We start from the raw sequence: 57,671 nt of genomic DNA on the forward strand, positions 1-57,671 counted from the left end.
ATTCGGCTATTCGGGAGCCAGTCGCGATTGACTGCTTCGCCGAACAGACCGGATCAGCTTGCTGATTTCCGGCTCCCAGTCCGATAAATGGACCGGGAGCCGGAAACGTGCGCTGCGCAGCGAGCGCTGCGCTCTAGCTTTCGAACGTGTAGTTGGAGAGCGGCATGCTGCGGATCCGCTTGCCGGTCAGCGTCGAAACCGCATTGGCGACCGCCGGAGGAATGGCGGGAAGACCCGGCTCGCCGATGCCGCCCATCTCGGCCCCGCTTTCGATGATGCGAACATGCACGCGGGCCATGCGATCGGGCGGCAGGATCGGATAGAGATCATAGTTGCGCGCCACGGGCTCGCCGTTCTTGTAAACGGCTTCCTCCATCAGCACCTGCGATAATCCGAGAGCGGTTGCCGAGTTGATCTGTGCTTCGATGATTGCCGGATTGACGATGCTGCCGGGGTCGATTGCCTCCCAGACGTCGTGAACGACGACCTGCCCGTTGCGGATGGAGACTTCAGCTATCGCCGCCGTATGGCTGCCGAAGGGAGACGCCATTGCAACGCCCCGCGCGCGGCGCGAGCCATCTTCCGCGGTGAACGGCCCTCGTTTCCAGCCGCCGGAGAGATCGCCGACGGCCTTCAGCAGGTTACTCAGCCGCTCATTCTTCTGCAACAGCTTGGTGCGCAGCTCGTAGGGGTCCTGCCCGCCCTTGTCGGCCAGTTCGTCTAGGAATGTCTCATAGAAGAAGTCATTCATGGAATTGCCGACCGAACGCCAATAGGCGAGCATCGTCGGATTTTTCACGTAGATCTGGGCGATGCGGTAGTTGGGAATGGCATAGGACTTGCCGGTCAGGCCCTCCAGGGCGGTTGGATCCAGCGAGTCCTCCTTATGGCCGAAAACGCCTTCCGTCGGCCCTTCGCAAGCGCTGATGGCTTCGAGCGCGACGGGCATGCCGCTGGCGTCGAGCGCGCCCCGGAAACGCACCGCGGCCATCGGGCGCAGCGGATCGCGCAGAAATTCCTCCTCGCGGCTCCAGATGAGCTTGACCGGGCGCCCGACCGCCTTGGCAAGTTGGATGGCCTGGGGATAGGGGTTGGCGGATGGATAGAGAAAATGGCGCCCGAAGAAGCCGCCGAGAAGCGGGCTATGGACCGTGATTTTCGATGCGTCGAGCCCGGTCAGCTTGGCAATGTCGGCCTGGAATTGCTCCGGCGCCTGGTTGGGCATCCAGACTTCCAGAGTACCGTCCGGGTTGAAGCGTGCCAAGGTCGAGGGCGGCTCCAGTTGTGCGTGATGCACATACTGGCTCTTGTAGGTGGCCGAAACGACGGTCTTAGCGCTCGACAGAGTCCCGGCGGTATCGCCGACATTCTCCGCGTCCTTGCCGGTGCCCGGCTCGTTTGCCAGCCGATCGCTGAAGGCTGCGGTAGAGAAATCCGCCGGCATCTGGCGAAACGCGGGATCGGCATCCGGGCCGGGCTCTTTCCAATCGACCTGAGCCGCTTCGGCGGCGCGCTTGGCATTCCACCACCGCTCGGCAACGACGCCAACAGCGCCTTGCAGGTTATGAACGGAGTGGACGCCCGGCATCGCGCGAAGCTGGTCTTCGTTGCGGATACGGCCGACGATCAGGCCTAGGCGCGGGGCGTGCTGGACGGCGGCATGCAGCATGCCGTCGACCTTGCAGTCCATCGCGTAGACCGCCTTGCCCGTCGATTTGTCATAGACATCGAGACGCTCGACCGGCTTGCCGATCCAGCGGAACTGGCTCGGGTCCCTGAGCGCCACGCTCGCAGGGTCCGGCACGGGAAGATCCAATGCCTCCGTCGCGACCTCGCCATAGGCAAGCGAGCGTCCGGACGCGGCATGGATCACCCGGCCCGGCTCTGTCGTCAGTTCGCCGATCGGCGCATCCAGGCGCTTGGCGGCGGCCTGCAGGATCATGTTGCGTGCGAGCGCACCGAGCTTGCGCATGGTCTCATAGCTCGTGCGCACCGACATGCTGCCGCCGGTGATGCGCATCTTGCCGTGCACCACCAGATAATCGTTACCCGTCGGTGCGTTCTCGACCACGAACATTTTCGGATCGACATCGAGCTCTTCGCCGACGATCTGGGCCATCGCCGTGAAGACGCCCTGGCCGCCTTCGGCGAATGGGCTCATGAAGCGGACCGTGTTGTCGGGGCGGATTTCCAGAAACGCGGGGACGCGCGTGCCCGGAGGCATGGGGCCGGCGGCCTGCTGCGCTCGTGCGGTGCTGATCGGAACGCCGAAGCCGAGGACAAATGCGCCCGTTGCAGCCCCGGCGGAGGCAAGGAGAAAGCGCCGCCGCGAGATGTTGACCGGAGATCCGGTCGGGAATTCATCTTCGGGAACAAGATTGCGGTTGGACTCGGTCATAGCGTTTCTCCTTCTTTCGAGGAGAGGTCTTTGACGGCCGCCTTGATCGCGTTGTAGGTCCCGCATCGACAGAGATTGATCATCGCCGCGGCGATCTCTTCGTCGGAAGGATTGGGTGTCTCCTTGAGGAGTGCCGTTGCGGCGACGACCTGACCCGATTGACAGTAACCGCATTGCGGAACCTGGTGCTTGACCCAGGCGGTGACCACCCGTTTGCCGACGGGATCGTTCTCGATGGCCTCGATCGTGGTGATCTGGCGACCAACGACGCTGTCCAGTGGCGTCACGCATGAGCGCACCACTTCTCCATCCACCAGGACGGAACAGGCACCGCATTGCGCCAGCCCGCAGCCGTATTTCGTGCCTGTCAGGCCAAGTTCATCGCGGATGATCCAAAGGAGCGGCGTGTCGCCGTCCGAGGTGACTTGGTACGACTGACTATTGATCTGAAGATTCATGAAATGCCTCCTGCGGCTTTCGATTGCGAACCTTCAACGCCGTGCGTCGTTTGATGATCTGAATGCTCAACAACCGGATGACGCATAGCTCAGGCTCACAACCCCAGACTACAATATTTAAGCTGTCTCATCAAAAAGATTAGTATGTGAATCGCGATAGAAGTTAGAAGCCAGATTCATAAATCATTGGCTGAGCAACACGACGATAGCGGCTTCGCATCATATATCGCCGAAGGCCGCCAGGATGCGCACCCAGGATCGGATCCCCTTGTGAAAGCTCGAGAGATCGTATTTCTCGTTCGGGCTGTGGACGCGGTTGTCGAAGCGGGCAAAGCCGACCAATAGCGCATCGCAGCCAAGCCGCCGCTTGAATTCGCCGATGATCGGGATCGATCCGCCAGTTCCCGCCAGCGCTGCCTCGCGCTGCCATTCCGTAGTCAAAGCTTCCAGTGTCTTGCGTAGAAACGGGCTGTCGAGCGGCATCGTCGTTGCGGGTGCCAAGCCATGGTCCTTGAAGCTGACCGAGCAATCGGCCGGAATACGAGCACGCACATGCGCCTGGAATGCGTCACGGATGGCGATCGGATCCTGGCCCTCGACCAGGCGAAAGGAGATCTTGGCGCTCGCCTTTGCCGGGATGACCGTTTTGAAACCAGCGCTTGTATAACCTCCACTCATGCCGTTGATCTCGCAGCTCGGACGCGCCCAGATCTGCTCAAGGATCGAGCGGTTCTTCTCGCCTGCGGGGATGCTGAGGCCGATATCGCGAAGGAAGCCTTCTTCATCGAAGGGTAGCGCCTGCCACTGCTTGCGAACCGCATCCGGCAATTCCCGCGTGCCGTCATAAAAGCCGGCGATGGCCACGCCGCCATCCGGCGTGCGCAGACTGGAAACGACATCCGCAAGGATTTGCAATGCATTGCGCGCGGCATTGCCGAACATGCCGGAATGCAGATCGCGATCGGCGCAGGTCACCTCGACTTCCTGGCCGACCAGGCCGCGCAGCATAGTTGTGACGGCCGGCGTGTCATGGTCCCACATGTCGGTATCGCAGACGAGAACCGTATCCGCGGCAAGCTCGGCTGCCGTCTTGTCGAGAAATGGAGCCAGGCTCGGGCTGCCTGCCTCTTCCTCGCCCTCGAACAGCATGCTGACCTGGATGGGCAGGGCGCCTGTCACGGCTTTCCAGGCGCGACAGGCTTCCACGAAGGTCAGCAGCTGTCCCTTGTCATCCGATGCGCCGCGCGCGACGATGGCGGTGTCGCCGTTTTCGAGCGGCTGCAATACCGGTTCGAAGGGATCGGTGTTCCAGAGCGCCAGGGGATCGACGGGCTGCACATCGTAGTGGCCGTAAAAGAGCACATGCGCCCCGGATGCCGCCTTGTCGTGAGCGACCACCATGGGGTGGCCGGTGGTATGCCGGACGGACGCATCGAAGCCCATGGCCGTCAGATCTGCGGAAAGCCATTCCGCGGCCCGGCGGCAATGATCGCCATAGGCAGGATCGGTGGAGATGCTGGGAATGCGGATAAGGTCGAAGAGCCGACCCAGGCTTTGATCGATGGTGCGGTCGACATGGGCAAGAACGGCATCGATCTGATCGGCGGTAGGCTTCGGCATGGGCTCGTTTCCAGGCTGTGGGTTTCGCATCCTGCCACCGGCAGGCAGCGGATCATGCAAGGAAACGGCCCATGTTTCAAATCTTTAGCGTTGCCGCGCAGAGGTCATCCGCTATCGTCATCAATGCTCGATGGCGCAGCTGTGATCCTGCACATCCTCGCCGCCCATGCCGGGTTTAGCGACGTCAGTCAGAACGATGAAGCCGGGGCCCTCGGCGAAGTTGGCGCCGACAACGACGAGATTGTGACCGCCCATGTCCTTTGCCGGGTCCTTCAGGGTCTTGGCAAGCGCCAGGAATGGATTGAAGTCGCCCAGTGTTTCGCCCTTGACGCGGATCGCGGTGAACTGATGACCGGCAATAGCATCCGGCAGCGGCGCCCAGTCGGTCCCGACGCGATCGGCATCGGCCTTCAGGACAGCGCGGGCATCCGTGCTGAGGCAGTCGATGTGGATGTGAAGCTGGTTCTGCGTGCGGGCCTGCTGCGCGTTGACGGCGAGGCTCAGACCGTCGCGAGGGATCGCATGCGGCAATCTGGAATCGACATCACCCTGCTCGGCCCAGGCGTCGGCAAAGAAGTTGTGCGTTGCCGGAGTGAGGAGATCGGGGCTTTCGATGCCGGTGATCTTGTCGGTGGGGATCAGAAGAAACTGCGCGATACCATTCAGGTCCTTCAGCATCGCATAGTGTTCGGCGGTGTTTACCGAGAGGCACGGAGCGGTTTGCACCGCGCATCTGTCATGAACGATCTTCCACAGCACATCCGAGTCGGCAAGGGCCGGAGCGAAAAGAAGGGGAAGGAATGAGGCGGCAAGAGCCGTGACGCGGCGAGGAGGTGTCATGGCAGGAAATTCCCTTGTTCAAACGGTGGGGCATTCTTCGAAATTGTGCGGGCTTAACATGGACCTGTGAGAGCGTTGTGACGTACATAATTGCCGCACCGCTCCTCACGATCGCTCCATCTTGGCCGCTACGCAATGTTTTATGTCCTGATGTCGTCACGACGACATCAGATCGTCGGGCTATGTTTCTCTCGACAACAACCCGCCATGGGCGGGGCAGAGGTGAGTGATGGAGCATGTCCAATTTCCGTGTCCTCGCAGGCGGCTTGCCGGAGGAAACGCACGAGGGCCTCAAGAGCAGGGGGATTGGGCTGAAGCGCAACAACGCTCTGCTGGCACTGGGCTGCAGAGCTGTGATCGGAATCGCTTTCGATACGCGGCTTCTGACCGGCGTCGGCGTCCTCGCGGCGGTTACCGAAGCGGGAAACTTTGCGCGCGCCGCCGATATCCTCGGCCTGACGCCATCGGGCGTGAGCCGGGCGGTAGCGCGTCTGGAGGCGAGGGTCGGCGTGCGCCTCTTCGATCGCAATCCCCGCGAGGTCAGCCTTACCGAAGAGGGACGACGCTTTCACGAACGGGTCATGCCGCTCCTGACGGGGCTGGACGAGGCCGCCGCGGAGGCGGCAGGCGCGGCTGCGGTCGTAGGCGGCCGGTTACGCGTTTCGGTGGATCCATGGTTTGCGCGCATGGCGCTTGCCTCCGAGCTGCATCGGTTCCTGAGCCGCTATCCCCTGCTGTCGGTGGATTTCTCGACCAGCAACTACCGCGAGGAGATGATGGCGAGTGTCGATGTGGCGGTGCGCTTCGGGCCGCCGGACGCATCGTCTCTGATCGTGCGCAAGCTGCTGGAAACCCGCGTCGTGACGGTTGCTTCGCCGGCCTATCTTGAAAGGCAGGGCGAACCGCGCTCGCCGCACGATCTTGCCCATCACGAGGCGCTTCTCTTTCGCGATCCGCAAACCGGCCTTCCCTTCCCTTCCCTTGGGAATTCCAGCGAGGAGACGAGTTGGTTGAGATCAGGCTGCGCAGTCGCCTGGTGTTGGACGACCCTTCGGTTGCCATTTCCGCATGCCTGGCGGGCAACGGCATTTTTCAAAGTCTCGCGATTGGCCTGGCGCCCTTCCTGTCACGGGGCGAACTCGTGCCGATCCTGTCTGAATGGTCGGAAGAGCTCTTTCCGCTCTATGCCTATCACCCCTCCCGCCATCTTCCGCCGGCGAAGGTCAGGGCTTTTCTGGATTTCGTCCAGGAAGTGGCTGCCGGATTGTAATCCTTTCCAGCATGCGAGGGCGTCGTTCGCAGACTCGCTTCATACCGCAATTGAACCGGCGAGGAAGGCCCGACTTGGGGTGGAGGTCGGGCCTTCTTTTATTGCTCTCCGTGCCGCTACTTGATGGCGTTGAGATCGACGCCCTTGCTTTCGCGGATGAAGATAACGCCGATGACCAAGGTCATCGCGGCGATCGCGATCGGATACCACAGCCCATAGTAGATATCGCCCTTGGCCGCGCTCATCGCAAAGACCGTTGCCGGAAGCAGGCCGCCGAACCAGCCGTTGCCTATATGATAGGGCAAGGACATGCCGGTATAGCGGATGCGGGTCGGGAACATCTCCACCAGGATTGCGGCGATCGGGCCGTAGACCATGGTCACGTAGATGACGAGAACGGTCAGAATGGCGATGGTCAGAGGCCAGTTGATTGCCGAGGGATCGGCGACCATCTTGAAGGCACCGCCATTGGGTACGGTGTAGACCGGCATCTCGGTTGCGCCGGCGGCCTGGTCCGCTGTTAGAAGCTTCGCCTTGACGAGATCGGCAACGGGCGTGACGGTCTTGTCGCCAGCCCGAACCGTTGCCGCATTGAGCCCGAGTTCGGGGTTTGCGGCAATGAAGCCATCGAGCTTGGCATCCGGCACCTTGGCGGGATCGCGTGCCAGCGGGAAACCGGCCTTCTGCAAGGCAAGGTTCATATCGTGTGCGAATGAGGCGCTCTTGGCCGTCGCACCGGTCCCGGCTGCGGTGGCATCATAAGATGTCACGGTCGCGTCACCGATCTTGATGGTTGCGGGTTGCCCGGCCGGCCCATCGGCAACCGTGTAGGGAACCGATGATTTCGACAGGAAAGACGTGGCGATATCGCACGAATTGTTGAATTTGGCAGTGCCGACCGGATTGAACTGGAAGGTGCAATCGCCGGGGGCGGCCGTCACGACGGCGCGGATGGTTTGTTCAGCCTGGGCGAGCGCCGGGTTTGCCGCGTGGGTCAATGCCTTGAACAGCGGGAAATAGGTGAGGATTGCCAGGGCAAGACCTGCCATGATGATCGGCTTGCGGCCGATCTTGTCGGACAGCCAGCCAAAGAACACGAAGAAGCCGCTGCCGATCAGAAGCGCTATGGCGATCATGATGTTGACCGACTGACCGTCGACCTTCAGCACGTTCTGCAGGAAGAACAGCGAATAGAACTGGCCCGCATACCATACGACAGCCTGACCGGCGGTGAGGCCGAACAGGGCAAGCAAGGCAATCCGGGCGTTCTTCCATTGTCCGAAGGCTTCCGACAGCGGCGCCTTGGAGCCCTTGCCCTCTTCTTTCATCTTCTTGAAGGCTGGCGATTCACTGAGGGATAGCCGGATCCAGACCGAAATACCGAGAAGGATAAAGGACAGGATGAAGGGAATGCGCCAGCCCCAGGCAGCAAACGCATCCTTGCCGAGCCAATTCTGCACCACCAGGATCACGATGAGCGACAGGAAGAGCCCGAGCGTTGCCGTGGTCTGGATCCATGATGTGTAAAAGCCGCGCCGGTCATTGGGTGCATGTTCGGCGACATAGGTCGCCGCACCACCATATTCGCCGCCGAGCGCCAGGCCCTGCAGCATGCGCAGCGCAATCAGAATGACCGGGGCGGCGACACCCCAGCTGGCCGAGCCCGGCAGGATACCGACCAGGAAGGTCGAGAGGCCCATGATGAGGATGGTGACCAGGAAGGTGTATTTGCGGCCGACGAGATCGCCGATCCGCCCGAAGACCAAGGCACCGAACGGCCTGACGAGGAACCCTGCGGCGAAAGCGAGCAAGGCAAAGATGTTGCGGGTTGCCTCCGGATAGTCACTGAAGAAGGCGGCGCCGATGAAGGCGGCCAAGGATCCATAGAGATAGAAGTCGTACCATTCAAACACTGTGCCGAGCGAAGAGGCAAAGATGACCTTCTTCTCTTCCCTGGTCATGCCTCCTCGACCAGTCGTCTCAGCCACGGATGTGGTTGCCATTACTCAATCCTCCCAATTGCACCAGGGACACAGTCAAAAGACCCGTCTCATGTCCCCCACGATGACATTCCGCAGGACCTTCCAGCCGGCTCGCGGCGGAAAGTCGCGCCAGTGGGTGCTCTCCGGATTTCCTCCCCCAGGAGAGCACGCACCTGATGCATTTGCGAGTGTTGGCTAAAAATTGAAAATTGCAATGCCTGCAACCGCAGTCGCTTATGGAAAACTGTGCGTAAGGCATCAGGAAACGCGCGGAATTGTGTAGCAAATGCCGTCAACCCGCCCAGAGACTATGAGATTGCCGGGATCGCGCCTGGAGCGGTCATCTGCAGGTTTTACGCATACGCCCCATTATGGGACCAGGTCGGCGGCTTTGTGTTCTTCCCGCGCCGCTTCCCAGACTTCACGGGCGGCATCAGCGTTCATGATTGCAATGCCGATCCCGACAACGACGTCAGGCCACACCGACAATGTATAGGCTGTGACAAGGCCTGTAAGGATGATTGCGACATTGGCGAAAGCGTCATTGCGGGCGGATAGAAAAGCTGCTCGCGTGAGGCTTCCACTATGGCTGCGAAATCGTGCCAGCATGAAGGCGCATGACAGATTGACGAGCAGCGCCCCGCCGCCTGTCATCGACAAGGCGAACGGCTCAGGCGGCACCGGCGTATTGAACTTGCTCCACAGCGCCCACACCATCGCGAGGGCTGGAATAAGAAGGATACCGGCAAGCGCCATGCCGACCTTAGCCCGAGCTTTGAGGGACCAGCCCATTGCAAGAACAATCAGCAGATTGACCGAAGCGTCTTCGAGAAAATCGACGCTATCAGCAAACAACGAAACCGACCCAATTTTGAGTGCGACGGCGAACTCTACCCCGAAATATCCGAGGTTAAGAAGAGCAACGATAAGGACGGTGCGTCGGAGTCCGGCGTCAAAGGTTTCGGTCATAGGGCTCCCTGCCAACCAGATCGTTCTTTATGGCGATTTGCTGTCGGACATACGAGGCCGAATTTGGAGAAGCTAACCCAAGTGCATCACGCCGCCGTTTAGGGTAGGGGGTCAAAGCTCCTCTTGCAACTTTGCCATGAATACTTCAGCTGTGCTTTTATACCCGAGGCATTTTCCCGGCTGATCGTTGAGATGGCGGGCAAGGTGTAGCAGGGTCGGGATAGCATCGAACGGCAACATTCGCTCAAATCGCAAAATGGCGGGCTTTCGGCGAGCCCCGATTTTGGGCTTATTCAACAATATCCGCCAATAGCGGATCGTTTCAGCATGGCGAACCAAAAGGAGTCAGCTGCAATGAGGCGCCTGCGCATCTATGCTACCCCGGATGGCGAGTCGCATTTCGACGAAGTCGAATTGCCGACGACGAGGTCGGCGCACCCCGTTGCCGTGCCGTTCGAGGTTTCGGCCAGTCGTCAGGCGTCCCGTGTCCGCCTCACCCGCATCCCAGCGGGCATGGGCGAGGTTGCTTGGCATACGGCTCCAGATCCGGTGCTTACAGTCAGGCCGGATGGTTCGGTTGAATACGAGACGAGCGACGGAGAGGTGCGGCTCGGCGGCTACCTCGAACGGCCTCCACCGGCGACCATCAGGAATTTCGGTTTGGAGGGATAGGTGATGGCTGAAGAAGCAGCGTTGAATTTCGCAGATTTCTATGATGCCGAGCTTGCTCGCCACAACGCGCATTTTCGGGTCGCCGCCGCGGTTGGGCGGTCTGATAGTGTGCTCGATATCGGTTGCGGCGCCGGACAAACCACACGTGACGCCGCCCGCGCTGCTGAGACAGGACGAGCACACGGAATCGACCTGTCCGTCACGATGCTGGAGATTGCCCGCCGGCGCAGCGCCGAGGAGGGGTTACCCAATGCTACGTTCGAAGTGGCGGATGCACAGAACCATTTCTTCGCAGAAGGGGAATTCGACCTTTGCATCAGTCGATTTGGCGTCATGTTCTTCGCCGATCCGGCGGCGGCTTTCGCCAACATCGCCAACGCCGTAAGACCGGGCGGGCGTTTCGTCTTCATGGTCTGGCAGGGCGGAGACCGCAATGAGTGGGCCACGGCTATACATGAGGCGCTTAACCCGAATTCAACTCGTCCGGTTGCGGCCAGCAAAGCCTTTTCGCTGAGCGAACCCTCCGTGACGTCGGGGCTGCTCGAAACGGCCGGGTTCACCGCCATCGAGTTTCGTGAAATCAACGAGCCTGTGTTCTACGGTCCGAATCCTGAGACCGCATTGGCGACTGTTCAGACATTTGAAAATGTCGAGAAGGCTCTCAATCCTCCCGTCGAGACGGCCGAAATACGGGCGCGGCTGCTCGATATGCTCGAGGCGCACCGGACGCCCCACGGAATTCAGTTCGATTCGCGCGCATGGCTGATCACCGGTTGCCGGAACGGCGGCAGGTAATGGGCATCAAAAACTATTTGATTGAAGGCGTTTCCGGCACCGGCAAAACCACGGTGGCTGAAGAACTGCAACGGCGCGGCTACCACGTCATCCACGGTGACCGGGAGTTATCCTATCTAGGCGATCCCGAGACTGGTGAACCCCTGGATGGGCTTGTCCACGAGACCGTGACGGACAGTGCCAGATGGGGGCACGAGCACCATATTTGGGATGTAGGCAAGGTCGAATCCATGATCGCTGATCAACGCAACGCGATCTCCTTCTTCTGCGGCGGCTCTAGAAATTTCACCCGCTTTATCGATTTGTTTGATGGGGTCTTCGTCCTCGATGTCGATCTCGACACCTTGAACCGGCGGCTTGTCCAAAGACCAGAAGACGAGTTTGGCGGAAAGCCGGGCGAACGGGAGCTGATTGCGCGATTGCATGTAACGAAAGAGGATATTCCGGCGTGCGGTGTCATAATCGACGCCACAGCGCCGCTCGACGTCGTTGTCGACGAGATTCTCTCGAAATGCGGAGAGGCGGACCAAGGGGCCTGCTAGGCTCGGCGGCGCGCCGTTCCCGCGTGCATTATGGTGATTTCCGCACAGCGTGAATGTCGGCCTATATCATGCGGTTTGCATCCGCAGGCGTTGCATGGGCGGGAAGGCAAGGGCAATGGCCGCCGCGCCCAGTCCCACCATGGACGAGCCGATGAAGAGCCAGGAATAGTTGGCGAACGTATCGAATATCCAGCCGCCGATCAGCGGCCCGGCGGCCATGCCGATGCTCGATAACATCGAGGCGGCGCCGAAGACCGTTCCAATGACACGCTGCCCGAAATATTCCCGCGCCAGCACCGCATAAAGCGGCATGACGCCGCCATAAGCGCTTCCGAAGATCACCGCCAGCGCATAGAACTGGCCGAGTTCGCTGACCAGAAGGTAGGTGGCGAGTGCTGCCGCCTGCACCAGAAGGCCGGCGACCAGAACCGGCTTGACGCCCAGCCGGTCGGCGAGCGTGCCGTAAAGGAGGCGGCCACCGAGACCCGCCAGCCCTTCGACGCTGTAGATGCTGACGGCGGCCATCGGCGTCACGCCGCAGATCGTCGCATAGCTGACCATGTGGAAGATCGGGCCGGAATGAGCCGCGCAACAGGCAAAGAAGGTTGCCCCAAGGACGATGAACTGCGGCGAGCGGAAGATCCGGCCGAGCGGCAGGCTTTTTTCCTCCGTCGGTCCTCCCTCGGAGCCGGCGCCGGCGTCTGCAGGCACAGGTGCGCTTTGCACCAGCAGCGCGGCCGGTATCAGCAGCGCCCATGCCATGATGCCGATCACCATCATGGCAAAGCGCCAGTCATAGGCCGAAATGAGATAGCGGGCGAAGGGCGATACGGTCATCGGCGCGACGCCCATGCCGGCAGACACCAGCGATACGGCGAGGCCTCTGCCCTCCTCGAACCACGCGGTCGTTGCTGCCATCATGGGGGCGAAAAAGGCGCTGGCGGCAAGACCGACCAGAATGCCGTAGGTCAGCTGGAACTGAAGAAGCGAGCCGGCTCTGCTTGCCAATACGAGCGCAAGCCCGAGCAGCAGCGCCCCGACGAGGACGACGATCCGCACCCCGAAGCGATCGCTTGCGGCACCCCAGGCAAAGGCACCCAACCCCATGACAAGGAAGTTCAGCGTCATCGCAGCGGCGATACCGGCATGCGACCAGCCTGTGTCGGCGGCGATCGGCACCTGAAAGATCGCCAAGGAAAACATCGCGCCGAGTGCGACGCAGCTCATCAGTGCACCGGCGCCGACGATCACCCAACGATAGGAGGAATTCATCTCTCGCAACTCCTTCAGCTCGACCCGCGACGTCAAGGATCTCACATTTATCCCTCGCGTCACCTTTGGAATAAAGACGGTCGAGCCTTGGCGATTTCGACATTGCCGTACTGGAATTCTTTCAATTGGCGAGCGGAGTGGGATTTGGAGGGTTCAGGCGAGGAGCGCGCAGTGACGAAATCCCTTAAAATATGCCGATCCTCGGACCAATGGCAGCCAAAAAACGTGGCCCGTCGCCGTTGGCATGTCGCCGAGAAATTAATCCTGAGCTCATATAGGACTGCTAATACTACCGTCTTAATGCCGAAAGAACCTGCTTTCCACGCCCAAGGCAACCGAAGGCAGCTGCGAATGACATACGGCCCTAGTGCATACCGAACCGGATCTTCAAAATCGTGGAGCGGACCATTCAATGGCTCATATCGTCATCATCAATCCGCGTTTCGAAACCTCTTATTGGGGCATGGAACACGCTCTGCCGCTGTTTGATGTGAAGGCCAACCTTCCGGTGGCCTGCCTGCCTCTCTTGGCAGCACTGACGCCTGCGGAGCATACCATCACCTTGGTGGACGAGAATATCGAACCGATCGACTACGGCCTGTGCGAGAGGGCTGATATCGTCGCGCTGACGGGGATGATCGTCCAGCGTTTCCGCATGACGGAGATCCTGACCGAGCTTAAACGACGCAATTGCTTCACCGTCGTCGGCGGGCCTTGGGTTACGGTCAAGGAGGACTATTTCGGCAATCTCGTCGATGTCTCCTTCATCGGCGAGGCCGAGGAGACCTGGCCGAGGTTCCTGCTCGAATGGCAGCAAGGCTCTCATGCGCGACGCTACGAACAGACCGACAAGACGGATATGAGCACGGTGCCGGTGCCGCGCTTCGATTTGCTGAAAATGGATGAGTATGCCGTCGGCAGCATCCAGTTCTCGCGCGGCTGTCCCTTTACCTGCGATTTCTGCGACATCATCGTCGTTTTCGGGCGCAAGCCGCGCATCAAGACCAGCGCCCAGGTCATCGCCGAAATGGAGGCTTTGCTGGCGTCCGGCATGGATACGGCCTTTATCGTCGACGACAATCTGATCGGCAACAAGAAGGCGATCAAGGAGGTCTTGCGTGATGTCGTCGCCTGGCAGGAGCGACATCACTATCCGATGACGTTTCTGACCGAAGCGTCGATCGATCTGGCCGATGACGCGGAGCTGATGCAGCTGATGGTCGACGCCAATATCCGGGTGGTCTTCATCGGCGTCGAGACGCCGAACGAGGAGGCATTGCGCGAAACCAAGAAGCTGCAGAACCTGCGCAAGGGCGGAACGATGCTGGACAAGATCCACGCCGTTCAGCAGACAGGCATGGAAGTCTGGTGCGGCATGATCCTCGGCTTCGACAGTGACGATGCAACGATTTTCGATGCGCAGCGCGTCTTCATCAAAGATGCGCGCATCGTCAACGCCATGATCGGCATGCTCGCCGCTATTCCGAAGACGCCGCTCTACGCGCGCCTTGCCAAGGAGGGGCGGCTCGATCACGACGATCCGCCTGCCTTCGGCACGAATGTCATTCCCCTCAATCTCTCCCGCGAAACGCTGCGGGATGGATATCTGTCCGTCTTGAGCGACCTGCATGAGCCGGGCGCCTATTTCGACCGCCTGGATGCGCTCTACATCGATGCCCGCATCGAGCCGGAAAGTACCCGCTTACGTCATCTGCGTCGTCATCCGCTGCGCCTGCTTGCTCTCAACGCAACATGGGCGCTGGAGGCAATCGGCATCTTCATCAGATTGATGCGGCGGGTGAAGGAGGCGGACCTGCGCGCCACTTACCGGCGGCGGCTTCTCAAGCTGCTGTGGCATCGCCGCTCTCCGGTGATCCTGCAGATCTATGCGATCAAGTGCGCGATGCATTACCATGCTCATATCATGGTTCAGCAGATGCGCACCGGCGGCGGTATCGTCAATTCGTTCTAGCGGAACCTGGAGATCAAAGATTCCCGATCTGAAGACTGCCATCGCTTCATGATCTCCAGTTACATTAATTAGCCGACTAAATAATTAATGTTCTATCTGTTGCATCGATGCAACAGATAGAGCCGGATGCCTGCAATTCGAAATTGTGGGGTTGCCGATTTGAACATCTTGCGTATGATACACTTATCCGCAAATCAAACAGAGGAGGCGTCAAATGCATCATATGCGAATGTTTACTTACGTCTCTGGCGGATTGATCTCGATGGCCTCGGTGTGTGCAGCACCAATGGCACGACGATCACTTATTTAAAGCCGTAAAAAGCTTTATCTGCCGCCCCTTAGGCGTTTTCCCATTAAACCGATGTGACTTGCTGACGGAATGATTCGGCGCGTTTTCCGCGCGCCTGCTCCTCAAGCTGGTCGAGCTTCAAGAGGACCTGGCCGTACGATCACGCCAGGAAAAGACAATGACGCAATCACAATTATTAGTTGCCGATAACTTAACGGCGACGGTCAACGAACTGTATCAGAAATTCGGCGCATGGAGAACCGCGCGTGCCTTGTTGCTTGTCGCCTGGAGGCAGAGGCAAACACGCATGCAGGTTGCCGAGCTTTCGAATTCCCAGCTTCGCGACATAGGCCTTCCCGAGCGAGAGGATAGTCTGGGCCATCCCAATTTCCTGCCGCTGCATCTGCGCCGCTTCGGTTAGACCTGAACCGCAGGCGAGGCTATGCCGAGAAGGTCATTGAACGAGACCGTGCATCGCGGCTTACCGAGAACCATGCGGGGGAGAGCTATCTGCACTTCCCCGCATGGACCAGCTTTGCATCGCACCCGTTTGTGTCCGCCAAGTACCGGTCGCAATGTTCCTGCAATGCGCCTATGCAATTGCATTGATTTCTGCGCAGGGGTGGAGCATTGCGGATTCTGTTGCTTGAGGACGAGCCTGAAATGGCGTCGGCGCTGTGTGCTGCTTTGGGAGCCCGCGATGCCGTTGTCGATCATATGTCGACGCTGGGCGATGCGGAGGAGGCAGCAAGAAACATTCTTTACGATGTCGTCCTGCTCGACCGTCAGCTCCCGGATGGAGACGGCCTTTCGCTCATTCCCAAACTTCGTGCGAGCGGTATCAGTGCACCCGTGATCGTACTGACGGCACGCGGCCAACTCGACGACCGCATCGACGGCCTCGATATTGGCGCTGACGATTATCTCGTCAAGCCTTTCGCGATTGAAGAACTCCTGGCACGCTTGCGTGCGATTATGCGCCGACCCGGTGACATCCGGGCCGACGTGGTGAGCCTCGGCCGGATGTCCTACGATTTCGGATGCCATGAAGCGCAGGTCGATGGCCGCCGGCTCGAACTGCCGCGCCGGGAACTGCTTGTGTTCGAGGCGCTGGCACGCCGCATCGGTCGCACGGTTCCGCGGCATATGCTCGAAGAGGCCGTTTATGGTTTCATCGATGATATCCAGTCCAACACGCTCGATGCGCATATTTCCCGTCTGCGTCGAAAGCTCGCCGCCGTTGGCGCAGGCCTTGAGATCCATCCCGTTCGAGGCATCGGCTATCTCATGAAGCAGACGTCATGAGCCTCCGTCAGCCTTCATTGCGATGGCAGCTGGTTTGGCGCCTTTCCTCGCTTCAGGCGGTCTTTTTGACCGTGCTTGCGATCCTCATCGTTGCCGCGCTCTGGGTGACTGGAAGCTTTGTCTCGCTCCAGCCGGAAGACGAGACAATCGACGCAATCGCACAGTCCATTGTACGAGGAGAGAACGGCGCTTTAACGCTCAGCCAGACATCGGCGCTGGCCGCGCGGCGCGCCGAACTGCCGGGTCTCTGGTTCGTCGTAAGGGATCGCAGCGGTGCGACGATCGCCGCCGGTGTCGTACCGCAGGCCTATGCGAGCATCGGCGGTGCGCTTGATGGCATCGGCCAGGCGCGCTTCGGCAGCAATCTTGGAGGAAACCTCGTGCCCGCCGCCCGGCTCCAATGGGTGCACTCTCCGGTCGGCGAGGTGCAAATCCTGACAGGCGTCGATGGCAGCGTGTCGACGTCCCGCGTTATTGCATCGGCCAGCATCGTGTTTTTCAGCGCTCTCCTGCCGCTGCTCGTCGTCACCGCGATCGCCACTCTCGTCGCGGCGCCGCTCGTGGTTCGTCGGGCATTCTCCTCGCTCGACAGTGCCGTGGCACGTGCGGAGGAAATCGATATCAATCGTCAGGGGACGCGCCTGCCGGACGAAGACGTTCCAAGAGAGATTTTACCGCTCGTCGGCGCCGTCAACGATGCGCTTGCCCGGCTGGACGAAGGCTATGAACGGCAGAAGCGCCTCTTTGCCCATCTTGCCCATGAGTGGCGCACTCCCCTTGCAATCCTGCAGGCGCGGTTGGACGGTCTGCCGCCAAGCCCGCTGAAGGAACGCCTCTTCGAGGATACGGTCCGGCTTGCGACGCTTGCCGAACAGTTTCTCGATCTGCAGCGTCTCAATTATCGGTTCGAGCCGACTTTGATCAACCTCGTGGATGTCGCGCGGCACGTCGTCTCCGAATTGGCGCCGCTTGCCATTGCCGCCAATTACGAACCTTGCTTCCAGGCAGACGAAGATGCGGTCGAAATATTCGGCGATCGCGTGGCGCTCGAACGCGCCGTCACTAACCTTGTGCAGAATGCGATCCACCACGGGGGCCGGCGCGGCGGCATAACGGTGCATGTCGGCCGCGCGACCGGCATCACCGTGACTGACGAAGGCCGGGGTGTTCCGGCGGATGAACGGTGCCGCATCTTCGAGCCGTTTCATCGCCTGGAGAGTCGCGGCAAGGGGTTTGGCCTCGGTCTCAATCTCGTTCAGGAAATCGCCCTGCTACACGGGGGAGAGGTCTACGTCATGGAAGGTCCCAGAGGCGGCGCAGTCTTCAGGCTGAGTTTCCCCTTGGCCGAATAGGGCGGGGTGCCAGGTTCTCGGTGCAATGTTCTTGCAATTGGATGCGCCTAGACGGTGTTCGGAAAGGCCGAATCTCTCGGTCACGCAGGCGGAATCTCATGTCCAATACATCGCTGTTCCTACGAACGCTGTTATCCAACCCGCGGATGGTCGGTGCCATGCTACCGTCAGGCGCGATGCTGGCTGATCTCATCACGAATGAGGTGGATCCTTCCGATGGCCCCGTTCTCGAACTCGGACCCGGGACCGGCGTCTTTACGGAGGCCCTGCTCGCTCGCGGCGTACATCAGAAGGACCTGACGCTGGTGGAGTTCGCCTCCGACTTTGCCGGCATGCTTCGAGTGCGGTTCCCTGAAGCTCACGTTCTCTGCGCGAATGCGGCAAGGCTCGGCGCGCACAACTTGCCCGAGGACGTGTTGTTCGGATGCGCAATCAGCGGACTGCCGCTCTTGAACATGTCGCCAAAAGCGGTCGTCGCAATTCTGACTGGCGTCTTGTCCCGACTACGCGAAGGCGGCGCTCTGTATCAGTTTACCTACGGGGTTCGCTGTCCTGTTTCGTACCGGTTGCTCGACCGGTTCGGTTTCAAGGCAACGCTGCATGGCCAGGTCTTGCGCAACTTTCCGCCCGCTAGGGTCTATAAAATCATCAGGCGCAGGCCGCCAAGACTATCGGTGGCTCCAAGATGAACGACCCATCCCAACTCTCCAATTTCATGCCCGCTCTGGCCGGGTGGGGGCTGCTTGGTCTCGCGCTATGTTCAACGATGGAAAAGCTCGTGCCTATCATACCGTCCGGCGGCATGTTCATCATGCTCGGAATATACGGTGTGCCTGCCTTGCCCATTTTGCCGTGGGCAATCGCCATCACCGCAGCCGGATCAACCGCGGGTTCACTGTTCTGGTACGGGCTGGGACGATGGTTCGGGCCCGATCGCGGCGACGCTCTTGCTCTGCGCGCGGGGAGCCTTCTACGCGTCCGGAGCGAACGATACTGGCAGCTTAAGGATCGGTATCGTCGTCACCGATTCTGGCTGACCCTTGCCAGTCAGACTCTCCCCGCTGTCAGGGTCTATGCGGCATTTCCCGCCGGGGTTCTCGCCATGCCATCAACCGGCTTCATCATCGCGACCTTTATGGGCGCCGCTTTTTGGAATGGGCCGTTCTTGCTGTCGGGTTACCTGCTGCGCGAATACGGGTTCGATCGGGAAACAGCGATACTTGCGACACCAGCCGCAATTTTCCTGGCCCATCCCCTGCTATTCCTGGCATCTCGCCTGTGTCGACTAATCCACAAAGCGGCCTAGCCCACACATTGACCGAATGACTTGGAACCTTCGGCGCGCAAGCCTGGGGTTGTCATTCAAAGAATCGGGCGTTCTACACGGTCAGGACCGCGTAGATGACGCCGCCGTTTTCGCCGCGCGTGACGGAACTATCGGCAAGCGGGTGCTTGAGCTTGTCGATGATCGCCAAGATGTCTCTTTCGGTTCGCCATATAAGCGGCCAGTTCATGAAGGTTTCCATATAACCTTCAACGCCGATGTCTTTTGCGAAGTTCGCGAGAAGAAACTTGCCGCCGGGTTTCAGCATCTGCAAGCAGCGTTCCGTCAGCTTCACGGCAACGTTTTCCGCCAGATAGTCGTAGAGCCCGGCCGCGTAGATGAAGTCGAATGTTCCGAGCTTCTGCGCCCGGCCGAGGATCGTGCGAACGGAGCCGTTGATCGCCTCGACACGGCTTCCGTGGTAGTTCGAGCTGACGGTCCCGACGCTGATGGGATCCTGATCGAGCGCGACCCAGCGCTTGAGCCTCTCGCTCCGCAGGGCATGGGAAAGCTCTGCCTCGCGAAGGTGCCCGGCGGCGATTGCCAGAACTTCCGCATCGCTGTTTGCGGCAGCCAGCTCATCGACATGAGCCGCAAGAATGTCACGTCTCTCGCGCACGGCCACCGCGGATGCCGCTCTTCGGGTGAAATCGTAAACTTCGGCGCCGAGCGCCGATGCTTCCTTCACCTGTGGGGCAACGGTCGGGTGCTCGTAGATGAAATCCAGCAGATAGGCGTCGCCGCTGTAACCTCGCGGCTTCTCGAATGACCATCGCGTCAGGGGATCCTGAAGCAAAAATGACGTGACGGGGTGTGTTTGTGCAAGGGATGCAAGGCGTTCCCAGACTACAGGCGTCGACTTGTTCCTCAGTGCCTGCAGCCGCTCCGTCAAGGTTTTCATGATGCCTTGAACGGGAGAATTGGCCTCGAATGCCTGCTGTGTCAGGGACAGAATAAGGGCGAGTTCGGCTTCGCCCTCTTTGAGTTGTTCGGTTGTAAGATTGTTAACCGATGATCTCGTGTGTTCCGAGATGGACTGCGTGGTAACAAGGCTATAGCCGTCGAGAGCAGTTTGAAATTGTTTCAATTTTAAATGATTCCGTGAAGACTATGCAAACCATATCGCACATAAAATTTGAGCGCTATGGTTTTGTTAATTTCGCTGGGTCAACGCTGTCGCTACCAAACGGACTAGATTGGCTGCCAGTCGTGGCGGCCGATTCGTTCCGTCGCGAGACGCAAAGGTCAAGCGGTAGACATGAGGTCTTGGCTAACTCGGGTGATGATGAGCATGCGTCGATTGTGGGGAGGAGGCGATTTTGAGCAGGGAGACGCCCGCCGGTCGAGTCCCCCCACCGGACTTCGCGCGCTCTACAAGGATTACAGCAACGAGGCGCGTCGCGCATTGGCGCGCAGCGGCCTGTGGCTTGCCGTGCCCGTTTATCTTCTTTTCGTGGTCACGGATCTGATCTTTATTCCCGACGTCTCGCACGTGACCATTCCGGCCCGATTCTTCATCGGCGGCGTCTCGCTCCTGGTTCTGGAAATCCAGTTTTCGCTTCAACGTCGCGCGGGAGAGCTGGAGGCGACCTGTGCCGCCGCCGTGGTTTTCGGCTGCATCGTGTGGCTCGTGCCTGCGCTAGGCACCTTCCACGCCGAAGCGTTCTCCTATTATGCCGCGTATGGCGCGATTTTCATGATGGGCGTCAATCTGTTCTTCAGTCTCGAATTCGGCCTTGCGATAGCGTCGTCGGGTCTGATCTTTGTCAGCTTTCTGTTGTCGCTGATCGTCTTTCACTACAGCCCCGCTTACTGCCTGGCTTTCACCACCTTTTACCTTTGCTGCTTCGTTTTCACATCCTATGTGAATTGGAAGTTGAACAAGGAGCGCTTCAACGTCTTCCTCAATGCGAGGGAGGCCGAATTGCAGCAGCGCCAGGCCACCGAGCGCGGTGAAGCCCTTCTGCGCCTGTCCATTACCGATTCCCTCACCGGCATGGAAAACCGAAGGGCCGCCGATATCCGGCTGAAGCAATTTTGGGACCGCTGGCGCGAGGAGAGGGCTGGATTTGCCGTTCTGCTCGTCGACGTCGATTTCTTCAAGAAGTACAACGACTATTATGGTCACCAGGAGGGCGATCATTGCCTCGTCACCGTTGCCAATGCATTGGCGGACATTGTTGCCCCCTTGGGCGCGACCGTCGGGCGATATGGGGGTGAAGAATTTATCGTTATCCTCGATGTGGAGCACGGTGCTGATGCATTGGGCTTGGCGGAAGCCATTTGTCGGGGGATCGAAGCCCTCGACATAGTCCATGCCCAGCGGCTCGACGGTTTTCCGCATGTAACGGTGAGCGTGGGGGCGACTGTCACGAGAGAAATCGCCAGCGCAAAGCTTGAAAACGTCATCAACGAAGCCGATCGGGCACTTTACTCTGCAAAGGCAAGCGGGCGGAACTGTGCCCGGCTGTTTGATCCGAACGAGCTTCCGGGTGGCGATGCCAGCGAAAATATCGCGGCCATACTGAAGATCGCCCTTCCGCAAAACCTCGTCTCCCTCGTCTATCAACCCATCCAGTATCTTGAGACCGGCGAGATAGGCGCTTACGAGGCCTTGATGCGCATGCAATTGCTCGATGGCTCGAGCTCTCCGCCCAGCGTCTTCATTCCCATAGCAGAGCGCACGGGAGCCATCATCGATTTGGGATATTGGGCGATCAGGACGGCATGCCGGGAGTTGCTGTCGCGTGATGTCGTCGAGACCGTGAGCATCAATGTTTCTCCGATCCAGCTGAGGGCCCCAACCTTTGCGGCGCAGGTTGCCGCCATTCTTGCCGAGACGGGCGTTTCGGGACACAGGGTTGCGTTCGAGATTACCGAAGGCGTCGATTTGGAGATACGTCCCGACGTTCTCAGCGGCATTCACGATCTCAAGAAGCTCGGCATCAAATTCTGGCTGGACGATTTCGGGACGGGATTTGCCGGTCTATCCTGGCTTCGCCTGATGGAATTCGAAACCGTCAAGATCGACAAATCGTTCCTCCACGATGCCGTAAACAGCACCGGCGCCAGGGTTCTTCTTGAGGATATCGTCGACTTGGTGCGAAATCGCGGACATAAGATCCTTATCGAAGGTGTCGAGGACGATGAACAGCTCGACCTCGTCAAATCCTTTGGTATCGATGCCGTTCAGGGATACCATATCGGGCGGCCGGCACCGCTGCTGAAGCATTCGATGGCCATGATCGCAGGCCGTCGTCGTCGGCAGCTATCCGCGTAAGTATCGATGCCGCGCCGCAGGGCCAGCGGAGGCAAGGATCATGACGAGCGCAGACCTATCTGACATTTACCGAGGCTATATTGATTGCCTGAACGAACAGGATTGGTCGAATTTGGGTCACTTCGTCCATGAGGACGTTGACTACAACGGCAGCCGCATCGGGTTGTCAGGTTATCGCGAGATGCTCAAGCGAGATTTTCGCGCCATTCCCGATCTTCATTTCGACATTCGCCTGCTGATTTGTGAACCGCCCCGGGTCGCCAGCCGTCTGCATTTCGATTGCACGCCGACAGACATGCTGTTTGGCCTGCCGGTGAACGGAAGGAAAGTGCAGTTTAGCGAAAACGTCTTCTACGAGTTCCTGGACGGACGGATCCGTCAGGTCTGGTCGATCATAGACAAGGCTGCCATCGCCGCCCAGCTATAGGGCAATTGCGCTCTTGCGTTCAAGGCGAAGGGCTATGAAGCCCGCGATGAAGGCGGCAACGCCGCTTGCGACGACAGGGCCGAAGTAACTGCCGGTGCGATCGAAAATGAAGCCCGCGGCAGTGGGGCCGATCAAGGCTGCTATGCCCACTGCCGTATAGAGATATCCGAGGACCGCGCCGATACGACGCGTGCCGAACAGATCGGCTGCGACGGCCGGATACAGGCCGACGCAGCCGCCATAGCTCATGCCGAACGTTAATGCGAACAATGCCAGCTGGATCATGCCCGTTGCCGATGCCCATAGGGCAAACGACCCGGCGACTGCAAATGTCAGCGATGCCAGCAACCGTCGGCGACCGAGGCGATCCCCGAGGCCGGCCAGAAAAAAGCGTCCGATGACATTGCCGACGCCGATAAGGCCGACAAGGGCGGTTCCGTCCTGAATCGAAAGACCCATGTCCTGGGCGGCCGCGACGATATGGACGTAAGGGATGAAGGTGCAGAAGGAGGACAGAATAAGCACGATGTAGAAAAGACAAAATCTGCTGTCGCGCCATAGTGTGAGGGCATCTGCATGGCCGTCACGGACCGAGGGCCGGCTCGTATTGTCACGCCTTTTGCGGATAAGCATTGCAGCCGGCAGGCCGAGACCGGCAAAGACACATGCGAGCGCGACGAAACATCCCCGCCAGCCGATCGATGGAAGGGCCTGGCCGACGGCAAAGGGCAGGATCAGCGTACCAAGCCCCAGACCGGCCGTGGCGATACCAGACGCCTGACTTCGTTTGCGGATAAACCAGGACTGCACAACCCCGAGGGCCGGAACATAGGACAGGCCAATCCCAAACCCGACGCCAAAGCCATACCAGATGTAAAGCGACAGAAGGGAGCCAGCGCGACTGGCCCCGATATAGCCGAGGATCATCGCCGCCAACCCCAGCACAACCAGGCTACGCGGTGACCGTCTGTCGGCAAGCGGCCCGGCAATCGCGCCCAGCGAATAGAACAGGAAAGCGGATATGGAAAAGACCAAGGCAATCTCGCCGCGGGACGCGCTGAATTCGGCAGCAAGCCCTGGGAAGGTAGTGGAGAAGGAATAGGCCGCTCCGAAGGTCACAGCCGTCAGCACATGGGTGGCGGCGACCACCTTCCATCCCTCCCGCGTATCGGCCTCTTCATATTCACGCAAGACGGCAAGTTCGGACATCATCGATCTCGATAGAATTGGGCTGTCACCCAATATGGCTTACGGCACCGCGCGGGAGAAATGAATAGCATTGATGCTCTTCATTGATTCCCTTGATCTATCCCCGCACTCTGCGCACTTGCCTATTCACGGATTGCCTGCGAGGGGGCCACGTCGGTTTCGATGAAGATGCATGACCGGTCCGCCGTTTGCAGCAGCGTATCGGCAACGCTTCCGTAGGAAAGGCTGCCGCTTGCCCGTTTGCTCACCCCGAGCACGATCAAGTTATATTGTCCGCTGCGGGCGTGGCGCAGGATCGACAGCTCCGGCGACGGTCCCTCCTGGACGACCTTCTCGACTTTGACGCCATAGTGGTCCGCAATAGAGCCGACCTTCTTCAAGATATCCCAATGGTCGTCGGGATGATCACTGATGCGCGGGATGGCTCGGGCTTGCCTTGGTTCCACGATCAGTAGCAGCGCGCAATGAGCATTCGCCGCCTTCGCGATCGCGAGCCCGAATTCGGCCGCCCTGACGGAGCGTTCCGTGCCGCTGACCGGGAGCAGGATTCGCAGATCCTGAGGTCGTTCCGAAAGCAAGCCGCGCGCCGTCACGATGGCGGAGGTTCCCGCGAACGCCGATGTCATGACCTGCAGGGAAGCGCTAAATCGGCCATCCTCCCCCATGGACGGCTCGATGCCGGTGAATAGGAGATCATGGCCTGTGCTTGAGATATCGCCAAGCACTGTGTCGAGTTCGCCATCCTTCTCTCGAACCGTGACATGGATATCGCTTTCGGACGCCGTGTCCTTGTCCGTCGGTGCCGTCGAAATGAGATCGGTTGCGCATTTCCGCAGATCATCGGCAGAGGACTTGGCCTGCGAGGTTTTCGATACGGCGGCCCTCGCATCCCTTTCGCTCCTGTCGCCGTCTGCTTCCCGCACGTCGAGAACGGTGACCGGCATCTTGCGCGTCACCGCGAAGAAGGCGGCGAGCCACGTCGCCAGACGGCTGCTTTGCGAACCGTCGATCGTGAGAAGAATGCGTTCGAAATTAGCCAGGAAACTTTCGCTCTCGAACTGCTCTCGCTGCAATCGGTCGCGCTCTTCCTCGCGCAACGGCAGGCGTTTAAGCGCCCAGCGCAGCGTCGGCGGCATGGCCATGGTGGTGATGACGGCCATGGCGACGATGACGGAGAAGAGCTTTTCGTCGAGAACGCCTACGGATAGGCCTATGGTCGCGACGATCACTTCCGTCGACCCCCGCGCATTCATGCCGCAACCGAGTGCCAGGGCTTCCGCCGCCGAATAGCCTCCGATTTTCGCGGCGGCAAAAGCGCCTCCGAATTTGCCGATACTGGCGATGACAACGACGGCGGCCGTCAGCAGCAGGATAGAGGGATCGGCGAGCACGGTCAGATCGGTCTGCAAGCCCGTCAGCCCGAAGAAGACCGGCATGAAGAGCGCCGTCGTCAGCGCGCGCAGCTGAACATCGATCTGGCGCGTGAGGATCGGCGATTCGCCGATCAGAATGCCGGCGACAAAGGCGCCGAGGACCGTGTGAACGCCGATGAGGTTGGTGATGATCGCCATCGCGCCCATGATCGCGATGATGGCGCTGAGCACCGGCAGGTCGCTGCGAAAATGGTCGTTGGTCCAGCGGATGATCTCGAATACGACCCGCCTGCCGACCGTGAAGCTGACGGCCATGAAAGCCAGCGTGCCGATGACGCTGGTTGCGAGCGTCGCGAGATCGACGGTTCCCTTCACTGCCAGACCGAACGTCACCGCGATAATGACCCAGCCCACGGTATCGTCGATGATGGCGGAGGCGACGATGAGCTGGCCGACATTGCGACGCATGAAGCCCATCTCGCGAACGACCGTGGCGACGATCTTGACGGAGGAGATCGAAAGTGCCGTTCCGAGGAACAGGGATGTCACGAGCCTTTTCTGGGGATCGGGAAGCAAGGCGTCCGGAATGAGCTCGCCCAGCGCAAAGCCCGCCGCAAAGGGGATCACGATCCCCGTCAAGGAGACACCGGCTGCGGATTTGCGCAGGCGCCTGGCCAGACTTAGGTCGGTCTCCATGCCCGCAAGCAGCAGGAGAAAGAGGATGCCGAGCTGGCCGATTGCATCCGTCATGCTCTTCTGCGCGCCGTCCGAAGGAAAAAGGCTCGCCTGCAGATGCGGGAACGCCAGACCGAATAAGGAGGGACCCAGGATGATGCCCGCGATGATCTGACCCATGATCGACGGCTGGCCGATCCGAACCATCAATTCGCCGAGCAGGCGGCCTGAAACCACCAGGACGATGATCTGAACCAGAAACAGCCCTTCGGAAGGATGGGCCGCCTTCTGGCCCTCGGCTGCGAACGCGACCTGCGCAGTCGATAGCGACAGGATGGCGGTGGTGAGAATGACGAAGGCGATCGAGAGGGGTAGCTTTGGAAATTTCTGGCGTGACTGCATGGATTGATCCCGCTGAGCAGCAGGAAAAACGCGCCAGAGTGCTTGCCGTTCCCGGCAAGGTTGATAATCGCCGCGTGCCACGAAGCAATCGACGCACGCAACCGTGGGCATAAGCTTTGATCCGCCGACCGTGGGGCGGCGGACCTTGGACAACGGGAAAATCAGACGCGTTCGAGCGCGATCGCAATCCCCTGGCCGACGCCGATGCACATGGTCGACAGCGAATAGCGGCCGCCGGTTTCCTTCAGTTCGAGGGCGGCGGTGCCGGTGATGCGGGCGCCCGACATGCCGAGCGGGTGGCCGAGCGCTATGGCGCCGCCGTTGCGATTGACGCGGGCGTCGTCATCGGCGACGCCGAGTTCGCGCAGGACAGCAAGCCCTTGCGAGGCGAAGGCCTCGTTGAGCTCGATGACGTCGAACTGCTCCTGGCGCATGCCGAGGCGCGCCATCAGCTTGCGGGAGGCAGGAATTGGGCCGATGCCCATGATGCGCGGGGGGACGCCGGCGGCGGCTCCGCCGAGAATACGGGCGATCGGTGTCAGACCGTATTTCTTCACGGCTGCTTCCGAAGCGATGATGAGGGCGGCGGCGCCATCATTGACGCCGGAGGCATTGCCGGCCGTCACGGTGCCGCCTTCCTTCTTGAAGGGCGTCCCAAGCTTGGCAAGCGCCTCGATCGTCGTGGCGCGCGGATGCTCATCCTTGCCGACGACGATCGCATCGCCCTTGCGCTGCGGGATCGTTACCGGCGTGATCTCCTTGGCAAGCCGGCCGTTTTCCTGGGCTGCTGCAGCTTTTGCCTGCGAGCGAACGGCAAAAGCGTCCTGATCCTCGCGGCTGACCTTGTAGTCCTCGGCGACGTTCTCGCCGGTTTCCGGCATGGAATCGACGCCGTATTGCTTCTTCATCAGCGGATTGATGAAGCGCCAGCCGATCGTGGTGTCATAGATCTCGGCATTGCGCGAAAAGGCGCTTTCGGCCTTGGGGATGACGAAGGGCGCGCGCGACATGCTCTCGACACCGCCGGCGATCATCAGATCGGCCTCGCCGGAGCGGATGGCGCGGGCTGCTGCGATGACGGCGTCCATGCCGGAGCCGCAAAGGCGGTTGATCGTCGTGCCGGAAACAGAAATGGGAAGGCCTGCAAGCAGAAGCGACATGCGGGCAACGTTGCGATTGTCTTCGCCGGCCTGGTTGGCGCAGCCAAAGATCACGTCGTCGACGGCTTCCCAATCGATCGAGCCATTGCGCTCGATCAACGCCTTCAGCGGCACGGCGCCGAGATCGTCGGCGCGGACGGAGGAAAGCGATCCGCCGAAGCGGCCGATCGGCGTGCGGATATAGTCACAGATAAAGGCTTCGGTCATCAGGCTGCCTCATGGGCTTTCTTGGTGCGGGCGTTGATGTCGCGCAGGACGGAAAGTTCGGTGTCGGTCGGTGGCGGCGTCTCGATCACCTCATCGGCAAACTTGATCGCCCAGCCGCAATTCTCAATGATCTGCTCGCGGGCAACGCCCTTGTGGATCGACACGACAGTCAACTCCTTGGTCACCGGATCAGGCTCGAGAATGCAGAGATCGGTAATAACCCGAGTCGGGCCTTTCGTCTTCATGCCCAAGCGTTCGCGGTGATTGCCACCTTCGCCATGGCCCATCGAGGTGATGAAGGGCAGCTTTTCGACGAAGCCGCGCTTGGAGAGCGCCATGGTGATGAAGATCTGGCCGCAATTGCTGGCTATTTCCGGTGCGCCGCCTCCGCCCGGAAGACGGACTTTGGGGTGGTCATAAGGGCCGACGACGGTGGTGTTCAGATTGGCGAATTTATCGATCTGCGCGCCGCCGAGGAAGCCTGTCGTGATGTGCCCGCCCTGCAGCCAGTAGCGGAACATCTCCGGCACCGCGACGGTGAAGAGTGCGGTGTCGCAGAGCTCGCCATCGCCGATCGACAAGGGCAGCACATCCGGCTTGGTGCCGACGGTGCCGCTCTCATAGATGAGCGTGATATCAGGCGCATGCGTCAGCCGCGCGACGTTGCAGGCAGCCGATGGCGCGCCGATGCCGACGAAGCAGACATCGTCGTTGGTCAGTGCGCGGGCGGCGGCAATGGTCATCATTTCGGTTGGCGTAAAATCGCTCATCTTGACCTCCTCACGCCGACTTGACCGGCTTCTTGCCGACATATTTGGCGAAATCCTCCGGACCGGCCTTCATCACATGCTCGTCGATCCAGGCCAGGAAGCTGTCGCGATCGCGGGCGATTTCGTCCCAGGCGATGTAGAAGGCGTTGGAACGGGCATAATAGCCCTGCGCATAGGAGGGGAATGCCCCACCGGGCACGAGAGCGACCGCGGTCAACGCCCATGTCGGCAGCACGACCGAGTTCGGCGACGGCGGGTTCAGCTCATCGACGATTTCCTCGACTGTCACGATGGAGCGCTTGGCGGCAAGCACCGCCTCTTTCTGCACGCCGACGATCCCTTCGAGCAGCACGTTGCCCTTACGGTCAGCACGCAGCGCGTGGATGATGGCGACATCCGGCCGGATAGCCGGGACGGCAGCCAGCACTTCGCCGGTGAAGGGACAGGTCACGTTTCTGATGTTCGGATTGACCTTCGGCAGGTCGGCGCCGATATAGCCGCGCAGCATCGCAAAGGGCAGGTTTGCCGCGCCCGCCTCATAAGCGTTGGCCATGGCGGCATGCGAATGCTCCTCGATCTCAAGCGGTCGCGGCCACTGGTTCTCGACGGCATCGCGGAAACGGTGCAGCGAGCCGACGCCGGGATTGCCGCCCCATGAAAATTTCATGCCGCGCGCCGCGCCGACGCCGATCAGCTGATCATAGAGAATATCCGGCGTCATGCGGACCAGATAGAGGTCTTTCTTGCCCTGTCGGATGACTTCGTGGCCGGCGGCATAGGGAATGAGATGGGTGAACCCCTCCATGGCGACCGTATCGCCATCGTGCACATTCTCTGCCACCGCCTGCGAAAGCGATAGGATTTTCGCCATAGGGCCTCCTCAACAAATGCTGTCCTGTGGGCGTCAATAAGCGCCTTTGGCCTGACATCGTCAATAAATTTGTGCGTTATTTGACATTTGTTCATATATCGCACAAAATGGTCGAAAATTTGGAGTGGATGATGCGAGAGACGGATTTCGTCAGCGGCTTTGCCAAGGGCTTGAAAGTCATCGAAGCCTTCGGGGAGACGCGGCAGCGTCTGACGATCGCCGAAGCATCGAAACTGACCGGGCTCGACCGCGCCACCGTGCGCCGCTCGCTGCTGACGCTCTCCGAGCTCGGTTATGCCGTTTACGACGGAAAATTCTTCACCCTGACGCCGAAGGTCCTGCGGCTCGGTCACGCCTATCTGGCGGCGACGCCCCTGCCGATCATTATCCAGCCTCATCTCGATCAGCTCTCCGAGCGGGCAAGCCAGAATGCCTCGGCCTCGGTGCTCGACGGCACCGAAGTCGTTTATATCGCACGCGCCTCACAGCGCCGGGTGATGTCCATCAACCTGACGCCCGGCAGCCGCCTTCCGGCCTTCTGTGCCTCGATGGGCCGCGTCCTGCTCGCCGCCCTGCCGGAAAGCGAAGCGCGCTCCGTCCTCGCGAGGACCGATCTCAGGGCGAACACGCCGAACACCAAGACCGATCCGGAAGACTTGATGGCCGAGTTTCGCCGGGTGAGGGCGCAGGGCTATGCCGTCATCGACCAGGAGCTGGAAATAGGCCTTTGCTCCATCGCCGTCCCGGTCGAAAACGATCGGGGCCAGACCGTGGCGGCCATCAATATCGGCGCCCCGGCCGCCTATGTCGCCGCCGCCGACATGGTGGAGCGCTTTCTGCCATTGCTGAAAGAAACGCAGAAGGCGTTGAGGCTGGTGCTTCCGTAACCTTCACGCTCCTCCGGGCCATCCTCGTCCTTCGAGGGTGGATGGCTGGCCATTATTTTCCGCCCATCGGCATAGGCGATTATCTTGCTCACATCCCAAGCTTTGCCCGCTCGGCAATGCGCCAGGCGCGCGGTGTCTCGCCGGTCTGTTTTACGAAGAATCTCGAGAAATAAGCGGGGTCGGCGAAGCCCAGGCGATAGCTGATTTCCTGGACGGTCGCGAAGGTGAAGACCAGCTCGCGCTTGGCTTCGTCCAGCAGCTTGCGCGTGATCAGCTCGTGGGCGCCATGGCCGGTCTTGCTGCGCACGATGCGGCTGAGATGGGCTGGCGAGATGCCGAGGCTTTCGGCATAGAAGGCGGCCGGCTTGTGCGAGCGGAAATGGCGCTGGATAAGGCCCTGCAGCATTTCCGTCCGCCGCTCGCTCTCGTCGCCGAGACTGGACCCCTCATCCGTCTTTTGGGCGATGCGCGCCGTCAGCAGGACTGCCGAGGTGAGATAGGCTTCGAGCAGATCGTTGCGGCCGTTGCGATGGCTGGCAAACTCCTCGCCGAGCCGCCGCAAGGTGCGCGCAACATAGGCGGCATCCTCATCGTTGGTATCGAGCAAGGTCAGATGCGGGTCGGCGAGCCACGACCCCAGCCGGCTGCGGTCGCCGGGGGCGGCTTTCAGGTGCGAGATCAGCACGGTGATGACGAAGCCGTCTATGTCTTTGGAGAACCGGAAGCCGTGATTGAGGCGTGGCGGCACGGTGATGATGGCGGGCGGCGTGATGGGATGGGCAATTCCATCGAAGATCGCGTCGCCCGAGCCGGCGTCTATGTACAAGATCTGAAAGAAGCTCTCGTGCCGATGTGGGCGAATCTCCCAGTGATGGAGGCTGCTGCGCGAGGGAATCGTCTCACAATGCAGCCAGAAATCCGGCTTTTGACCGGTATTTTCGCCGTAGAGCTCATAGGTCGGCACGGCCCTCGTCATGGTTCTTCTCCTCCACCATGTTCGGTTTGTGCAATTTCTTGACCGAAATGTCCATTGCGAGCCTGCCGCCAGCCGGACAGACTTAGGCAAAAGACCGTGCATGGGAGGAAACGATGCGCACCCAAGTCGCCATTATCGGGTCAGGGCCGTCCGGTCTGCTGCTCGGCCAGCTGCTGACGGAAGCCGGGATCGACAATGTCATTCTCGACCGCGTCGGCAAGGACTATATCCTCGGCCGCGTCCGCGCCGGCGTGCTGGAGGAAGGCACCGTTTCGCTGATGGACAAGGCGAAATCCAGCGCGCGCCTGCATGCAGAGGGCCTGCCGCATGACGGCTTCTCGCTCGCCTTCAACGGTCGCGATCATCGCATCGACCTTCATGGGCTCACAGGCGGCAGGCGCGTTCTCATCTACGGCCAGACGGAGATGACCCGAGATCTGATGGCCCATCGCGAGCAAAGCGGCGCTCAGACCATCTATAATGCGGCCAATGTTCAGCCACACGGTTTTGATGGCGATACGCCTTATCTGACTTATGACAAGGACGGCATTTCCCATCGCATCGATTGCGATTTCATTGCTGGCTGCGACGGCTTTCACGGTGTCAGCCGCAAGTCCGTTCCGGAAAAATCGATCCGCAGTTTCGAGAAGGTCTATCCCTTCGGCTGGCTCGGCGTGCTGGCGGAAGTGGCACCGGTCAATCACGAATTGATCTATGCCAATCATCCGCGCGGCTTTGCCCTATGCTCGATGCGTTCCGTGACGCGCAGCCGCTATTACATCCAGTGTCCACTCGACGAGAAGGTCGAGGACTGGAGCGACGATCGCTTCTGGGACGAATTGCGCCGCCGTTTGCCGGCTCATCATGCCGAAGCCCTAGTCACGGCGGCGTCCTTCGAGAAATCGATCGCGCCTCTGCGTTCCTTCGTGGCCGAACCGATGCGCTTCGGCCGGCTCTTCCTCGTCGGCGATGCCGCCCATATCGTTCCGCCGACCGGTGCCAAAGGGCTCAATCTGGCGGCGAGTGACGTGCATTATCTGTTCTCGGGACTTGCCGAGCATTATCAGGTTCACTCGGACGCCGGACTGGAGGCCTATTCCGCTCGCGCGCTTGCCCGGGTCTGGAAAGCCGTGCGCTTTTCCTGGTGGATGACGACGATGCTGCATCGTTTTCCCGATACCAGCGACTTCGATCAGAAGATCCAGGAGGCCGAACTCGATTATCTCACCCATTCCCGCGCTGCTTCGACCGCGCTTGCGGAGAATTATGTCGGTCTTCCGTTCTGAGCCGATTCTAGAGCTTCTTGGCGACCTCGTTCGCCGCCTCGCGGATCGTCTGCATTAGGATAGACAGTGGCAGGGTGGGGACGGCGTCGGTACGCACAGTCAATCCGACCGGCCCTTTCGTCTCGCTGGTATCGATCGGCAGCAGCGCCAGCAGACCGTCATCGACATCACCCGCGACGACGCCGGCCGAAATGATCCAGATGGCGTCGCTGGCCCGAACGAAGGCGCGGCCGAAGGAGTCGGACACGGTCTCGATCTGGTTGGGCAGGCGGCCGGCGCCATTGGCGATGAGGAAGCTCTCGACGAAGGGGCGGATGATCGAGCCTCGCGTGGGCATCAGGATCGTATAGCGGCTGAGATCGGAAAACACCGATTGCTTTGCCGAAAGCAGCGGGTGACCGGCCCTGACGGCAAAGACCACTTGCTCGGAGTAGAGATGCTCGAAGGAGAAACCGGCCATATTGTCCGGGCTTGCCAGCCGACCGACCACGAGGTCGAGATCGCCGATGCGCAACTGCTCCAGCAATACGGCGTTCTCGCCGGTGACGATCTTGATGCGGCTCCAGGTCTCCTCGCGGAGAAACAATTCCATCGCCCTTGGCATGATCCGCGTCGACACCGTCGGCAGCGCGCCGATGCGGATCGGCGGCGCCTCGCCGGAGCGCTCCTGCGATACGGAATCCAGCCCCTGTCTTAGGGCCGAGAGTGCTGCGCCGGCGTGGCGGAGAAACACTTCGCCGTAGCGGGTGATGCGAATGCCGCGCCCGTCGCGCTCGAAGACGGAGACGCCAAGCGCCTCCTCCAGCTCGCGGATCGTTTTTGTCACCGCCGGTTGGCTTATATGGAGCAGTCCCGCCGCCTTGATCACGCTTTTCTGGCGCGCAACCTCGACAAAGGTCTGCAGATGGCGGAATTTGATGCGGGCGTCGAGCATGCTCATTCATAACTTGGGAGTTATCGTAGAGCAAAGAAATATCATTTTACCTAACCGGATTATAGTTCCAATCTCGCGCTCGAGGAGATTTTCCAGTGCAGTTTGCCCGCATCAATGACGTCACGATCCACTATCAGATCATCGGCGGATCGCCCGACAAGCCGGTTCTTGTCTTTGCCAATTCGCTTGGCACCGACTTCCGGATCTGGCGCGACGTGATCGTGCGCCTGGCCGGCGATTTCGCCATCGTACTCTACGACAAGCGCGGCCACGGCCTGTCCGATCTCGGCCAGATGCCCTATTCGATCGAGGATCATGCCACCGATCTTGCCGGCCTGCTCGATTTCCTCTCGGTCAAGGATGCCGTCATTTGCGGTCTTTCCGTCGGCGGGCTGATCGCCCAGTCGCTCTATCAGCGGCGGCCGGATCTCGTGCGGGCCTTGATCCTGTGCGACACGGCCCCCAAGATCGGTACGGCCGACAGCTGGAACGCCCGCATCGCGCAGGTCGAGGCCGCGGGCATCGAATCGATCGTCGATGCGATCATGGAGCGCTGGTTCACGCCGGCTTTCCGCCGCCCGGAAAACACTGCCTTCGGCGGCTATTGCAACATGCTGATCCGTCAGCCGGTGGCGGGCTACACCGCAACATGCGCCGCCCTTCGCGACGCCGATCTGACCGAGGCGGCAAAAAGGATAGCGGTTCCGACCATCTGCATCGTCGGCGATCAGGATGGTTCCACGCCGCCCGAGCTGGTACTTTCGACGGCCAAGCTCATTCCAAATGCGCGCTATGAAGTCATCAAGGACGCCGGCCATATCCCCTGCGTCGAACAACCCGAGGCGTTGACCGAAGTCATTCGTGCCTTCATCGATGTCGTTTTGCGTGGAGAACAAGCCCCATGAATGACCCCACCACGCCATCCGAGCGCTATGTGCAGGGCATGGCGACGAGACGAGCGGTGCTCGGCGACGGCCATGTCGATCGTGCCCAGCAGGGAGTGACGGAGTTCGACCGGCCTTTTCAGGAGTTGATCACCGAAGCGGCCTGGGGCCACGTTTGGTCGCGCCCGACGCTCAGCCGGCGCGAACGCTCCATCGTGACAATCGCCCTGCTGGCGGCGCTCGGCCAGGACGAAGAGGTCGCGATGCATGTGCGCGCCACCAGCAATACCGGCGCGACGCGCGACGATATCCGCGAGGCGCTTTTGCATGTGGCAATCTATGCCGGCGTGCCGGCGGCCAACCATGCGATCAAGATCGCCAAGCAGGTTTTTGAACAGATGGACGCCGAAAGGGCGGCTTGAAGCGAGGCAGACATGTCCGACAGAACCAACAGCAAGCCCGAAACGGGCGCCTTCTTTGCCAGGGATCGCGCCTGGCATCCGCCGGCCTTTGCGCCCGGCTATAAGACTTCCGTGTTGCGTTCGCCGCAGCGGGCATTGCTTTCGCTCGACGGCACGATCTCTGAAATCACCGGACCGGTCTTCGGCCACTCCATTATAGGCGAGCTGGACAATGACCTGATCCATAATTTTGCCAAGCACGGCGAAAGCGCGATCGGCGAGCGCGTCATCGTCCATGGCCGCGTGCTCGACGAGCGTGGCCGGCCGGTGCCGGGCGTGCTGCTCGAATTCTGGCAGGCCAATGCCGGCGGGCGCTATCGCCACAAGAAGGAAACCTATCTCGCCGCCATCGATCCGAACTTCGGCGGCTGCGGCCGCGCGATCACCGATGACGAAGGCCACTATGCCTTCCGCACGGTCCGGCCAGGCGCCTATCCCTGGCCGAACGGCGTCAACGACTGGCGCCCGGCTCATATTCATTTCTCCGTCTTCGGCCATGGCTTTGCCCAGCGACTGATCACGCAGATGTATTTCGAGGGCGATCCGATGATCTGGAAATGTCCGATCGTCGGCACGATCCCTGACAAGCAAGCCATCGAGCAGCTGATCGCACCGCTCGACTGGGGCAATACGATCCCGATGGATGCGCGCGCCTACAAGTTCGATATCGTGTTGCGCGGTCGTCGCTCGACCCTGTTCGAAAACCGGCTGGAGGGCAACTGATGGTACAAGAACTCGGCTATCTGAAGGAAACACCTTCGCAGACGGCAGGTCCTTACGTTCATATCGGCCTCACGCCGAATTACAGCGAAATCGGCGGCGTCTATGACGCGGATCTCGGTGCCTCCATGGTCAATGACAAGACGCATGGCGAGCGCATCACGGTGACGGGCCGCATCCTCGATGGCGCCGGCGGGCTGGTCAGGGATGCGGTCATCGAGATCTGGCAGGCCGACAGCGCCGGACTTTACAATAGTCCTTCGGAACTGCGCGGCACGGCCGATCCGAATTTCACCGGCTGGGGTCGTTGTCCGACGAGTTCGGACGATGGGATTTTTCGCTTCGAAACGATCAAGCCCGGCCGCGTTCCCTTCAAGGACGGACGCAAGATGGCGCCGCACATCACATTCTGGATCGTAGCGCGCGGCATCAATATCGGCCTGCATACGCGCATGTATTTTCCTGAAGAGACGAGCGCCAACGCCGAGGATCCCTTGCTTGCCCGCATCGAACACAAGGATCGCCTGGCGACGCTCGTCGCCACCAAGGAGGGTTCGGTCTATACCTTCGATGTGCATTTGCAGGGAGACAGGGAAACGGTTTTCCTCGATATATAGGCTATGAGCATTTCTCCCTTCGATCACCCTTTTCTGTCCGGCCTCCTCGGTGACGCGGAGATTTCGGATTATTTTTCGGCCACGGCCGACATCCGCGCCATGCTTGACTTCGAAGCGGCGCTTGCCAGGGTGGAGGCGCAGCATGGGTTGATCCCGCAGGCATCCGCGCGGCGTATCGAGGAGATCTGCGCCAGTTTCGAGCCCGATCTCTCGAGCCTGAAGGCTGCAACGGCAACGGACGGGGTTGTCGTGCCTGATCTCGTCAAGCAGCTGCGCAAAGCCGTCGGCGAGGATGCCGGCAGCCATGCCCATTTCGGCGCCACCAGCCAGGACGTCATCGATACCAGCCTGATGATGCGCCTGAAGGCGGTGGCCTTCCTCTTGAGCGGCCGCCTTTTTGCCGTCTCTGCAGGACTTCAAAAGCTTGACAAGCAGTTCGGTTCGAACAGGCTCATGGGCCGTACTCGCATGCAGGCCGCAATCCCGATTACCGTATCCGACCGGCTGCGTGCCTGGCGCCATCCGCTCGATCAATATCGGGACCGGTTGACGCAGGAGAGCTTTGCCCTGCAATTCGGCGGTGCGGCCGGCACGCTGGAAAAGTTCGGGCCGAGGGCGGAAGACATCCGTGCCTCGCTGGCGCAGGCGCTCGGTCTGACGGATGAGCCGCAATGGCAGAGCCAGCGCGGGCGCATCGCCGAACTGGCCGGGCTGCTGTCGATGATCTCGGGCAGTCTCGGCAAGATCGGTCAGGACGTCGCGCTTCTGGCACAGGCCGGCGATGAGATCGAGCTTGCCGGCGGCGGCGGCTCCTCCGCCATGCCGCACAAGCAGAATCCGGTTGCGGCGGAGATGCTGGTGACGCTCGCTCGCTTCAACGCCGTCCAACTCTCCGGTATCCATCAGTCGCTTGTTCACGAACAGGAGCGTTCCGGGGCCGCCTGGACGTTGGAATGGCTCCTGTTGCCCCAAATGGCGGTGGCGACGGCTGCGTCGCTGCGCCACACGCTGGAGCTGATCGGTATGATCAAGCGGTTGGGGACGGCAGCATGAGCGAGGTATTCGCCTTCAATCATAACCCATGAATTATGGGTTATGATATTTATTTCATTTTACATCACTATTTCCTATGAGAAATTGGCGATGATCGAGATTTGAAGATCAGGTGCGGCTCGGAATCCGCGCCGCCGGGAGGAGAAAGAATGAAACGGTTTGTCTTGGCCGCCATCGCGGCCGTTGCCCTTGGCGGCGCTGCCTATGCCGATACCATCAAGGTCGGGGTCATCGGACCCTTTTCGGGGCCGTTTGCGCTGCAGGGAAAGAATTTCAAGGCCGGCATCGATGCCTATATGGCTGTGAATGGCAAGAAGGTCGGCAATGACGAGGTGGAGGTGATCTACCGCGACGTGCCGCAGGCCGATCCCGCGCAATCGAAGGCGCTGGCCCAGGAACTGGTCGTCAAGGAGCATGTGCAGTACCTTGCCGGTTTCTATTTTACGCCGGATGCCATGGCGGTGACGCCGATCCTCAAGCAGGCCAATGTGCCGATGGTGATCTTCAACGCCGCGACATCGGCGATTGTCACCAAGAGCCCGCTTGTCGTTCGTACCTCTTTCACAACCTGGCAGACATCGACCCCGATCGCCAAGGTTGCCTATGACGCCGGCGTCAAGAAGGTCATCTCGGTCGTCAGCGATTACGGCCCCGGCGTCGATGCCGAAAATGCCTTCAAGGCCGGTTTCGAGAAGCAGGGTGGCGAAGTGGTGCAGGCCATACGCATGCCGCTGTCGACGAATGATTTCAGCCCGATCATGCAGCGCATCAAGGATTCCGGCGCGCAGGGCGTCTTCGCCTTCCTGCCCTCCGGCCCGACGACGCTCGGCTTCGTCAAGGCCTATAATGAAAACGGCCTGAAGACGGCCGGCATCAAGCTGTTCGCCCCAGGTGACCTGACGCAGGAATCCGACCTGCCGGCGCTTGGCGATGCGGCCCTCGGCATGCAGACGACGTTCCATTATGCGATTTCGCACGATTCCCCTGAAAACAAGGCTTTCGTCGCGGCTGGCGACAAGGCGATCGGCAATCCAGCCGAATTGACCTTCCCGGCCGTCGGCGCCTTTGACGGCATGCATGTCATCTACAAGATGATCGAGGCGACCGGCGGCAAGCAGGATGCGCAGAAGGCTGTCGATGCCGTGAAGGGTCTTTCCTGGGTCAGCCCCCGCGGTCCGGTCACCATCGATCCCGAAAGCCGTCACATCACGCAGAACATCTATCTGCGCGAGGTCACCAAGGGCGATGACGGCAAGTACTACAACAAGGAGATTCAGACCTTCGAAAAGCAGGGCGATCCCGGCCTCGCGGCAGTGAAGTAGGACGCTCTCACCGATAGCTTCTATCTGAGCGGAATTGGTTTCCGCTCAGATAGAGACCCAAAGGTCGGCGCCGCAATAACCGGACCAGTGATTTCGATGCAAACCGTGCTCAGCATAGCAGTCGATGCCCTCGCTTACGGCATGGTGCTGTTCGTGATCTCCATCGGCCTCTCCGTCACCATGGGGTTGATGCGCGTCGTCAATCTGGCCCATGGCGCCTTCGCCATGATCGGCGGCTATATCGCCTCCTATGCGGCGCACGATCTGGGATTGGGCTATGCCGCTGCCGTATTGCTGGCCGTAATCGGCACGGTGATTATTTCCATCCCGATCGAGCGACTGCTTTACCGGCGTATCTACGGTGCGCCGGAACTGACACAGGTGTTGATGACGATCGGCATCACCTTCTGCATCATCGGCATCGCCAATTATGTCTTCGGCCCGACCTTGAAGACCATACCGTTGCCCGGCAGCCTGCAAGGCTCTGTCGACCTCGGTTTCCGCACCATCGGCACGCATCGTATCTTTGCGATCGTCTGCGGCCTCATCGTCGCTCTGGCGCTCTGGTACACGATCGAGAAGACGTCTTTCGGCGTCAAGCTGCGCGCCTCGGTCGACAATGCCTCGATGGCGGCGGCTCTCGGGGTGAGGACCGAGATCGTCTATGCGGTCAGTTTCGCCATAGCCGTCGGGCTTGCCGCCTTTGGCGGTGTGGTGGGCGCCGAATTGCTGCCCGTCGAGCCCTATTATGCCCTGCGTTACATGGTGACTTTCCTTGTCGTCGTCTCGGTCGGCGGTGCTGGCTCCATCTCCGGCGCGTTGCTTGCCTGTCTCGTCCTCGGCTGCATTGATACGACCGGCCGCTACCTTATGCCCGAGTATGGCGACTTCTTTTTCTATCTGGCCGTCATTGCTATCGTCTGCGTCTTCCCGCGCGGCTTTGCCGGGAGGATGAAGTAAGATGGCGCTGACACTGGAAAAAGAGGCCACCCCCGCCGTGACCAGACATCGTACTGTTGGACAGGATATGATTGCGGTCGCTGTTATCGTAGTGCTGGCCGCCGTCGGCTACATCCTGTTTCCGGACAATCTCGCGCTTCTGACGCGCCTGATCGCCATTGGGCTTCTGGTTCTGTCGCTCGATCTGGTCACCGGCTATTGCGGTGTGGCGACGCTCGGTCACGCGGCCCTCTTCGGCGCCGGCGCCTATGCCGCCGGCATCGCGTCTGCGCATTACGGCATCAACGATCCCCTGCTGATGACGCTTGCCGGCATCCTGGGCGGCGCGGTCGCTGGCCTGGTCTGTTCCATCGTCATTCTGCGAGCCCATGGCCTGCCGCAGCTCGTGCTGTCGATCGCGCTGATCTACCTCTTCCATGAATTCGCCAACAAGGCCTCGAGCTGGACCGGCGGCAGCGACGGCCTGTCAGGCATTTCTCCGGACCCGCTGTTCGGCAGTTTCGAATTCGATCTCTATGGGCATACGGCCTACATCTATGGCGTCGCATTGCTGCTGATCGTGCTCGTGCTGCTGCGCTTTCTCGTGCGCTCACCGTTCGGCATGCTCTGTCGCGGCATCCGGCAGGATCCCTTGCGTATTCGCGCCATGGGCGCCTCGCCGAAGGCGGCATTGATCAAGATGTATGTGATTTCCGGCGCCGTTGCCGGCGTCGGCGGCGCATTGAACGCGATTTCGACGCAGGTGGTTGGTCTCGACAGCCTGTCCTTCACGCAGTCGGCCGAGGCGCTCGTCATGCTCGTGCTCGGCGGCACCGGATCGCTGTTCGGCGCGCTTGTCGGGACGCTGATCTTCATGCTCTTCGAAGACTATGTCTCGGCAGCAAATCCCTTCCATTGGCTGACGATCGTCGGCGCACTGCTGATCCTCGTCGTTCTCTTCGCGCCGAAGGGCATTTACGGCACGGCCGCCGCCTATGTCGCTCGCCGTAGGGAGGCGCGGTCGTGAGCGCGATTTTCGAGGTCAAAAATCTGAGGAAGGCTTTCGGCGGCTTGACTGTCACCAATGACGTCAGCCTGTCCATGGCGCCGGGGGATCGCGTCGCGCTGATCGGTCCGAATGGCGCCGGCAAGACCAGCTTCGTCAATCTCGTCACCGGCAATCTGCGGCCGGATGCCGGTGAGATCCATATCGCCGGTCACAACGTCAACCGGATCGACGCCATCGGCAGAGTCCGGCGCGGATTGGTGCGTTCGTTCCAGGTGACGCGGCTGTTTCAGGATATGACCCCGGCCGAACATATCGGCATGGCGGTCCTGCAGCGGACGGGTCGCTCCGGCCGCATGTTCGGCAACTTCCTTGCCATGCGCGACGTCATGGCCGAGACGGAAGAACTGCTCGGCACGCTCGGTCTTGCCGGCCTGGCGCATCGCAAGGTCAGCGAGATTGCCTATGGCCAGCAGCGGCTCCTTGAGATCGCTGTCGCCATGGCCCTGAAGCCTAAGGTGTTGCTGCTCGACGAGCCTGCCGCCGGCGTGCCGCAAAGCGATACCGGCCGCATCGAGCAGGCGCTTGCCGATTTGCCGCCCGATCTCGCCGTGCTGATGATCGAGCATGACATGGATCTGGTTTTCCGGTTCGCCAAGCGCGTGGTGGTACTCGCCGCCGGCACCATCATCTTCGACGGTTCGCCGAAAGACGTGACGCAGGATGCGCGTGTGCGCGAAGCCTATCTCGGGAGCTATGCCCATGCCGGCCACGCCGCTTGAAGTGGAAAATCTGTCGGCCGGCTATGGACCGACACGGGTGCTTGAAGGTGTTTCCTTTTCCGTGCCGGCCGGCGGCAGGCTTGCCGTGCTCGGCCGCAACGGCATGGGCAAGAGCACGCTGCTGGCAACGCTTGCCGGCCAGACGCGCCGTTACGATGGCCACATCCGACTGGGTTCGGCCGAGATTGCCGGGCTGCCGAGCGCCAAACGAGCCCATCAGGGTCTTGGCTACGTGCCGCAGACGCGCGATGTCTTCCCGACGCTGACAGTGGAGGAAAACCTCTCCGTCGGGCTGAAAGAACGGCCGAAAAGCGCGATACAGGAAGCCTACGACATGTTTCCGCGCCTGAAGGAGCGGCGCAAGAACCTCGGTGGTCAGCTGTCCGGCGGCGAGCAGCAGATGCTGTCGACTGCCCGCACGATCCTCGGCCGCCCCTCCGTCCTGCTTCTGGACGAGCCGCTGGAAGGGCTTGCGCCCGTCATCTGCGAGGAACTGATGACGGCGTTCGCCGAGCTCGCCAAAACAGGCGACATGACCATTCTTCTGGTGGAGCAGCGCATTCAAAGCGCGCTCGATTTCGCGAGCGACGTCATCATTCTGGAGCGCGGCCGCCTTGCCTGGAAGGGGACGCCCGAGGCCCTTGCTCAGGATCACCAAGCCGTCGAGCGCTTCCTCGGCGTCGGCGGATTGCACTAGCGCATCCGCTTTTAGGACATGCGTCAACGGTGGCGCGGCTTTACAATGCAATTGAACGACCTCTTGCGTGTCAGTTGACACGCTGGACATGGCCGTGTCCGAGCAGGCGTAGCTTCTTGCCGCAGATTATCAGCGATTACCACATCGCACGGTGTTGAAGCCGAGCGTGGCTTGATCAATTCATGTTGACGACAAAACGTTGATAATTTAACGATATATTGTTATCGTTATAGGCGTCGTTCTGCTGGAGGCGGATTTGTCGGAGAACATTTCGGGTCGTTGGGATTTCTGGATCGATCGCGGCGGCACCTTTACCGACGTCGTCGGGCGCGACCCATCTGGTGTTCTCCATGCCCGCAAGGTTCTGTCGGAAAATCCCGATGCTTATCGCGACGCCGCCGTTCACGGCATTCGCCTGCATCTCGGTCTTGGAAAGGGCGATCCGATCCCCGCCGATACGATCGGCGAAGTGCGCATGGGCACCACGGTTGCCACCAACGCGCTTCTCGAACGCAAGGGCGAGCGCCTGGCTCTCGTGACGACGAAGGGTTTTCGTGACGCGCTGCGCATCGGCTATCAGGAGCGCAAGAAGATTTTCGCGACCGAGATCGTCAAGCCGGAAGCGCTTTACGAAGAGGTCGTCGAGATCGAGGAGCGTGTGCTGGCCGACGGCACGGTCGAACTGGTTCTTGATGAGAAGGCGGCGGAAGCGGCGTTGCGTGAGCTTCTTGCTAGGGGTTACCGCTCGCTCGCGATCGTCTTCATGCATGCCTACAAATTTCCCGCGCATGAGGCGGCGGTTGCTCGGATCGCTCGGTCTATCGGCTTCGACCAGGTTTCCGTCAGCCACGAAGTGTCGCCGCTGATCAAGCTTGTCGGCCGGGGTGACACAGCCGTTATCGATGCCTATCTGTCGCCGGTGCTCGGACGCTATATCGGCCAGGTCTGCGACGAGCTCGATATCGCGCGCACCGGCGCGCGCGTCATGTTCATGATGTCATCCGGCGGTTTGACGGCAGCCGATATGTTCCAGGGCAAGGACGCTATTCTGTCCGGCCCGGCCGGCGGTGTCGTCGGCCTTGCGAAAACCGGCGAGCAGGCCGGATTTACCAACGTCATCGGCTTCGACATGGGTGGCACCTCGACGGATGTCGCCCATTTCGACGGCGAATATGAACGCGCCTTCGAAACGGAAGTGGCCGGCGTGCGCGTGCGTGCGCCGATGATGCTGATCCATACGGTGGCCGCCGGCGGCGGTTCGATCCTGCATTTCGATGGCGACCGCTTCCGCGTCGGTCCGGATTCGGCAGGCGCCTTTCCGGGGCCTGCCTGCTATCGCAACGGCGGGCCGCTGGCGGTGACCGACGCCAATGTCATGGCTGGCAAGCTGTTGCCGGAGTTCTTCCCGTCGATCTTCGGCCCCAATCAGGATCAGCCGCTCGATGTCGATACGGTGCGCGGCAAGTTCGCCGAGCTTGCCGCCCGGATCGGCGATGGCCGCAGCCCGCAAGATGTCGCCGACGGCTTTATTCGCATCGCCGTTGCCAACATGGTCGAAGCGATCAAGAAGATCTCAGTGCAGCGCGGTTATGATGTGACGCGTTATGCCCTCAACTGCTTTGGTGGCGCCGGCGGACAGCATGCCTGCCTGGTTGCCGATGCGCTCGGCATGAAGAGCATTCTCCTGCATCCGATGTCCGGCCTTCTGTCCGCCTATGGCATGGGGCTTGCCGACATCCGGGCAACGCGCCAGAAGGCGCTCGGCGTTCCCCTTGATGAGGCAGCACCCGCAGCCATCGCCGCACTTGGTAGCGAACTGCGTGGGGAATGCGTGCCCGAGCTCGAAGCGCAGGGTGTCCCCGCAAACGAAATCAAGACGGTCCAGCGCGCCCATATCCGTTACGCCGGTACCGACACCATACTGGCTGTCGAAACGACATTTCCCGAAATCGATGATCCCGCGCGCCTGCGCCGCGAGTTCGAGACACTGCACAAGCGCCGCTTCGGCTTCGTTGCCGAGGGCAAGCCGTTGGTCGTCGAGGCAGTGGAGATCGAGACCATCGGCGGTGCTGCCGCCGATATCGCGGTCCAGCGCAACGAGACTGGCACAGGTGAAGCAGAAGCGGCAAGGCGCGCGATCTTCTATTCCGGCAGCGCAAGCCATGATGCCGCAGTCGTGCTGCGCCAGGCGATCGTGCCCGGCCAGACTGTCACCGGCCCGGCCATCATCATCGAGCCGAACCAGACGATCGTTATCGAGGATGGCTGGCAGGCGCAGCTGACTGCCAAAGATCATATCGTCCTCAAGCGCATCAAGGCCCTGCCGGAGCGCAGCGCCATCGGCACCAAGGCCGATCCGGTGATGCTGGAGATCTTCAACAATCTTTTCATGTCGATCGCCGAGCAGATGGGCATGACGCTGCAGAACACCGCCTATTCCGTCAATATCAAGGAACGGCTGGATTTCTCCTGTGCCGTCTTCGACGCCGAAGGCAATCTCGTCGCCAATGCGCCGCATATGCCCGTGCATCTGGGCTCCATGGATGCGTCGGTCGCAACCGCGATCCGTGAAAACCCCGTTATCCATCCGGGCGACGTCTTCCTGATCAATGCGCCCTATAATGGCGGCACGCATCTGCCTGATCTCACCGTCTGCACGCCCGTCTTCGACGATGCCGGCAAGCGGATCCGCTTCTGGGTCGCCAGCCGCGGCCATCACGCCGATATCGGCGGTATTTCGCCGGGTTCGATGTCGCCGCTCGCGACCCATATCGAGGAAGAGGGCGTCTACATCGACAATTTCAAACTGCTCGATCGGGGGCGGTTCTGCGAGGAGGAGCTGGCGAAGCTTCTCACGGGCGCGCGCTATCCTGTGCGCACGCTCGCCCAGAACGTCAACGATCTGAAGGCCCAGGTTGCCGCCAACGAGAAGGGCGTCGCCGAGCTCAAGAAGATGATCGTCCACTTCGGCGAAGAGGTTGTCGATGCCTATATGGGGCATGTCCAGGACAACGCCGCCGAAAGCGTGCGACGCGTTCTCGACCGCCTTCCGGATGGTGAATTCAGCTATGAGATGGATCAGGGCTGCAAGATCGTCGTCAAGATCTCGATCGACAAGGACAAGCGCGAGGCGACGGTGGATTTCACCGGCACGTCTGCGCAGCGCGCCGATAATTTCAACGCCCCGCAGCCGGTGACGCGGGCTGCCGTGCTCTATGTCTTCCGCGTTCTGGTCGAAGCCGATATCCCGATGAATGCCGGTTGCCTCAGGCCGATCCGGATCGTCATTCCCGAAGGCACGATGCTGACGCCGAAATATCCGGCTGCCGTCGTCGCCGGCAATGTCGAGGTGAGCCAGGCCGTCACCAACTGCCTGTTCGGCGCCGTCGAGGCGCTTGCGGCCGCTCAGGGCACCATGAACAACCTCACCTTTGGCAACGATGCCTATCAGTATTACGAGACGATCTGCTCCGGCGCGCCGGCCGGCCCCGGCTTCAATGGTGCCGACGCGGTGCACACGCATATGACCAATTCGCGTCTTACCGATCCCGAGATTCTCGAGACGCGCTTTCCGGTGGTGCTCGAGGACTTTCACATCCGCCCCAACTCGGGTGGGCGAGGCAAGTGGAATTCCGGCAACGGCACGCAGCGCACCATCCGCACCCGCGAAAAGCTGGAATTCGCCGTGCTCTCAGGCCATCGCCGCGTAGCGCCCTTCGGCATAAAGGGGGGCGAGCCGGGCCAGACCGGGCGCAACTATGTCAGGCGCAATAACGGTACGGTCGAGGAACTGATCGGCTCGGCCCATACGGTGCTCGAGGCCGGCGAAGCGTTCACCGTCGTTACTCCCACGGGCGGCGGCTATGGAAAGCGGGACGAATAGACGCGTTGCCAAGTCTGTAGTGCCTTGATCCGGATCGGAAGGAGTTTTCTGGTGACGTCTGAGGAAAAGAGTAGACCGCGTGAACTAATCGTATCATCGGCGCATCTTGCAGACGGCAGTTCGCCTGCCTTGTCCGAGCTCGAATACGGATCGATCCTGTTTTCCCATGCGTTCAATCGGTGGCTGGTGCGTTGCATGGCGGCCGCCGGCATCCCTGGCCTTTCGCCGGTCGAGATCCTGATCATTCATTCCGTGCGGCACCGTGACAGGCCGAAGACGCTCGCTGATCTGTGTCTTGTGCTCGATATCGAAGACACCCATGTCGCCAACTACGCCATCAAGAAGCTGGAGGCGGCCGGTCTCGTCAAGAGCGGCAAGGTCGGCAAGGAAAAGACCATCCGGGTAACCGATAAGGGCCTGGACGCCTTGGCGCGTTACACCGAAATCCGCGAGCGTCTGTTGGTGGAGGCCACCAAGGTCTCCGGCCTGTCGCAGGATGGCCTTTCCGATATCGCCTCGCATCTCAGGGCGCTGTCTGGCTACTATGAGCAGGCGGCACGGTCGGCTGCCACGCTGTAAGGATGGCAAGGAGGACGAAAGTCCCTTGCGAGCTCTCGCGCTCCATCGCGAACCGATACCTGCCAGGACGCCGCACCGATATGCAAGTAACGGGTCTTATCTATTTTGTCATGACATACCTATATTAGGTCTGTGCGATCCGTTGGCGAATATTCGCCAGATGATCTGCATCGACCGAACGATGGGATCCAGTTTTTTACCAGCGCACGACTTTTGGAAATTGCTGGCTTCGCACGATAGCAAAAGTGTGCTTTTTTTGACGGAAAGGGGAATGGTGTAAAAACTTCCATGAACAACGATAGTTTCGAGCTGAAATTCTGGGGCGTGCGGGGGAGTATACCCGTATCTGGACCGGAATTTGAGCGTTACGGCGGGAATACATCCTGCATCGAGTTGCGGCATGACGGCAGGCATATCCTATTCGACGCCGGCACCGGGTTACGCGAAGCGGCGGTGTCGCTTGCAAAAGAAGGGGTCCGCAACATCGATCTCTTTTTCACCCATTCGCATTACGACCACATTATCGGCCTGCCCTTCTTCAATGCGATCTATGATCCGAGGGTGAGCGTCGATCTTTGGTCGGGCCATCTGGCCGGCAAGACGACGACGCGGCAACTGATCGGCCAGTTCATGCGGCCGCCCTGGTTCCCGGTCGAACCCGACATCTGTCGCGCCGCGATGAATTTTCGCGATTTCGCCGCTGGCGATACGCTGAAGCCTCATCCGGGCATCGTCATCCATACGGTCCGGCTGAACCATCCCGGCGGTTGCATCGGTTACCGCATCGAATGGTCCGGTCGCGTCATCGCCATGGTCTACGATACCGAGCACCATAACGGGTATCTCGACGAGGCCGCGCTATCCCTGATGGCCGATGCCGATCTCGCGATCTATGACACGACCTATACGGAAGCGGAGATGCCGAAGCATCTAGGCTTCGGGCACTCTACCTGGCAGGAAGGCGTCAAGCTCGCCAAGAAGGCCGGTGTCAAACGACTGGCCCTGTTTCATCATGCACCGGCGCGCGCGGATCGCGAGCTGGACGAGATGCAGCGCGACGCGCAGAAGAGCTTTCCAGGCGCCTTCGCCGCTTTCGACGGACAATCGCTGCAGCTCTAAGGCGCCGTTGCAGCGGCTTCGTTCGGGGCGGAGCCGCTAACTTAAGAAATTGCCGACCGGCCGCCACTCGATGGCGGCGTGGCCGGCCGTTTCCTCGAACAGCGCCTCGACGAACCCCCAGGCGACGTTGTCATGCACCAGATGGTGCGTCATCACGCCAATCGGCTCGTCATTGCCGTCGAAGCGGTTCTTCAGTTCTTCTACCAGGCGTCCGATCAATCCGGCATGCGGGAGGCCGCCGCGCACGCCGTGCCAATTCATGATGTCGATATGGGTGTTGACCAGGGTGATCGGCGCCTGCTTTGCCAATCCGAAGACAGACACCGCGCGATAGCCGAAGGGGCCAAGCTCCGGCAGCAGCGCGTCGTCGATACGGTTCCACGGCGGCACCAGCATGGGGAGAAACTGCGAGGGATAGAGCGCCTTCAGCTTGTCGAAGCCGCGATGCAGTTCGTCGAGCACGATCGCCTGCGGGCGATGCAGGCCGAGCTCCTGTTTCTTGGTTTCATCCGGCGCATAGTTCTGGTGCGTCCAGCCGTGCACGGTGACGGTGACACGGCCCTGGCTCGCCAGGCGTTCCGCCAGCGGCTCTCCGGTCGGCCCCGGGATGACGGCCAATGCCATCGGCACGTCGAAACGATCCGAAAGCGACAGCAGCCGGTCAAGTGCGGGGGTCGGTTCGATGGCGTCGTCGTCGCGGAACCAGAGTCTCGCCTTTCGCCCGGCAGCGGTCCAACGCCGCAACTCGTCGCGCAAGGGCTGCCAATCGGCTCTATCGCTCATAATAGGTATCTCCCAGATGCTTTCGAAGAATGATTTCAAGCCGCTTTGCCGCTGCGCTCAAAGAGCGTTCCCTGTGAACGAATCCATGCGCTGCCTCTGCCATGATCCGCCGGTGCTCCTCGTCGTTCAGAAGCTGTGCGATGGCATCGGCATAGGCCTTCAGGTCGCCCGCCGGTGTCAGCAGCCCGGTAATGCCGTCCATCACCACTTCCGGCACGCCCGCCGTTGCCTGCGCGATCACGGGCAGCCCGGCCGCCTGCGCTTCGAGATAAGCCAGGCCATAGGCTTCGTTGCAGCCGGGCCAGACGTAGATCCCGGCAGTCGCAAGCTCCGCCGCGATCTCCGGTGTCGAGCGCTCTCCGAGCCACGTTATGCGGTCTCCGTCGAAGGCGGAAAACAGTGCCCGTACTTCCGCACGCATCGGCCCGTCGCCGATGACGGTCAGTGTCCAGTCATGATCGCGGATCAGTTTGAGCGCCTCGGCCAGCATGACGTAGCTGTCGAATTTGTCGCCGCGCCGCAGCATTGCAACGGTGATCAGCCTGTTGGAGGCAGAGGCGCCCGTGGGCGACCCGAAAAGCGTTGCATCGATGAAGGGCAGAAAGCGTTCGTATCTGCCATCCGGTATTGCGTCGACGAGGCCGATCCGATCCCGCTCGGTGAAGCACAGATTGACGGCCGCCGACCGCACGGCATCGGCGATCAGACGCTGGTTTTCGCCCCAGCCGTTGTCGTTATGGCGTCGGGAATAGGAGGCTTCGGCGGTGACGTAGGGGATGCCGAGTTGCCGGGAGACCGGCGGGCCGATGAGATCGGGCGTCTTGTAATAGGGGTGATAGGTAAACCAGAGATCGGGCGGCGATTCGCTGTGTGATCGGCCGAGCAATCGCGTCACCTCGCCCTCGGCCTGTCGGGCGATCTCCGCACGCAATCCCGCTTCCGGGGTCGGGGTGAAGCTGCGCAGTTCGGAGGCGACATCGACCTGGTGTCCCGCCATCCTGAGAACTGTCATGATCTGTCGCGCCATCAACCTGTCGCCCGAGGGCACCGGGTGGTCGGGTGATTTCAACGGGGCGTAGAATGCGATCTTCATGGTGCCGGTAGGGGTTGACGATTAAGTGATGGTAAAAGCCTGAATTGTGAGAGGATTGCCCGAATTCCGACCGGTTGCGTGACAATAAAATCCCTGCTTCAAAAAGCCGCATCCTCGACAGCATGCGGCGCTGCAGCTAGATGATAGGCGATAACCGCTTTCGCTTCTGTTGTGAACGGATAATATACATTGGGTTTGATGACTATCGAGGCAAGAAAGCCAATCATTTCCGACCGTCTCGTGCGAAAGTTCCGCCTTGGCTCCGGCTTGATCGTTTTTACTTTCGTGATCATGCATCTGGCCAATCACTCCCTCGGGTTGATTTCTCTCGGCACCGCCGAGCGTGCACAGCATTGGTTCATGACCGTCTGGCGCAATCCGGTCGGAACCGTGCTTCTCTACGGTGCGCTGCTGGTGCACATCCTGCTTGTGCTGAGGCTTCTTTATCGGCGTCGCACGCTCGTCATGCCGGCTGGCGAAGCGTTTCAGATCGTCACAGGTCTGCTGGTGCCGCTCCTTTTGATCGATCACATCGTTGCCACGCGTATCGTGCATGATGTTTACGGCTATCACGATACGTATAAGGCGATAGTCCACAGCCTATGGCTGACAGCGCCCGCCAATGGCCTGCGCCAGTCATTCCTGCTGATCATCGTCTGGGTTCATGGTTGTATCGGCGTTCATTTCTGGCTGCGTTATCGCCCCTGGTATACGGCGGTCGGCCCCGTCCTCTTGTCCTTCGCCATCGTTCTTCCGGTTCTCGCCCTGCTTGGCTTCGCGGCGATGGGCAAGACCGTAGCGTATGAAGCAGCCGAGGAGGACGAGCGCGGTTATGCTGGCGGCTATTACAGCGACATGCGAAGCTTTGGCGAGAAGGGCTCCGTACCGGGCAGCCAGATGGCCGATGCCCTGTGGCCTTACCGCGCCGCATTCTACGGTGCCTTCAGCCTGTCGATCGTCAGTCTCTTCGGTTTTCGCGCTCACCGCAGATTGCGCGAGCGGCAATATCAGGTCGCCATCCGCTATGCGGGCGGCGAGGTCGTGCATGCGCCGCGTGGTTTCAGCGTGCTCGAGGCGAGCCGCCTCGGCGGCATTCCGCATTATTCCGTTTGCGGCGGTAAGGGCCAATGCTCCACCTGCCGCGTGCAGATCATCGAGGGCGCCGAAAATCTGCCGCCGCCGGAGGCACTGGAGCAGAAGACGCTGAACCGCATCGGCGCCACTCCGGATATCCGTCTCGCCTGCCAGTTGCGCCCGACCGGAAACGTCAGCGTCGTGCCGCTTCTGACGCCGATGGCCGAAGCGACGATGCCGGTCTACAGCCAAACCGCCAGCCCGGGCCGCGAGCGCGAGATCGTCGTGTTCTTCTGCGATCTGCGCCATTTCACCGCGCTGACGGAAGCGCGCCTTCCCTTCGACATCGTCTTCCTGCTCAACCGCTATTTCGCCATCGTCGGTCGCATCATCGAGGAGAATGGCGGCCGGATGGACAAGTTCATCGGCGACGGTGCCATGGCTCTGTTCGGCCTGCGTACGACACCGAAGGAAGCGAACCGTCAGGCTTTGAAAGCGGCGGCGGCGATCGTTCGGGAAATCGACAAGCTCAGCGCGGAGCTGGCGGATGAGTTGGCCGCGCCGCTGGAGATCGCCATCGGCATCCACGCCGGTTCGGCGGTGGTTGGCTCAATGGGATATGGCAGTGTGAAGAACGTGACGGCGATCGGCGATACGGTCAATGTCGCCAGCCGCCTCGAAAGCGTTGCCAAGGAATTCAACAGCACGCTGGTCTTTTCGGAGCCGGTGGCCCAGCTCTCCGAGGTCGATATCACAGGCGTCGAAAGCCGTGAGATTGCCGTTCGCGGCCGCGGCGAGCCTTTGCGGGTCTATATCGTTTCGAAAGAAGCGAGCAGCCGCTTTGCCTGATTTTTCGAGCCGCCTCACCGGCAGCGTCGCGCTGCTCGACGCCCCGGTTTGCAACGGGAAAGCCGTGGTGTAGGGATTGCACCCATGTTCGACCACAATATCCTCACGAGAAAATACTGGCGGCGCGCCTTTCGCAAGAAGCGCGATGCGATCGCCACGCGCCTCTTCGACACGCGCCTTGGCCGAGATATCCTCATCAGTGCGCTTGGCCCGCGCGTCAAGACGATGACGGTGGACTGCGGCGATCATGTCTTAAGTTTTTCGCCGGCCGACTACATTGGCCGCAAGGTCTTTCGCAAAGGGCATTTCGAGCGCGATCATGTCGACCGGCTGCTGAGCGTGCTGCGCGAGCGCGGCCTTTTGCACAAAGGAAAGGTCCTGTTGGAGCTTGGCGGCAATATCGGCACGCAGACCTGCTATTTTGCCCTCAGCGGTGCCTACGGCCGCATCGTCACCGTCGAGCCCGATCCGCGCAATTTTCGCCTGTTGTCCGCCAATATCGCCGACAACGGCTTTCAGGAGATGGTGACTGCGGTCAATTGCGCCGCCGGTGACCGCGGCGGGCAGCTCGACTTCTATCTGAACCACAAGAACCATGGCAAAAGCAGCGCCTTGCGCCAAAGCGCGAGCGACGAGAAGATTTCGGTTCCCGTCCGTCCGGTCGCCGATATTCTTGCGCAGACCGAAGCCGACCCCACCGATGTCGGGTTGATCTGGATGGATATCGAAGGCTACGAGCCCGTCGCCTGCCGATCGATGCAGGCACTAATGGCCCGCAAGGTGCCGCTTTATATGGAATTCACGCCGGCTTTCTACGGCAAGGACCAGACCAAGGCCTTCATTGCGGACCTGGCCGGTCACTATAGCGAGTGCCTGGCCTTCTTCGAAGACCGCGAGCAAGCCATGAAGGTGGTCGATCTGCCGACCGAAGGCGACCAGTTCGATGTTCTCTTTTTGCGTTGAAGCTATTTGCGCCGATAGATGAAATAGCGTCCTTCCTTGACACTGTCGGGCAGGGGCAGCGCTTCGAGATCGGAGTGGTCGAGGGGCAGGCCGCTGACCGCAAGCCCGCCTGAGACAAGCACGCCGGCCATGGTCTGGGGCAGCCATGTCAACGTCACAGCATCCTTGTCTTCGTAGCCGGTGCCGATATCGGCATGGGCAAGCGAGGCGCCTGCGCCGATGAAATCCGTGGCAGTATCCTTGATTTCACCCAGGATGAGGTCGCTGGCCGTCGGCATGGACGGGCCGTAGGCGTTGATCGCCCGGTCGAAGGCGATGATGCGGCGATCGGGGAAAAGCTCGCGAAGATGGTCGAAGGTGCGGCCATTGCCGAGGCCCAGTTCCAGCACTGGACCATCGAGCGCTCTGACCTCGTCGGCAACGGCATTGAGGATGTCGCGTTGCGCACTCAGGCGGCGAATGAAACTATCCAGGCGGCTCATCGTATCTGTCTTATCCTTGGCTTTTGGGTGCCTCTTACCTAGTCGACGTAGCACGGCCAGCATTGCCGCGTCGACCGTCGACTGGCTTTTCGGCGTGTTTGCTGTAGGGATAGATTGTCGCGGCGCTCGTGAAAGGGGGAACCGTCATGGCCGAACCATCCAACGATGATTTCTTTCATAAATTGACGGGTTTCACTCGTTTCGAGGGCGTTACCGACAGCGCCAACTACCGTCCCCTTCCGGATGGCTGGTTGCTGGCGGTCGCGGATATCGTCAGCTCGACCAAGGCCATTGCCTCCGGTCACTACAAATCCGTCAACATGGCCGGCGCCAGCGTGATTTCCGCTGTGCTCAACGCGTTGGACAAGGGCGACTATCCCTTCGTTTTCGGTGGCGATGGCGCCTTGGTCGCCATACCGCCATCGGGAGAAGCGCGGGTGCGGCAGGCGCTTGCAGCGGTGCGGGCGTGGGTCAAGGAAGAGTTGCAGCTCGATCTGCGCACGGCGCTCGTACCCATGTCGGCCGTTCGTGGCGAGGGGCTGGACGTTATGGTCGCTCGTTTCAATCCGAGCGAGTATGTCTCCTACGCCATGTTCTTCGGTGGCGGCACGAGCTGGGCGGAAAGGCAGATGAAGGCGGGAAATTTCATCGTCGAGGCGGCAGCAGCGGAGGCGCGACCGGACCTCACAGGCCTGTCCTGTCGTTGGAATCCGATCAAGGCCCATAATGGCGAGATCGTTTCGATCATCGCGGTCCCCGGCAATAGCGGCAACAGCGCGAAATTCCAGCAGCTCGTCGCAGATATCATCGCCATTTCCAGAGAGCAAAGCCGTGACGCCCATCCCGTGCCGGTCGAGGGACCGACGCCGTCGCTGATCTTCGACGGTGCCGACATCGAGGCGCGTGCCTCGGCTGCGCCCGCCGATCGCTGGCGCCGCAAGATTGCTGTTGCCCTGCAGATCGTTGCCGTTTACATCCTCGACAAGTTCGGGCTCCGTGTGGCGACTTTTGACGCCAAGGTCTACAGGCGCGATCTCGCCGCGAACTCCGATTTTCGTAAGTTTGACGATGGCCTGAAGATGACCATCGATGTCGATGCGGCGCAGCTCTCGCGCATCGAGGCGCGTCTGCGTCAAGCCGAGGCCGAAGGCATCTGCCGCTACGGGCTGCATCGCCAGGACAGTGCTCTGATGACCTGCTTCGTGCCAACGCCGCTGATGCGTGATCATATGCATTTCATCGATGGCGCCAGTGGCGGCTATGCAATGGCGGCCATGGCGTTGCGAGGCAAGCAACCATCCGAACTTGCAGCCGGCGAATGATTCCGGCCGCGCGCGGCGATAGCAGGTCCTGCTGCCGCGTTTGCATGCCGAGCATGTCAGCGCGACAGTGATTTTATCGGCCCATGTCGGTCTCGCCCATTGTTTGAGCCGCATTTTCGCCCTATCTGAAGGGGAACAAAACGAGAGTCGGTAGTTTTGCCGGCTGTCTTCTGCTGCACCTTTATGCGTCTGGCGCGAGGGAAAAAGTGCAGCCAAATCTTTTATGGCGCCGGCGCTATCCAGAGTTTCTGGGGGAGAGCGCCGTCGTCTGTCGCATAATTATTTCATCCGACCTCAGCCGATGGGCCGGTGTTGCTGCTGGCGATCAGCCCGCAGTATATGGCGTCCGGCGTATTGCCGGGGCGGAGCATTGGGAATCGCAAGGATAGGCCGCGGAAAAAATGACCGTTCATTCTACTGTTTCCGATATTCTTCTCGACAAGGTTGCTGAATGGTTGACCCAGGCGGCGCTGACGGGCGAGAATCTGGAGAGCATCGTTCGCGGTTTCTGCGAGCGCATGGCGGCTTCCGGCCTTCCGGTCGCGCGCGTGCATCTGACCTTTTCGATGTTGCATCCCCTCTATGACGCGCTTGGCTTCACCTGGCGTCGGGCCGGCGGATTGACGATCGAGGGTTACCGGCATGTGAACGACAAGCCGGAACGCTTCATGCAGAGCCCCTATTACTATCTTCTGTCCAACGGTCTCCTGCACCTGCGCCGCCGGATCGACACCGACGGTCCTCTGGAGTTTCCGGTTTTCGAGGACCTGCGCAAGGAGAAGGTGACGGACTACCTGGCCTTCGTGCAGACCTTCGGCGCCGGCTCGGTCCAGGGCATGATGGGGTCCTGGTCGACAGACAGCGTCGGCGGCTTCAGCGAAGAGATGATCGGCGCGCTGATGCGCATGCAGAACCATCTTGCCATGGCCGCCAAGATGGCGGTTCTCGGTAAGCTCGCCAACAACATGCTGACCACCTATCTCGGCGGCGATGCCGGCAAACGCGTGCTCAACGGCCAGATCCGCCGCGGCGACGGCGAGACGATCCGTGCAGCGCTGGTCATGGGGGACATGCGGCAATCGACCGTCTATGCCGAAAAGGAAGGGCGGCAGGCCTATATCGATACGCTGAACGAATTCTTCGATGCCATTGCAGCGCCGTTCAACCGCAACGGCGGCGAAATCCTGAGCTTTCTCGGCGATGGATTTCTCGCCGTCTATCCCTGCGGACGGCATAAGGATCCGTCCAAAGTCGCCTGCGAGGCGGCGCTGTCGGCGGTGTTCGAGGCCCAGCGCCGCGTTGCCGCGCTGAACAAGGATCGTCAGGCTCGCAGCCTGAGCGAAGTGCGCTATGGCATCGGCCTGCATGTCGGCAACGTTATGTTCGGCAATGTCGGGCTGAAGGATCGCCTCACCTTCTCGGCCTTCGGTGCCGCCGTCAACGAAGTGGAACGGTTGCAGTCCCTCACCAAGAAATATGGGACCGAAGTGGTCGCGAGCCAGGCATTCTCCGGCTACACCGGCAGCGAATGGGGCACGCTCGGCGAAGAGAAGCTAAGAGGCGTGCGCCAGCGCTTCACCGTCGTTTCCCCGAAGGCCAGCACCATTGCCAACGGCACGACGGAGATCTTCCATGATGCGGCAATCGATGCCTTGTCCGAGGCCGAGCAGGTCATTCTGCTGCACAGGGATGCCAAGAAGTTCGAAAGCCGTCTTCAAGTCGAAAAGCTCGCTCCATGATCTCCGCGGCTGGCTAGGTCAGCACAAGCCGATACATCACTGGAAACACGACAGTTTTTTAACAGTCTCGCCAGCACTTTGACCAGCTAGACACCCGTTATGGCCTACGTTAGTGTGCCGTATAAGGCCACAAAGGTCATGTGAGCGGGAAGCAATTTGGTATGGCGTCTGAGACTGATCTGCTGCGTATTGAGAACCTCGACGTCTCGTTCTCGCTTTATGGGGACAAACTGCGTGTCGTCAAAAATGCCAATCTGAGGGTGCTTCCCGGCAAGGTCACGGCCTTGGTCGGCGAATCCGGCTCCGGCAAGTCGATCATCAGTCAATCGATCATGGGAATCCTCCCGAATGCGGCGCAGGCAACCGGCCGCATTCTCTTTACCGATCCGCTCGACCGCCAGACCACCGATCTCCTTCCGCTACCGCGCGATGGCATTGCGATGCGCAAGCTGCGCGGCGCGCGCATGGCCACTATCTTTCAGGAGCCGATGACCTCGCTGTCGCCGCTGCATACCGTCGGCAACCAGATCAGCGAAGCGCTTCGCATCCACACCCCAGGAATCAGCTGGGCCGAGCAGCGCGAGAAGACCGAGGAAATGCTGAGCCTTGTCGGCTTCCAGGATCCCTTCCACACCTTCGATCGCTATCCTTTCGAGCTCTCGGGCGGCATGCGTCAGCGTGCGATGATCGCCATGGCGCTGATCTGCAATCCGGCCCTGCTGATTGCCGACGAGCCGACGACGGCGTTGGACGTCACCATCCAGGCGCAGATCCTCGGCCTGCTGCGCAATCTTCAGCAGACCTTCAACATGGCGATGCTTTTGATCACCCATGATCTCGGCGTCGTTGCCAACATGGCCGACGAGGTGGTCGTCATCTATCACGGCGAGATCATGGAGGCAGGGCCTGTCGAGACGATCTTCCGCCAGCCGCAGCATCGCTATCTGAAGGCTTTGATGGCAGCAGTGCCGCATTTCGACATGAAGCCAGGCGAACGGCTGAAATCCCTGCGGGACGTCCCCGTCAATCTTGGCACCTTCTCCGGCAAGAAGAAGCTCATCAGCGGCGGTTCGAGCACGGCCGGCAAGGCAGCACCCGAGATCCTGCTCAGCGTGCGCAATCTGACCAAGACCTATGGCACGAAGGCCGGCGGGCTGTTCAGCCGGCGGGATGGCACGAAGTTCCGCGCTGTTGATGACGTCAGTTTCGATATCCGCCGCGGCGAGTGTCTGGGCCTTGTCGGCGAGAGCGGCTGCGGCAAGACGACGGTGAGCAAGATCCTCATGCGGGCCGTCACAGCAGACAGCGGATCGGTCAGCTTCAACGGTGGCGACAGCCAGATCGATGTGCTCGCCGCCAAGGGCGATGCGCTGATGGACCTGCGCACAAAGATACAGATGGTTTTCCAGGATCCGGTTTCGTCTCTTTCGCCGCGCATGACGATCCGCAATATTTTGAGCGAACCCTTGGAGATCCACGGGCATGGCGACAGCGCCGACCGCAAGGAGAAGGTCAAGGCGTTGATGCAGGCGATCGGGCTCGATAAGCATTATCTGAGCCGTTATCCCCACAGCTTTTCCGGGGGACAGCGCCAGCGTATCGGCATCGCACGCGCCCTGGCTCTTGGGCCGCAACTCCTAATCCTGGATGAGCCCGTTTCGGCGCTCGACGTTTCGGTGCAGGCGCAGATCCTCAATCTTCTCAAGGATTTGCAACGGGGACTTGGGCTTACCTATCTGTTCATCTCGCACAATCTCGCCGTGGTCGACTATATGGCCGATCGCATC

At 60.6% G+C, this 57,671-nt stretch carries 49 protein-coding genes and 1 pseudogene (1 of these 50 cut by a window edge); 32 read left to right on the top strand and 18 right to left on the bottom strand.

Features of this window, described 5'->3' with window-relative positions:
- Positions 1-133: 133 nt before the first annotated feature.
- From FHT29_RS06220 to FHT29_RS06235, 4 genes are all read right to left on the bottom strand, one after another.
- On the bottom strand, positions 134-2,398 hold the full coding sequence (locus tag FHT29_RS06220; protein ID WP_168599376.1) for a xanthine dehydrogenase family protein molybdopterin-binding subunit: 2,265 nt from the start codon (positions 2,396-2,398) through the stop codon (positions 134-136).
- Positions 2,395-2,856: a (2Fe-2S)-binding protein gene (locus tag FHT29_RS06225; protein WP_037192906.1), complete on the bottom strand. Its 462-nt coding sequence runs from the start codon at positions 2,854-2,856 to the stop codon at positions 2,395-2,397. Before FHT29_RS06225 ends, FHT29_RS06220 begins: the two co-directional genes overlap by 4 nt.
- Positions 2,857-3,075: 219 nt before the next feature.
- Positions 3,076-4,476: a M20/M25/M40 family metallo-hydrolase gene (locus FHT29_RS06230; protein WP_047638345.1), complete on the bottom strand. Its 1,401-nt coding sequence runs from the start codon at positions 4,474-4,476 to the stop codon at positions 3,076-3,078.
- Between the two features lie 120 nt (positions 4,477-4,596).
- The gene (locus FHT29_RS06235; protein ID WP_047638346.1) at positions 4,597-5,316 is read right to left on the bottom strand and encodes a CDP-diacylglycerol diphosphatase; all 720 of its coding nucleotides are present in this window, start codon (positions 5,314-5,316) and stop codon (positions 4,597-4,599) included.
- 362 nt (positions 5,317-5,678) lie between these two features.
- On the opposite strand from FHT29_RS06235, the pseudogene FHT29_RS06240 reads away from it, so the two are divergent.
- A pseudogene (locus tag FHT29_RS06240) lies at positions 5,679-6,586 on the top strand (LysR family transcriptional regulator).
- A gap of 116 nt (positions 6,587-6,702) precedes the next feature.
- On the opposite strand, the gene FHT29_RS06245 reads toward FHT29_RS06240, so the two are convergent.
- Both FHT29_RS06245 and FHT29_RS06250 read right to left on the bottom strand, forming a co-directional pair.
- Positions 6,703-8,589, bottom strand: a complete 1,887-nt coding sequence (locus tag FHT29_RS06245) for an MFS transporter (protein ID WP_047638347.1) — start codon at positions 8,587-8,589, stop codon at positions 6,703-6,705.
- Positions 8,590-8,937: 348 nt separating this feature from the next.
- Positions 8,938-9,537 (bottom strand): cation diffusion facilitator family transporter, encoded by a 600-nt coding sequence (locus FHT29_RS06250; RefSeq protein ID WP_168599377.1) that lies wholly within the window; start codon positions 9,535-9,537, stop codon positions 8,938-8,940.
- 354 nt (positions 9,538-9,891) lie between these two features.
- On the opposite strand from FHT29_RS06250, the gene FHT29_RS06255 reads away from it, so the two are divergent.
- From FHT29_RS06255 to FHT29_RS06265, 3 genes are read left to right on the top strand one after another with little or no spacing between them, the layout of a single operon-like run.
- A complete protein-coding gene (locus tag FHT29_RS06255) occupies positions 9,892-10,209 on the top strand; it encodes a hypothetical protein (RefSeq protein ID WP_246703001.1) in 318 nt (105 codons plus the stop codon).
- On the top strand, positions 10,210-11,004 hold the full coding sequence (locus FHT29_RS06260) for a class I SAM-dependent methyltransferase (protein ID WP_168599378.1): 795 nt from the start codon (positions 10,210-10,212) through the stop codon (positions 11,002-11,004).
- The gene (locus tag FHT29_RS06265; protein WP_168599379.1) at positions 11,004-11,546 is read left to right on the top strand and encodes an AAA family ATPase; all 543 of its coding nucleotides are present in this window, start codon (positions 11,004-11,006) and stop codon (positions 11,544-11,546) included. The genes FHT29_RS06260 and FHT29_RS06265 overlap by 1 nt, the downstream gene beginning before the upstream one ends.
- 66 nt (positions 11,547-11,612) lie before the next feature.
- Here the strand turns inward: FHT29_RS06265 and FHT29_RS06270 are convergent, their stop codons facing one another.
- Positions 11,613-12,818: an MFS transporter gene (locus FHT29_RS06270; protein WP_047558883.1), complete on the bottom strand. Its 1,206-nt coding sequence runs from the start codon at positions 12,816-12,818 to the stop codon at positions 11,613-11,615.
- 412 nt (positions 12,819-13,230) lie between these two features.
- Here FHT29_RS06270 and FHT29_RS06275 point away from each other — a divergent pair, with 412 nt between their 5' ends.
- The 6 genes from FHT29_RS06275 to FHT29_RS06300 all read left to right on the top strand — a co-directional run bounded on the left by FHT29_RS06275 (position 13,231) and on the right by FHT29_RS06300 (position 19,042).
- A complete protein-coding gene (locus FHT29_RS06275; protein WP_047558781.1) occupies positions 13,231-14,790 on the top strand; it encodes a B12-binding domain-containing radical SAM protein in 1,560 nt (519 codons plus the stop codon).
- 467 nt (positions 14,791-15,257) lie between these two features.
- Positions 15,258-15,500 (top strand): DUF1127 domain-containing protein, encoded by a 243-nt coding sequence (locus FHT29_RS06280; RefSeq protein ID WP_037193322.1) that lies wholly within the window; start codon positions 15,258-15,260, stop codon positions 15,498-15,500.
- A 209-nt stretch (positions 15,501-15,709) separates the two neighbouring features.
- Positions 15,710-16,384, top strand: a complete 675-nt coding sequence (locus FHT29_RS06285) for a response regulator transcription factor (RefSeq protein WP_037192883.1) — start codon at positions 15,710-15,712, stop codon at positions 16,382-16,384.
- Positions 16,381-17,736, top strand: coding sequence for a HAMP domain-containing sensor histidine kinase (locus tag FHT29_RS06290; RefSeq protein WP_168599380.1), 1,356 nt, complete (start codon positions 16,381-16,383; stop codon positions 17,734-17,736). Before FHT29_RS06285 ends, FHT29_RS06290 begins: the two co-directional genes overlap by 4 nt.
- 98 nt (positions 17,737-17,834) lie before the next feature.
- Positions 17,835-18,425, top strand: coding sequence for a phospholipid methyltransferase (locus FHT29_RS06295; protein ID WP_168599381.1), 591 nt, complete (start codon positions 17,835-17,837; stop codon positions 18,423-18,425).
- The gene (locus FHT29_RS06300) at positions 18,422-19,042 is read left to right on the top strand and encodes a VTT domain-containing protein (RefSeq protein WP_168599382.1); all 621 of its coding nucleotides are present in this window, start codon (positions 18,422-18,424) and stop codon (positions 19,040-19,042) included. The genes FHT29_RS06295 and FHT29_RS06300 overlap by 4 nt, the downstream gene beginning before the upstream one ends.
- Before the next feature lie 73 nt (positions 19,043-19,115).
- Here FHT29_RS06300 and FHT29_RS06305 read toward each other — a convergent pair whose 3' ends face one another.
- Positions 19,116-20,147 carry a class I SAM-dependent methyltransferase gene (locus FHT29_RS06305; RefSeq protein ID WP_168599383.1) on the bottom strand — a complete coding sequence of 344 codons (1,032 nt, stop codon included), beginning with the start codon at positions 20,145-20,147 and terminating at the stop codon, positions 19,116-19,118.
- Positions 20,148-20,351: 204 nt separating this feature from the next.
- Between FHT29_RS06305 and FHT29_RS06310 the strand changes: the two genes are divergently transcribed.
- On the top strand, positions 20,352-22,340 hold the full coding sequence (locus FHT29_RS06310; protein ID WP_234903852.1) for a bifunctional diguanylate cyclase/phosphodiesterase: 1,989 nt from the start codon (positions 20,352-20,354) through the stop codon (positions 22,338-22,340).
- Between the two features lie 40 nt (positions 22,341-22,380).
- Positions 22,381-22,767: an ester cyclase gene (locus tag FHT29_RS06315; RefSeq protein WP_047638353.1), complete on the top strand. Its 387-nt coding sequence runs from the start codon at positions 22,381-22,383 to the stop codon at positions 22,765-22,767.
- On the opposite strand, the gene FHT29_RS06320 is transcribed toward FHT29_RS06315, so the two are convergent.
- From FHT29_RS06320 to FHT29_RS06340, 5 genes are all read right to left on the bottom strand, one after another.
- Positions 22,762-23,976 carry an MFS transporter gene (locus tag FHT29_RS06320; RefSeq protein ID WP_168599384.1) on the bottom strand — a complete coding sequence of 405 codons (1,215 nt, stop codon included), beginning with the start codon at positions 23,974-23,976 and terminating at the stop codon, positions 22,762-22,764. The genes FHT29_RS06315 and FHT29_RS06320 overlap by 6 nt on opposite strands.
- A 122-nt stretch (positions 23,977-24,098) precedes the next feature.
- Positions 24,099-26,426: a cation:proton antiporter gene (locus FHT29_RS06325; RefSeq protein ID WP_168599385.1), complete on the bottom strand. Its 2,328-nt coding sequence runs from the start codon at positions 26,424-26,426 to the stop codon at positions 24,099-24,101.
- 161 nt (positions 26,427-26,587) lie between these two features.
- Positions 26,588-27,793 carry a 3-oxoadipyl-CoA thiolase gene (gene pcaF / locus FHT29_RS06330; protein WP_047638354.1) on the bottom strand — a complete coding sequence of 402 codons (1,206 nt, stop codon included), beginning with the start codon at positions 27,791-27,793 and terminating at the stop codon, positions 26,588-26,590.
- Positions 27,793-28,563, bottom strand: coding sequence for a CoA-transferase subunit beta (locus FHT29_RS06335; RefSeq protein ID WP_047558896.1), 771 nt, complete (start codon positions 28,561-28,563; stop codon positions 27,793-27,795). The genes pcaF and FHT29_RS06335 overlap by 1 nt, the downstream gene beginning before the upstream one ends.
- A 10-nt stretch (positions 28,564-28,573) precedes the next feature.
- Positions 28,574-29,434 carry a CoA transferase subunit A gene (locus FHT29_RS06340; RefSeq protein ID WP_168599386.1) on the bottom strand — a complete coding sequence of 287 codons (861 nt, stop codon included), beginning with the start codon at positions 29,432-29,434 and terminating at the stop codon, positions 28,574-28,576.
- Between the two features lie 131 nt (positions 29,435-29,565).
- On the opposite strand from FHT29_RS06340, the gene FHT29_RS06345 reads away from it, so the two are divergent.
- Positions 29,566-30,321, top strand: a complete 756-nt coding sequence (locus FHT29_RS06345; RefSeq protein ID WP_037193288.1) for an IclR family transcriptional regulator — start codon at positions 29,566-29,568, stop codon at positions 30,319-30,321.
- A gap of 88 nt (positions 30,322-30,409) precedes the next feature.
- Here the strand turns inward: FHT29_RS06345 and FHT29_RS06350 are convergent, their stop codons facing one another.
- Positions 30,410-31,297, bottom strand: a complete 888-nt coding sequence (locus tag FHT29_RS06350; protein WP_113108838.1) for a helix-turn-helix domain-containing protein — start codon at positions 31,295-31,297, stop codon at positions 30,410-30,412.
- 113 nt (positions 31,298-31,410) lie between these two features.
- Here FHT29_RS06350 and pobA point away from each other — a divergent pair, with 113 nt between their 5' ends.
- Positions 31,411-32,583 carry a 4-hydroxybenzoate 3-monooxygenase gene (gene pobA / locus FHT29_RS06355; RefSeq protein ID WP_168599387.1) on the top strand — a complete coding sequence of 391 codons (1,173 nt, stop codon included), beginning with the start codon at positions 31,411-31,413 and terminating at the stop codon, positions 32,581-32,583.
- A 7-nt stretch (positions 32,584-32,590) separates the two neighbouring features.
- Here the strand turns inward: pobA and pcaQ are convergent, their stop codons facing one another.
- Positions 32,591-33,517 carry a pca operon transcription factor PcaQ gene (gene pcaQ / locus FHT29_RS06360; RefSeq protein WP_037193286.1) on the bottom strand — a complete coding sequence of 309 codons (927 nt, stop codon included), beginning with the start codon at positions 33,515-33,517 and terminating at the stop codon, positions 32,591-32,593.
- A 95-nt stretch (positions 33,518-33,612) separates the two neighbouring features.
- On the opposite strand from pcaQ, the gene pcaD reads away from it, so the two are divergent.
- The 13 genes from pcaD to FHT29_RS06425 all read left to right on the top strand — a co-directional run bounded on the left by pcaD (position 33,613) and on the right by FHT29_RS06425 (position 47,579).
- The gene (gene pcaD, locus FHT29_RS06365) at positions 33,613-34,422 is read left to right on the top strand and encodes a 3-oxoadipate enol-lactonase (RefSeq protein WP_047558802.1); all 810 of its coding nucleotides are present in this window, start codon (positions 33,613-33,615) and stop codon (positions 34,420-34,422) included.
- Positions 34,419-34,823: a 4-carboxymuconolactone decarboxylase gene (pcaC, locus tag FHT29_RS06370; protein ID WP_168599388.1), complete on the top strand. Its 405-nt coding sequence runs from the start codon at positions 34,419-34,421 to the stop codon at positions 34,821-34,823. Before pcaD ends, pcaC begins: the two co-directional genes overlap by 4 nt.
- Positions 34,824-34,835: 12 nt before the next feature.
- Entirely contained in the window at positions 34,836-35,585 is a 750-nt protein-coding gene (pcaH, locus tag FHT29_RS06375; protein ID WP_168599389.1) for a protocatechuate 3,4-dioxygenase subunit beta, read from the top strand.
- On the top strand, positions 35,585-36,199 hold the full coding sequence (gene pcaG / locus FHT29_RS06380; protein ID WP_037192855.1) for a protocatechuate 3,4-dioxygenase subunit alpha: 615 nt from the start codon (positions 35,585-35,587) through the stop codon (positions 36,197-36,199). Before pcaH ends, pcaG begins: the two co-directional genes overlap by 1 nt.
- Positions 36,200-36,202: 3 nt before the next feature.
- Entirely contained in the window at positions 36,203-37,252 is a 1,050-nt protein-coding gene (locus FHT29_RS06385; protein ID WP_113108839.1) for a 3-carboxy-cis,cis-muconate cycloisomerase, read from the top strand.
- Positions 37,253-37,401: 149 nt separating this feature from the next.
- Positions 37,402-38,574: an ABC transporter substrate-binding protein gene (locus tag FHT29_RS06390; RefSeq protein WP_047638357.1), complete on the top strand. Its 1,173-nt coding sequence runs from the start codon at positions 37,402-37,404 to the stop codon at positions 38,572-38,574.
- A 96-nt stretch (positions 38,575-38,670) separates the two neighbouring features.
- On the top strand, positions 38,671-39,534 hold the full coding sequence (locus tag FHT29_RS06395) for a branched-chain amino acid ABC transporter permease (RefSeq protein ID WP_037192849.1): 864 nt from the start codon (positions 38,671-38,673) through the stop codon (positions 39,532-39,534).
- 1 nt (position 39,535) lies between these two features.
- The gene (locus FHT29_RS06400) at positions 39,536-40,540 is read left to right on the top strand and encodes a branched-chain amino acid ABC transporter permease (RefSeq protein WP_168599390.1); all 1,005 of its coding nucleotides are present in this window, start codon (positions 39,536-39,538) and stop codon (positions 40,538-40,540) included.
- Positions 40,537-41,301 carry an ABC transporter ATP-binding protein gene (locus FHT29_RS06405; protein WP_047558817.1) on the top strand — a complete coding sequence of 255 codons (765 nt, stop codon included), beginning with the start codon at positions 40,537-40,539 and terminating at the stop codon, positions 41,299-41,301. The genes FHT29_RS06400 and FHT29_RS06405 overlap by 4 nt, the downstream gene beginning before the upstream one ends.
- Complete coding sequence (locus FHT29_RS06410) at positions 41,282-41,998, top strand: ABC transporter ATP-binding protein (protein ID WP_168599391.1); 717 nt, start codon at positions 41,282-41,284, stop codon at positions 41,996-41,998. Before FHT29_RS06405 ends, FHT29_RS06410 begins: the two co-directional genes overlap by 20 nt.
- 256 nt (positions 41,999-42,254) lie before the next feature.
- Entirely contained in the window at positions 42,255-45,881 is a 3,627-nt protein-coding gene (locus FHT29_RS06415) for a hydantoinase B/oxoprolinase family protein (RefSeq protein WP_168599392.1), read from the top strand.
- A 51-nt stretch (positions 45,882-45,932) separates the two neighbouring features.
- Complete coding sequence (locus FHT29_RS06420) at positions 45,933-46,460, top strand: winged helix DNA-binding protein (protein ID WP_037192840.1); 528 nt, start codon at positions 45,933-45,935, stop codon at positions 46,458-46,460.
- A 288-nt stretch (positions 46,461-46,748) separates the two neighbouring features.
- Positions 46,749-47,579 (top strand): MBL fold metallo-hydrolase, encoded by an 831-nt coding sequence (locus tag FHT29_RS06425; RefSeq protein WP_037192838.1) that lies wholly within the window; start codon positions 46,749-46,751, stop codon positions 47,577-47,579.
- A 36-nt stretch (positions 47,580-47,615) separates the two neighbouring features.
- On the opposite strand, the gene FHT29_RS06430 is transcribed toward FHT29_RS06425, so the two are convergent.
- Together FHT29_RS06430 and FHT29_RS06435 are read right to left on the bottom strand one after the other, a co-directional pair.
- Positions 47,616-48,362, bottom strand: coding sequence for a polysaccharide deacetylase family protein (locus FHT29_RS06430; protein WP_047554426.1), 747 nt, complete (start codon positions 48,360-48,362; stop codon positions 47,616-47,618).
- The gene (locus FHT29_RS06435) at positions 48,352-49,455 is read right to left on the bottom strand and encodes a glycosyltransferase family 4 protein (RefSeq protein ID WP_168599393.1); all 1,104 of its coding nucleotides are present in this window, start codon (positions 49,453-49,455) and stop codon (positions 48,352-48,354) included. Before FHT29_RS06435 ends, FHT29_RS06430 begins: the two co-directional genes overlap by 11 nt.
- A gap of 198 nt (positions 49,456-49,653) precedes the next feature.
- On the opposite strand from FHT29_RS06435, the gene FHT29_RS06440 reads away from it, so the two are divergent.
- Both FHT29_RS06440 and FHT29_RS06445 read left to right on the top strand, forming a co-directional pair.
- Positions 49,654-51,378, top strand: a complete 1,725-nt coding sequence (locus FHT29_RS06440) for an adenylate/guanylate cyclase domain-containing protein (protein ID WP_168599560.1) — start codon at positions 49,654-49,656, stop codon at positions 51,376-51,378.
- Positions 51,379-51,462: 84 nt separating this feature from the next.
- Positions 51,463-52,341, top strand: a complete 879-nt coding sequence (locus FHT29_RS06445) for an FkbM family methyltransferase (protein WP_168599394.1) — start codon at positions 51,463-51,465, stop codon at positions 52,339-52,341.
- Positions 52,342-52,343: 2 nt separating this feature from the next.
- On the opposite strand, the gene FHT29_RS06450 is transcribed toward FHT29_RS06445, so the two are convergent.
- A complete protein-coding gene (locus FHT29_RS06450) occupies positions 52,344-52,823 on the bottom strand; it encodes a class I SAM-dependent methyltransferase (RefSeq protein WP_037192824.1) in 480 nt (159 codons plus the stop codon).
- Between the two features lie 146 nt (positions 52,824-52,969).
- Here FHT29_RS06450 and FHT29_RS06455 point away from each other — a divergent pair, with 146 nt between their 5' ends.
- The 3 genes from FHT29_RS06455 to FHT29_RS06465 all read left to right on the top strand — a co-directional run.
- Positions 52,970-54,145 carry a DUF3095 domain-containing protein gene (locus FHT29_RS06455; protein WP_037192821.1) on the top strand — a complete coding sequence of 392 codons (1,176 nt, stop codon included), beginning with the start codon at positions 52,970-52,972 and terminating at the stop codon, positions 54,143-54,145.
- A 401-nt stretch (positions 54,146-54,546) separates the two neighbouring features.
- On the top strand, positions 54,547-55,884 hold the full coding sequence (locus FHT29_RS06460; protein ID WP_047554436.1) for an adenylate/guanylate cyclase domain-containing protein: 1,338 nt from the start codon (positions 54,547-54,549) through the stop codon (positions 55,882-55,884).
- A 161-nt stretch (positions 55,885-56,045) separates the two neighbouring features.
- On the top strand, positions 56,046-57,671 hold the 5' portion of the coding sequence (locus FHT29_RS06465) for an ABC transporter ATP-binding protein (RefSeq protein WP_168599395.1). The gene runs 288 nt beyond the window's last position; the window shows 1,626 of its 1,914 coding nt (coding positions 1-1,626); its start codon is at positions 56,046-56,048; the stop codon falls past the right edge of the window.

This window comes from Rhizobium sp. SG741, assembly GCF_012275435.1.
GTDB classification, from domain to species: Bacteria; Pseudomonadota; Alphaproteobacteria; order Rhizobiales; family Rhizobiaceae; genus Rhizobium; species Rhizobium lusitanum.

What these genes read in the sequence shown, in the direction of transcription:
- FHT29_RS06340 (WP_168599386.1), bottom strand. Translation starts at nt 29,434, where the DNA reads ATGGCGAAAATCCTATCGCTTTCGCAGGCGGTGGCAGAGAATGTGCAC.
- FHT29_RS06345 (WP_037193288.1), top strand. Translation starts at nt 29,566, where the DNA reads ATGCGAGAGACGGATTTCGTCAGCGGCTTTGCCAAGGGCTTGAAAGTC.
- FHT29_RS06295 (WP_168599381.1), top strand. Translation starts at nt 17,835, where the DNA reads ATGTCCAATACATCGCTGTTCCTACGAACGCTGTTATCCAACCCGCGG.
- FHT29_RS06275 (WP_047558781.1), top strand. Translation starts at nt 13,231, where the DNA reads ATGGCTCATATCGTCATCATCAATCCGCGTTTCGAAACCTCTTATTGG.
- FHT29_RS06335 (WP_047558896.1), bottom strand. Translation starts at nt 28,563, where the DNA reads ATGAGCGATTTTACGCCAACCGAAATGATGACCATTGCCGCCGCCCGC.
- FHT29_RS06310 (WP_234903852.1), top strand. Translation starts at nt 20,352, where the DNA reads ATGCGTCGATTGTGGGGAGGAGGCGATTTTGAGCAGGGAGACGCCCGC.
- pobA (WP_168599387.1), top strand. Translation starts at nt 31,411, where the DNA reads ATGCGCACCCAAGTCGCCATTATCGGGTCAGGGCCGTCCGGTCTGCTG.
- FHT29_RS06270 (WP_047558883.1), bottom strand. Translation starts at nt 12,818, where the DNA reads ATGAATTCCTCCTATCGTTGGGTGATCGTCGGCGCCGGTGCACTGATG.
- FHT29_RS06385 (WP_113108839.1), top strand. Translation starts at nt 36,203, where the DNA reads ATGAGCATTTCTCCCTTCGATCACCCTTTTCTGTCCGGCCTCCTCGGT.
- pcaG (WP_037192855.1), top strand. Translation starts at nt 35,585, where the DNA reads ATGGTACAAGAACTCGGCTATCTGAAGGAAACACCTTCGCAGACGGCA.
- FHT29_RS06435 (WP_168599393.1), bottom strand. Translation starts at nt 49,455, where the DNA reads ATGAAGATCGCATTCTACGCCCCGTTGAAATCACCCGACCACCCGGTG.
- pcaQ (WP_037193286.1), bottom strand. Translation starts at nt 33,517, where the DNA reads ATGCTCGACGCCCGCATCAAATTCCGCCATCTGCAGACCTTTGTCGAG.
- FHT29_RS06250 (WP_168599377.1), bottom strand. Translation starts at nt 9,537, where the DNA reads ATGACCGAAACCTTTGACGCCGGACTCCGACGCACCGTCCTTATCGTT.
- FHT29_RS06350 (WP_113108838.1), bottom strand. Translation starts at nt 31,297, where the DNA reads ATGACGAGGGCCGTGCCGACCTATGAGCTCTACGGCGAAAATACCGGT.
- FHT29_RS06460 (WP_047554436.1), top strand. Translation starts at nt 54,547, where the DNA reads ATGACCGTTCATTCTACTGTTTCCGATATTCTTCTCGACAAGGTTGCT.
- pcaF (WP_047638354.1), bottom strand. Translation starts at nt 27,793, where the DNA reads ATGACCGAAGCCTTTATCTGTGACTATATCCGCACGCCGATCGGCCGC.
- FHT29_RS06430 (WP_047554426.1), bottom strand. Translation starts at nt 48,362, where the DNA reads ATGAGCGATAGAGCCGATTGGCAGCCCTTGCGCGACGAGTTGCGGCGT.
- FHT29_RS06280 (WP_037193322.1), top strand. Translation starts at nt 15,258, where the DNA reads ATGACGCAATCACAATTATTAGTTGCCGATAACTTAACGGCGACGGTC.
- FHT29_RS06245 (WP_047638347.1), bottom strand. Translation starts at nt 8,589, where the DNA reads ATGGCAACCACATCCGTGGCTGAGACGACTGGTCGAGGAGGCATGACC.
- FHT29_RS06225 (WP_037192906.1), bottom strand. Translation starts at nt 2,856, where the DNA reads ATGAATCTTCAGATCAATAGTCAGTCGTACCAAGTCACCTCGGACGGC.
- FHT29_RS06455 (WP_037192821.1), top strand. Translation starts at nt 52,970, where the DNA reads ATGGCCGAACCATCCAACGATGATTTCTTTCATAAATTGACGGGTTTC.
- FHT29_RS06450 (WP_037192824.1), bottom strand. Translation starts at nt 52,823, where the DNA reads ATGAGCCGCCTGGATAGTTTCATTCGCCGCCTGAGTGCGCAACGCGAC.
- pcaH (WP_168599389.1), top strand. Translation starts at nt 34,836, where the DNA reads ATGTCCGACAGAACCAACAGCAAGCCCGAAACGGGCGCCTTCTTTGCC.
- FHT29_RS06400 (WP_168599390.1), top strand. Translation starts at nt 39,536, where the DNA reads ATGGCGCTGACACTGGAAAAAGAGGCCACCCCCGCCGTGACCAGACAT.
- FHT29_RS06300 (WP_168599382.1), top strand. Translation starts at nt 18,422, where the DNA reads ATGAACGACCCATCCCAACTCTCCAATTTCATGCCCGCTCTGGCCGGG.
- FHT29_RS06220 (WP_168599376.1), bottom strand. Translation starts at nt 2,398, where the DNA reads ATGACCGAGTCCAACCGCAATCTTGTTCCCGAAGATGAATTCCCGACC.
- FHT29_RS06390 (WP_047638357.1), top strand. Translation starts at nt 37,402, where the DNA reads ATGAAACGGTTTGTCTTGGCCGCCATCGCGGCCGTTGCCCTTGGCGGC.
- FHT29_RS06440 (WP_168599560.1), top strand. Translation starts at nt 49,654, where the DNA reads ATGACTATCGAGGCAAGAAAGCCAATCATTTCCGACCGTCTCGTGCGA.
- FHT29_RS06235 (WP_047638346.1), bottom strand. Translation starts at nt 5,316, where the DNA reads ATGACACCTCCTCGCCGCGTCACGGCTCTTGCCGCCTCATTCCTTCCC.
- FHT29_RS06395 (WP_037192849.1), top strand. Translation starts at nt 38,671, where the DNA reads ATGCAAACCGTGCTCAGCATAGCAGTCGATGCCCTCGCTTACGGCATG.
- FHT29_RS06315 (WP_047638353.1), top strand. Translation starts at nt 22,381, where the DNA reads ATGACGAGCGCAGACCTATCTGACATTTACCGAGGCTATATTGATTGC.
- FHT29_RS06230 (WP_047638345.1), bottom strand. Translation starts at nt 4,476, where the DNA reads ATGCCGAAGCCTACCGCCGATCAGATCGATGCCGTTCTTGCCCATGTC.
- FHT29_RS06265 (WP_168599379.1), top strand. Translation starts at nt 11,004, where the DNA reads ATGGGCATCAAAAACTATTTGATTGAAGGCGTTTCCGGCACCGGCAAA.
- pcaC (WP_168599388.1), top strand. Translation starts at nt 34,419, where the DNA reads ATGAATGACCCCACCACGCCATCCGAGCGCTATGTGCAGGGCATGGCG.
- FHT29_RS06410 (WP_168599391.1), top strand. Translation starts at nt 41,282, where the DNA reads ATGCCGGCCACGCCGCTTGAAGTGGAAAATCTGTCGGCCGGCTATGGA.
- FHT29_RS06445 (WP_168599394.1), top strand. Translation starts at nt 51,463, where the DNA reads ATGTTCGACCACAATATCCTCACGAGAAAATACTGGCGGCGCGCCTTT.
- FHT29_RS06290 (WP_168599380.1), top strand. Translation starts at nt 16,381, where the DNA reads ATGAGCCTCCGTCAGCCTTCATTGCGATGGCAGCTGGTTTGGCGCCTT.
- FHT29_RS06325 (WP_168599385.1), bottom strand. Translation starts at nt 26,426, where the DNA reads ATGCAGTCACGCCAGAAATTTCCAAAGCTACCCCTCTCGATCGCCTTC.
- FHT29_RS06255 (WP_246703001.1), top strand. Translation starts at nt 9,892, where the DNA reads ATGAGGCGCCTGCGCATCTATGCTACCCCGGATGGCGAGTCGCATTTC.
- FHT29_RS06425 (WP_037192838.1), top strand. Translation starts at nt 46,749, where the DNA reads ATGAACAACGATAGTTTCGAGCTGAAATTCTGGGGCGTGCGGGGGAGT.
- FHT29_RS06320 (WP_168599384.1), bottom strand. Translation starts at nt 23,976, where the DNA reads ATGTCCGAACTTGCCGTCTTGCGTGAATATGAAGAGGCCGATACGCGG.